Raw genomic sequence first — 57,671 nt, forward strand, 5'->3', positions numbered from 1 at the left:
CTTTTTAAAGTACGCCCCTCTTCCAGATGGAGACGAACTATTTTCTTTTTAAACTCTTCTTCATAATATTTTTGCATAGGTATCCCTCTTTTCTTATAGATTTATTATATCTATTAGATTGAGGTGTTACAACTTTAGTATACCATTACAATAATTTTTCGGAGGCCTTTCACCCAAGTGACAAGTGACAAACTCATGCTGCAAAAGAGAATACACCTAAAGCAGAGTTATATTTTAAAAAAGTATTGATTTAAATTTAAGAAAAGCAAAAGATAAAAACCTCTTAGAGTATAAATAAATATTACATTATATGTTAAAAATTACAAAAAACCTATTGACAGCCAAATAAAATTAATTATATAATTTAAGTAAGCTTTTTAGCGTACAAGCAAATAAGACATATATTTTAATTAGTTTTATTTGAGACAGAAGATTAAAATTAAAGTTAAAAAGGTTTGTTTAATTTTTAAATGTATATTAAAAATATAAATAGAATAGGTGAATGTAAAAATGAATAGTAATGTGAATAGTTTTGGAGAGTTTATAGCAAAAAAGAGGGAAGAAAAAGAAATAACACTTAGAGAAATGGCTAAAAAGCTTGATATTACGCCGCCCTATCTTAGCGATATTGAAAAGGATAGACGTAATCCCCCTGAAAAATCTAAGCTTGATTTAATAGCCCAAATATTAAATTTATCTGAGGATGAAAAAAGGTATATGTACGATCTTGCAGGTAAAAAGAGGAATGAAGTATCCCCAGACCTTCCTGATTATATTATGGAGAGGGATTATGTAAGAATGGCTCTGAGAAAGGCAATGGATGTTAATGCTGGAGAGAAGGAGTGGCTGAAGTTTGTAGAAGAACTTGAAAAAAGAGGGGAGTAGTTGCTGCAAAATGTATAATCCAGCTTTAAGAAAAAAGAAAAACGGTGTGCCCGTTTTGAGAAAAGAACAGATTGATGATATTGCTGAGTGTTTTGTTTCAGATTTTTGCCCTAATGCACTTAAGGTTCCTCAGGCTATAGATATTGATTCCTTTATAATGAATTATTTAAAGCTCAAACAGGATTTTCAATATTTATCCCACTGCGGCATTTATTTAGGAATGATAGTTTTTAATAATACGAGAAAGGTTATTGTGTACGATCCATATAAAGATAGAGCAGAATATATATCAGCAAAGGAAGGTACCGTAATAATTGACAATACACTTCTTGAGGCTAATCAGGAAGGAAGATACCGTTTTACGATGGCTCATGAGGGAGCACACTGGATTTTACACAGACATATGTTTCAAAGGGATTCAAACCAAATATCATTTTTCGAAAATATAAATGAGCCTATGATAAAGTGCAGGTCAACTTCAATAGAAGGTAAAACAAAGCCTGTTGAATTCTGGGATGATAATGACAGCATGGAATGGCAGGCAAATTATATGAGTTCTGCTATTTTAATGCCAAAATCTATGATATTTTCTTTATATCATGATAGCTATTTAGAAAAAACAACCGGTGAAAAAACAGGCATTGATGAGTTTTTCTTAAGTGAGGTATTTGCAGAGAATATAGCAACAATATTTAATGTATCATATCAAGCAGCAAAGGTTCGCTTAAAAAATTTAGGAATTATAAAAACAGAAGATTATAATCAAAATTCATTTTTAAAAGGCAGAAACTTTAAAAATTACTACAACAATAAAATTGTAAATAATTTTTAGCCCCATTAAGTTGGGGCAATTATAAGCAGCACATGTTAACAAAAATGCTAACGTGCTAATATAGAGGTATATTAATTTTTTTAAAATTAATGAAGAGTAAGAAGTAAATCTAAAAAGCTGCATTATAAATTACGGGAAAGGGTCGCTTTGTAAAATTTTCAAAGGACATTTCTTATAAGGCTGTCTTTAAAAGGATATTAATGAAAAACTCAAGAATTTTGGGGGGGATGTAAATGAGAGAAAAGGTTGCTGCTGCAAGGGAAGATGAAAAAATAAGGCTTGAAATTATTAAAAGTTTTGAGCCTCTTATTAAAAAGTGTTTTAAATATTATGTAAAAGATTTAAACTATTTTAATGATGCTATGCAGGAAGGATATTTAATCGTTTTAATGTGCATTTATAATTATGATTTTAATAAGGAATATCCCTTTGAAGGTTATGTTAAATCTTCAGTTATATACGGAATAAAAAATTTCGCAAGGAAGATAAAGTATAATGTAAGCCTTGACGAGCCTATAAATGAAGATGAGGGATGCCTTTATGATGTTATTGAATCTGATTTAGATGTTGAAGGTGAATTTGAGCACAGGGATAATATAAAAAATCTAAAAGCTGCTCTAAATAAGCTGTCAGAAAAGCAGAGAGGTGTTATAGATGAAATATATTTTAAAAATAAGAATATGAGAGAGATTTGCAAAAACAGAAGGTGCCACTATATGACTGTAGAAAAGCTAAAGGAAAGAGCAATTAAGGTATTGAGGGAGCAGCTTGGTTAGTGCCTTTTAATTTGTATAGAAGTTAAATTTGAAATATTTTTGATTTTATTTTAAAATTAATTATAAGCTAAATAAGTATAATTTAGATTTAGTAAGACTTCTTTATATTTTTGGAGGAAATATTATGTACAACTATGTTATTGTAGGAGCAGGCTTTGCAGGATGTACAGCGGCAGAAAGAATAGCAAATGTTTTAAATAAGAAAGTTTTAATAATAGAAAAGAGAAATCATATAGGCGGAAATGCTTATGATTATTTTAATGAGGATGGTATTTTAGTTCATAAATATGGTCCTCACATTTTTCATACAAACAATAAAGAAGTATGGGATTATATTTCAAATTTTACACAGTGGTATCATTATCAACATAGAGTTTTAGCATATGTAGATGGACAAACTGTTCCTATGCCAATAAACTTAGATACGATAAATAATCTTTATAACTTTGATTATACATCGGATGAGTTAAATAGCTATTTTGAAAGTATCAGATGCAATAAGGAAGAAATTTTAAATTCTGAGGATATGGTTATAACTAAGATAGGCATGGAACTGTATGAAAAATTCTTTAAAAATTATACAAAAAAACAGTGGGATTTATATCCGTTTGAACTTGAGCCGGAGGTTATAGCAAGAATACCTATAAGAAATAATAGAGATGACAGATATTTCACAGATAAATATCAAGGTATGCCAAAACATGGTTATACAAAGATTTTTGAAAATATGCTTAATAATAAAAATATAAATATATTACTAAATACCGATTTTAAAGATGTAATAGACGACATTGAATATGAAAATTTAATTTACACAGGACCAATCGATTATTATTTCGATTATAAATATGGTAAATTACCATATAGGTCATTAAAATTTGAATTTGATACATTAGATTGTGAAAAACATCAAGAGGCAGGAACAGTAAATTATCCAAATGATTATGACTTTACAAGAATAACTGAGTTTAAACATTTAACAGGGCAAAGACATTATAAAACTACAATTGTAAGAGAATACCCATCTTCACAGGGGGAGCCATATTATCCAATCCCGCAAAAGAAAAATACTGAACAGTATAAGCTCTATGAAGAAGAAGCACAAAAATTAAAAAATGTATTTTTCATTGGAAGATTGGCGAATTATAAATATTATAATATGGATAAGGTAGTTGAAGAAACTTTAAAGCTGTTTTATCAAACTATAAAATAAATTTATTTTTGGTGAACCTGATTTCACCAATTTTTTATTTTAATGGAAAGAAAATTAAAATTATATTAAATCTTCTATAGTTATATTGACTATATGGTGTATAAAATATTATACTTAAAAAAATTGTAAAATATATAGCTTTTATAGCAAAATAACTCATAAAGGAACACAGGTAAAGAAGATGAAGGTGATTAGAAAAATTTATGACTTTATACCAAAATATGCAATAAAACCCTTGATTTTATGTGTACTAATTAATTTTTCAGTGTATTCAGGAGCCCGTTTGTTTTATAAAAACAGAGTATTTCATGATTTAACAACGAATTTAGATAATAGTATTCCTGTAGTACCAATATTTATAGTATTTTATTTAGGAAGCTATCTGTTTTGGATTTTTAATTATATATTAATAAGCCGGATTAGTGAAGATAACTGCTATAGGCTTGCTATTTCGGATATATTGGGGAAATTAACTTGTTTTATTATTTATATAACTTTCCCTACAACTAATGTAAGACCTGAATTAACTTCAACTAACGTTTTTGTGGACATGCTTAAATTTTTATATAGTGTGGATGCTGCTAATAATCTCTTTCCATCTATTCATGTTTTAGTAAGCTGGTATTGTTTTGCAGGCATTAGATGTAATAAAACTATACCTTTGTGGTACAGATATTTCTCATTGTTTATGGCGGTTATGATAAGCATTTCAACCTTAACTACAAAACAGCATGTTATAGCTGACGTTATTGCAGGAGTAGTGTTAGCTGAATTAACATGGCAGTTTTCATTGCAGCTGCAGCTTTATAAACTAAAAAAATTAATAAAACAGGAGGCATAAATGAAAGTTCTAACTATAGCAATTCCTTGCTACAATTCAGCATCTTATATGCATAGGGCAATAGAGTCGCTTCTAATAGGCAGTGATGATATTGAAATTTTAATTATAAATGATGGTTCTAAAGATAATACTTCACAAATAGCTGATGAGTATGAAAAAAAATATCCTAATATAATTCGTGCAATTCACAAAGAGAATGGCGGTCACGGTGATGCTGTGAATACAGGACTAAAACATGCAACTGGTATATATTATAAGGTTTTAGACAGTGATGATTGGTTTGATAAAAACAGCTTTATAAAAGTTCTTGATGTACTTAGAGGCATGATTAATAATTCTCAATTAGTGGATATGGTAATTGCAAATTATGTATATGAAAAATTAAGCATAGGGAAATCAACAAGCATTAACTATAAAGGTGCAATGCCTGAAGAGAAGATATTTACCTGGGATGATATAGGATTTCTGAAAATCAGCCAGAATATATTAATGCATTCTGTAATTTATCGGACAGAAGTCCTTAGAAGTTGTAATTTAGAGCTTCCTAAGCATACATTTTATGTAGACAATATTTTTGTGTTTAAACCGCTGCCCTATGTAAAAACTATGTTTTATCTAAATGTGGATCTTTATAGATATTTTATTGGAAGAGAAGATCAGTCTGTTAATGAAAAAATAATGATAGGACGTATAGATCAGCAGATTAGGGTTACAAAAGTAATGATTGATAGTTATAATCCAATGCTTATAGAGAGTAAAAAGCTCCGTAAATACATGACTCAATATTTAACCATGATGATGACTATAAGTACGGTGCTGTTATTAAAATCAAATACAGAAGAAAATCTCAATAAAAAAGAAGAACTTTGGGATTATTTACGTACTACAAATGAGAACCTATATGAAGAAGTAAATAAAACAATCTTAGGGAAATTAATGCAAATCGACACTTCAATAGGAAGAAAGATAATATTATCTGGATATTCATTATCAAGGCAAATATTTGGATTTAATTAACTTCTATGAATGAGTGCTTTTAAAAACAATAAGGGATGGGAAGCTTAAGCTGACTATCCTTAATTTTTTACCTAATGGTTAATCATTAGGGTAAGCAATAATTCAGGTGATGATATGTGGAGGATATAAGGCTGGTTAAAAGTTTGTCATATTTGTGATATAATATAGCTAACTATAAACTATGTCGGCATTAATTTTAAATTTTATTTTCCTTTACATAGCACTATTTTTAGTTTTTTAAAAAGTATTGATGAAAGAAATGGAAGGGGATACCATGAGATATGAAAATATAGGGGATATAAATTTTTTCTCAGAAATGGCGGAGCATCAAATATCAGCACGTGAGTTCTTTAGCTGCGTTTTACTTGATTCTCTGGACAGAAATTTTGGCTTAAAAAATGTACTTATTTGCTACTTTGATAAGTACGGAAAATTTCTTTCATGGACGAGCCAGAAAGGCGTTATGAAAGACTGCGAAGAACACCCATACAGGAATTTTTTTGCAAATGACGTAATCAGATATAAAGTTTATCAGGATGCGGTTAGAGATCGTTTGACATATTTTAATGTTATACCAAGGCTATATAAATCAACAGATATTATCAGTTCTGTTGACTATAATCATTCTGCATATGTTCGTTTTATTGAGGAAAACTTTAATGCACATTACAGTGTGACAATGGCTTTCGGTATAAATGCCTACATTCAGGTTGTCTTTTTTAAGCCAATAGAGAACGGAGATTTTACAGATGAAGAAATAGAAGTACTAAACAAAATCTATGTTTATGTGGCCAACTCCTATAAAAATTTTAAAAAGTATGAACAGGCAAAAATAGTCTCAAACATACAAAGCGAAATTATTGCCTCAGGTGAAAAGGCATATCTTGTGACTGATGACTTCATGCATATTATGAGTTATAATGAGACGGCATCTAATTATTTGAAAGATATTTTAGGTCCTACTATAACCGAAGAGATTAGCAGTACAAAGCCTTGTACATGGCTGCCTTTCCTTCTTGGAAGTGAGGAAGATAATGTTGGTGAAAATCGTGTTCAAATACGCGTTATTAAAGATTATATTTTTAAAATTTATACCTATGATCAGAGCTATTCCAACGGAATTATTGACAGGTATCACTGGATTACTATTTCCATGAAGGAGGAAGGAAAGGGTTCGGATAATTTAGGGACAAGGTTGCCTTTAACCCAGGCCGAACAGAGAGTCGCAGAGCTAATGTATAAAGGCCTTACCTACAAAGCCATTGCTGATGAACTTGTGATTAGCTACCATACCGTAAAAAAACATGTACAAAATATATATACTAAGTGTGGAGTAAAAAGCCGCTTTCAATTATATAAATGGCTGGAGAATAAAGAACAATAATTACCCACTGAAGATATTATTAATACTTTCATAGATATTGTAGTAAAAGGGCTGTAGCACTAGCATTTTCTACTTGTTAGTGCGACAGCCCTTTTTTACCTTAATAATTTTTGTAATCAAAATATTGATACCTTGAAAGGATAAGTAAAAATTAAAATTTAACGCTTACTTTGAAAGAACTACTTAGGAATGACATATAAAATAAGGAACATTCCCTATATAAAATAATACGGAATTCTAATTTTGTTAAAATATTAACCATGATACACTTAATTATGTAAGAATTGCAGAAAGGTTTTGAATAATTCATTCCTGTCTGTCTGCTTTATATAAAAATAAGGTTGGGAAGTGAGAAACAATTGTCAATGAATGGGATTATATTTAATATTCAGAGATTTACAATACATGACGGACCAGGTATGCGTACAGAGCTTTTTTTAAAAGGGTGTCCATTAAGATGTGAATGGTGCAGCAACCCAGAGAGTTGGTTACCTTACATACAGATAGGTGTATATAAGACAAAATGTATTTCACTTAAGAAATGTGGTTTATGTGAGGAGGCTTGCCCAAAGGAGAATGTACTGAATTTTACGAGGGGTAAACTTACTTCTATAGATCGCAGTAAATGTACGAATTGCCTCGCCTGTTATGATGCCTGTCCATCGGACGCAATCAAGCAATGGGGTAAGGTTATGTCTATAGAAGAGTGTATGAAGGAGATACGCAAAGATATTGGATACTATGAACGTTCTGGTGGTGGAGTTACGGTTTCTGGAGGAGAGCCTCTGCTTCAAAGTGACTTTGTTGCAGAACTTTTTAAGATTTGCAAAGAGGAAGGTATTCACACTTGCTGCGAATCTACCTTACATGCCGATTGGAGAGAAATAGAAAAAATATTACCTTATACGGATCTTATAATTTCAGACATAAAACATATGGATACAACTATTCATAAAAAATATACTGGCGTTGACAATAATAAGATTTTAGAAAATTTAAAGAAATTAGCAGATAAAAATTATGAAATGATTTTGAGAATACCAATTATTCCCGATGTAAACGATGATATGAAGAATATAGAAGCTACAGCTGATTTTATTTTAAATGAGCTAAGAAATCGTGTCAGAACTTTACAGCTTTTGAGTTTTATGCGCCTTGGGGAAGAGAAGTATTCTTCATTAGGCATACCTTATAAAATGGAGAATGTAAAACTTAATAGAAAATCCTTTCAAAAGCATATAAATGAAATTTCAAATTATTTTAATAGTAGAGGTATACATTGCCTTGTGGGTACAAAAGAAAAACAGTAAAAAATTAAATATATATTATATAAATACATTAAATAAAACCTATGATTACAGAAGGAGGTATTTTAATGAGTATTAATAGGACAAATGCCTGTGGCACACAACCTTATGATCAGACTTATAGTCTTGGTTATCAGGTTCATCATGAAGACTGGTCTCCATTCCCACGCGTAAATTATCTTAGACAGAAATTTTTAGACAGACAATATTATATTGATGTAGAAAGATTAAGATTGGTTACTGAGGCGTATAAAAAGCATGAAGCAGCACCATCTAAGTTAAAATGTGCTTATGCCTTTGAGAATATACTACTCAATGTAACACTTCACATTTATGAACAGGATCTTATTTTAGGTGAGATTGCTGCACCTGCAAAGGCAGCACCAATCTATCCAGAGTTTTCAGTAAACTGGATTATAGATGAAATTTTAAATTCTCCATTTGAGGAGCGTGCTCATGATCAGTTCTATATAAGAAATGATGAAGAAAGAAAGGAAATCGTAGAACTGTGCAGATATTGGCAAGGTAAAACAGTCGAAGATCTTATAAATTCAAGACTTGAAGAAGATCAAATTAAGGGTTCACAATTAGGAAAGAGAATATTCCAGACAAACCTTTACCATTATGCAGGAGTAGGCCATTTAGTTATAGATTATGCTAAGCTGATGGAAGTCGGCTACGATGGCATGATTGAGGATGCTAAAAAACGCTATGAAAAGTTAGATAAGAAGGATCCCGAATATGGTGATAAGAGGGACTTCTACTTATCTATGATTATTATGCATGAAGCTGCTAAAAAATATATTGAGCGTTATGCAAAGCTTGCTGAAGAGTATGCTGAAAAAGAAGAGGATGCTAAGAGAAAAGAAGAACTTAAAACAATGGCAATTAACTGTCATCAAATAGCAGGAGGAGCACCAAAGACTTTTTGGCAGGCACTACAGTTATTCAATTTTGCAACAACACTAATTCAAATTGAAAGCAATGGACATTCCATTTCCTACGGCCGTATGGATCAATGGCTGTACCCATTCTATGAAAAAGATATTAAAAATGGCACTATTACTAAAGAATTTGCTCTTGAGCTTCTTGAAGTTTTATATGTTAAGATGAATAATCCAACAAAGCTTAAGGATAAAGGTACTGTATTAGTAAGAAACGGCCGAGGCTTTGGGGGTGAGAGCCTTACTATTGGTGGTGTAGACCGCAATGGCAATGATGCAACTAATGATTTAACTATGCTTATGTTAGAAGCTTCTGCACATACTCGTATGATGAATCCATGGGTTTGTGTGCGTATGCATGAAAATACACCTTATGAATTAAAGGTTAAAACAGTTGAGTGTATACGTGCAGGTTATGGACATCCAAAGATTTTCAATGATGCTCCAGCTATTAAAGCTATGATGAGAAAGGGAATGACTCTTGAAGAGGCAAGAGATTATGCAGTTGTAGGCTGTGTGGAGATTGACCTTCCTGGAAAAGAATTTGGTTGGCATGATGCGGCTTATGTGAATACACCAAAAATGATGGAGATGGTAGTCAATGGCGGAAGATGCCTTGATTGTGGACCTCATTGCGGAAGATGGGAAAGATGTGGAGCTATAGGCAGCCAGCTTGGACCTAATACTGGAAGTCTTGAAACTTATAAGAGCTTTGATGAGGTTCTTGAGAGTGTTGATAAGCAGTTTGACTACTGGTGTGATCAGATGTGCAGCAGTTTAAATATTATTGATAATGCCCATAGAACACTTAAACCCACTCCATATGTTTCCGCATTTTATGAAGATTGTCTTGAGTCTGGTAAGGATCTTACAGAAGGTGGAGCAAAGTATAACGGCATTGGACCCCAGGCAAGTGGATTGGGTACTTGTGCAGATTCTTTAGCAACTATAAAGCAGCTTATGTTTGATGAAAAACGTTATACAGGTTTACAGCTTCTTCAGGCGGTAAAGGACAACTGGGAAGGTCATGAAAAAATATATGCCCTTGTAAACAGTTCAAAGGTTCATCACTATGGTAACGATGATGATTATGCTGATGAATTATTCAAGTATATGTTTGAGTGCTACTGCAGACATATTAATGGAAGAAAAACTCCGAGAGGAGGAGAATACAGTCCTGGTGTATATTCTGTAAATGCAAATGTAGCTATGGGATTGAATACTAACGCTTCCCTTGATGGACGTAAGGCTTATGAAGCTATTTCTGATAATATGGGACCAGTTCATACTGATGCAGGTTCCCACGATATTAGTGGACCAACTGCAATCGTAAATTCCCTGACGAAAGTTGATCATAGTCTTGCAACTAATGGTACTCTAATGAACCTCAGATTCCCAGAGGATGCGGTTTCAGGTATAGAAGGAAGAGACAATCTTATAAGCCTTATTGATGAAATTATTGCGAAGAATGCAATGCATGTTCAGTTTAATATTATGAGTGCTAAAACCATGAGAGCTGCACAGAAAAAACCAGAAGATTACAAAGATATGCTTGTTCGTGTTGCTGGATATAGTGCTTATTTTGTAGAGCTTGGAAAGCCACTACAAAAAGATTTGATTCAGCGTACAGAGCTTCATTTTTAAGAGTATTATTAGAAATTAAAGTATTAAATTTTATAATTTTAAATTGTAAGCTAAGTGGACATACTTTTCTGTTCACTTAGTTTACAATAAAAGTTTTTAATATATTTGAAAATAGCAATTATAAACAAATTATCATGAAAATAAAATTAGAATTGTGTTACGTTATATTTGTTCTTTCTAAAAAATAGTTAAATACGATATTATTTATAAAATAGGAGGATTAATTATGATTTGGGAATTTTCTTTTTTACTTGTTGCTTTGATGCAGATTGTTGGATTTTTCGTTCAGGGATGTACAGGATTTGGTTGTACTGTTATAGCAGCTCCGGTTACAAACGGTTTACTTGGAACAAAAACAGGTGTACCCTATGGTACTCTTATAACTCTCCCATTTCTTTATTATTTGGGATTCAAAACGTACCGAGAGGTTTCTTGGAAAGACTTATTAAAGATTGTACTTTTATGTGCACCGGGAATTGTTATTGGAAATGTTTTGTTTTATAGAATTAGTGATGTTACTGCTAAAATATGTATTGGAGCTATGGTTACTTTTATTGCATTAATAAATATTTATAAACATATTATAAAACCTTTGGTTCTTAAAAAAGTAGAAACTGAAGAAGCAATAGATACTCCGGTTAAAAAGTTTTTACGCTATGGATGCCTTGCTTTAGGCGGTGTTGTTCATGGGGCATTTAACATAGGAGGTCCCCTAATAACTGTATATACGATTTCATCAGTAAAGGAAAAAGAAAAGTTCCGTAATACTATGAATATGGTATGGATTGTTCTTAATACATATAATGCATTTAACCAATACCGTAATGGTGCATGGACTCCTCGTTTGTTTAGTGCGCTTAGCATTGGTGTTCCGATGGCAGCTATAGGATTTTTCCTTGGTATGTCATTCTTAAAAAGAATTAATCGTGAACAGTTCTTACGTATGGTATATTGTGTATTATTGTTTATAGGCAGCGATATGTTTATTCGAAATCTTTTGAAAGTTTTATAAAATAAATTTGACAAAAGAAAGGTGAAGAAAAATGAAGGATTTTAACTTTAAAATTCCGCAGGATATTGAATTTGGAGTGGGAAGCTTAAAAAAACTTCCTGATATACTTAAGGAGAATAATGCAGGTCATGTATTTTTAATTTCTGATCATGGTTTGGAAAGTATAGGAGTAGTAAAGAAAATTCAGGATATTATAGAAGCTAAAGAAATTAAATGCACAACATATCTTGAAGTAAAACCTAATCCAACAGTAGATATTGTAAATGAAGCTACTAAAATATATAAAGAATCAGGTGCAACAAGTATTGTGGCTCTTGGTGGAGGAAGCCCAATGGATGTTGCGAAAGCAGTAGGGGTACTTGCAAGCTATGGAGGTAAAATTACAGATTATGAGGGAAATCATAAGGTTCCGGGAGCGATTGTACCGATAATTGCTATTCCTACAACTGCAGGAACAGGAAGTGAGGTAACAGCCTCTGCTGTAATTACAGATGAATCGAGAAATTATAAAATGACAGTATTTAGTTATGAAATTCTTCCTAAATATGCGATTTTGGATCCAGAACTCATTATGACAGCACCAGCATCAATTGCTGCTTCCTGTGGTATAGATGCTCTTATTCATGCATTAGAAGCATATCTGTCAAGAAATGCTTCTCCATTTTCAGATGCAATGGCTGAAAAAGCAATGGAATTAATTGGCAGAAATATACGCCGTTTTGTAGCAAACAGAGAAGATGAGGAAGCTGCATGTGCAATGATGGCAGGGAGCAATTTTGCTGGAATTGCCTTTGCAAGGGCAAGACTTGGTAATATACATGCAATGAGCCATCCTGTAAGTGCATATTTCAATGTCCCCCACGGAGTTGCAAATGCTGTACTTCTTCCCACAGTCATTGAGTATAATGCCCTATCTGACAATGGACGTTATGAAGTAATTTATAATTATATACGTGAAGGCAATGAAGCATATAATGGTTTTAAACCTGATATGTTAGTTAAGGAAATAAAAAAATTAAATGCAGATTTAGGAATTCCAAAATCACTATCAGAGGTAGGAGTTAAAGAAGAGACTATTCCTGATATGGCAAAAGATGCCTTAAAGAGTGCAAATATTTTAGCTAATCCAAGAAAATCCAATTTGAATGATATTATTGAACTTTATAGGAAAGCATTATAAAATAGGCTTATTATTAAGAACATCCCAGATGCTTAGAAAATTTATCAGACATTTGGGATGTATTTTAAAATCAGCTCGATAAAAAAATCACAAACTGGACAAGTAAGATTCGGAGGAGGAGATATGTCAATGAATATTGAGGCAAATAAGAAAAAACTTATCGGGTGGATTATCAGCATATTAGTGCCAGCAATAATTGCTTTTGTTCCGGTTTCGCCAAATTTTACACAAAATTTGAAGCTGTTTTTTATAATTACTTTGTTTGTTATTCTAATAATTGCTTTTGAACTTCTTCCACAGCTGATTTCAGCTTTTCTCCTTCCTACATTATATTTGGTTAGTGGACTTGTGCCAATTGAAATTGCTTTTAAGTCATGGACGAGCACTACTGTTTGGATGGTTTTAGGTGGACTTATTTTCAGCAATGTGCTTGATGATTGCGGCCTTTTAAAACGTATTGCTTACTATGTTATAAGTAAATGTGGGGGTACATATGCCGGCACTGTATTTGGATGCTTTTTTATTGGCATTGCTCTTAATATAGTTACATTTTGTTATGGCTGGCTTGTTTCCAGTGCATTGGTATTTGGTATTTGTAAAGCGATGGACCTGAAACCTTCAAGGGAATCGTCTTTGGTGTGCTTTGCTGGAACGATAGGAGCCACAGGAGCTACAATATTTATGTATTATCCAGGTTACTTTGCTCTTATGGAGACAGCAATAAGAAAATTTATTCCAAATTATAGAATGAATATGTTTTCATCATTTATGTATAATGGATTTGCGGTTATCTTCTATATCTTAACACTTATTATACTGATGAAAATTTATAAAACAAAGGATATGGACGTAAAGTTTGGTAAAGAGCTTTTTGAAGAAAAATATAAAGAGCTCGGGAAAATGAGTGTTAAAGAGAAAAAATCAGTTGTAATGATTGTACTTCTGCTTGTGTATCTTTTTACAACAGGATTTACTAAACTCCCAGCAGCATATGGATTTATGCTGATTCCATTTTTGATGTATCTTCCAGGTATTGATATAGGAGACAGCAAAACATTATCAAAGCTTAATTTTTCAATGGTTTTCTTTGTGGCAACCTGCCTTGGAATTGGAATTGTTGGGGCTGAGGTTGGATTTGGAGATTTCCTATCAAATATTGCGGTGCCTATGCTATCTGGGAAGAGCCCTTTAATAGCATGCATTGCATTTATGTTCATTGGAACGGTTGCTAATTTCTTTATGACACCCTTTGCGATGCTTGGTAGTCTTTCTATTCCTTTTGCACAAATAGCAGTGTCATTGGGAATGAGTCCTATAGCTGCAGTTATGATTCTATTACTTTCATGTGAAATATTGTTATTGCCTTATCAATCAGCAGGGAATCTGATTATGTATTCATATGGTCTGATGCCTATGAAAGATTTTATTAAGCAGGAAGGCTTGAAAGCTTTGATTATGATTGTTGGATTTATTCTTGTGATGTATCCTTTATGGAATCTGTTTGGACTTATGTAACAAAGAATAATAAGAAGTTGCCACACTAACTTAATTTTTAGTTGGGTGGCAGCTTCTTTTTTGTAAAAATATATACTATTTTATGTTCTAATAATTCAAACGTTGAAAAACAGAAAATAGATTGGTATAATTTACATAAACAAATGCAACTCTAACAATTATTCCATGAAAATAATCTAATAAAAGAGAATCAAAATCTGCATAATGAAATTAACTTACTTAAAAATGAAGTGGATAATTTAAAATTAAGAAATACTAACGATAAAACTGAATAATAATATAAATGATTTTTAATAAATTAGAGCATCCATAGTTTTGAGAAAATAAAGCTATTGATGCCTTTTTAATTATAGAAATAAAAGAACATAAAATTATTTTAGAACTATAAATAGTGATTTGCATATTTATACTATTTAAAGCATGTATAAATTAATTAATAAAAAGGAGAAAAAAATGATACCTTTAAGAGATATAAATCCAAGCAGAAAAAAACCTTATGTGACAGTACTTATAATAATTATTAATATTTTTGTATTTGCTTTTGAATCTGTTTTACCCTCGAATTTAACAGTATCTTTTATTCAATTTTTTGGTTTTATACCCCATGAATTTACAAAGTCTATATCACGTATGTCAATAGATTATATTGGAGCTAATATTATTACAATATTTACAAGTATGTTTATACATGGAAGTTTTATGCATCTAATTAGTAACATGTGGGCTCTTTGGCTATTCGGAGATAATGTAGAGGATAGGGTGGGGCATTTTAAATTTTTGATAATATATCTATTTAGCGGATTTATTGCAGCAATTTCTCATTATTTATTTAATATTAATACTCAAGTAGTAACGATAGGAGCTTCAGGGGCAATTGCAGGGGTAATGGGAATTTATTTTGTTTTATATCCTTTTGCAAAAATAAGGACTCTTTTTTTACTTTTGTGGCTGCCAGTTTTTATTAATATTCCAGCATTTATATATATTGGATTTTGGTTCATATCCCAAATATCAAATGGCATATTAACTTTATTTGGACCAGTTTATGGATTTGGAATTGCATGGTGGGCACATATTGGAGGATTTTTATATGGAATTTATATTGGTAGGAGGTTAAGAAGAAGCTATTTATAAACGCTTTGAAAAAATTATAAAAGATAAAACATCGGTAATAATTACCCATCGTTTAGGAGCAGTACGTTTTGCAGATAAGGTTTTGGTAATGAATAAAGGAAAAGTTGCAGGCTTTGGAACACATGATTATCTTCTTGAAAATAATGACGAGTATAAAAATATGTGGACTGCACAATCAAAATATTATACGAATTGAAAATAAGAGTCTGTAAATAAATTTATGTAAAATTAAAAGCCTCTTTCTTGGAAAAAATTAAAATTAACCAAGCATGGGGCTTTTTAAATATTTATACATATTTTTATAATCTTGTTTTTTGAATTATTGCCTCAGTGAATTCTTTAAAATCCACCAAATGATTTTCTATAATTTTTTTAATAACTGATAAATTAACAGCTTGATAATCATGTACAACTATGTTTCGAAAGCCTACCATACGCTTCATTTTTATTGCTAAAGTATCATTTATAATTCCATTTTGATATAAAAGCTCAAAAGCATCTCTGCTATTTTGAGGAATACCAAGCTTTTCATCTGCAGCAATATGCATAGCCAAATCTATACATGCTTCACATGCTCTTTGAATATTTAGTATTATGGAATCCTGCTTAGTATAATTTCTAAGATTTTCAGGATTATTATCATATTCTTCGTGAATTCTTTTAATACATCTTTCTATTATTTGTATTTTATTATAAACAATATCAGTTATCATATACTTTTCCCCTTTTTTGTATACTTTCCAGTATAACTGCTCTTTCTTCATTTAAAATTGCATAATCTTTAAATGCAATCATTTCAAAATATTTACGCCTTGTATTATCAGAGCAGTATATAACCTCTCCTGTTCCAACAACCTGTGCTTTAAAAACTGAAGAGGAATTTTTCAAATCTATTAAATCTACTTCTTTTTTTAACATATCAGCTAAATCCTGAGCTTTTATAAACAAATCATAACCAGATATATTATTATCACTTAAAAATGCTATATCTATATCGCTGTCTTTTCTAAAATTTCCTTTTACAGCCGAACCAAATAAATATATAACATATGGATCAAAGTGTACTATAAGAAATTCAACAATTTTGCTAACAGTTTTTTCATCTAAATACATAGCATCACCACCAGAATAAAAGATAATATAATTATAGCATATTTGTTAGTTATGCCCAAGCGTCAAGTATCTAATTCATGTTGAATGTTTCAAACTGCTAAAGCTGATAAATAAATGATTTATTTACGAATGCATTAGAGGAAATAATATTTTTTGTAGACAATTTGAATAAAGAAATATAAAAGTTGGAGTCAATTCGCTAATTATGATATACTCTTAAATATAAAGAGTCTTATATTTACTAATCGCTACACTTATAAATATTGTACTAATAGATTTATTCAGGAGGATACATTATGAAGATTTCGAAGAAAGATGCACTAATGTGGTTTCAATTTTTTTCTATGCTGCCTGAGGATGAGGAAATTATGACAAAACAGCAGGAAATAATCTATGCAACCTTTGCACAAATCGAAGCAGCAGTAGAACATAGAAATGATATATTAAAGTCAGAAATTAAGGGCTTAAAAACTTTAAAAAATAGAACTTTTTTTGTAGGAGATGAAAACAAATTTCCAAAAGGATGCAAATCCTGTCTTTTAGGGACTGGTTTGAGCGCAGTTAGGAAAACAAACAAATGTAATATAGAGTGTAAGTTCTGTTATAATTATGGACAGCTCAATGATATTCCCCCAGTTGGTGAAGGTTTGTGGGAAATTGGAGGAACAAAATTCTATGAGAAGGATATCGATTTGCTTCTTTCAATACATGAGAAACCAACAGGTATTGCCTATGTTTATTTAGAGCCCTTTATGGAAATTGAAAAATATTATTCAGTAATAAAAAAATTCAGCGATGCAGGGATTCATCAGCATCTATATACAAATGGAATTTTAGCAACTGAAGAGTCCTTGAAAGCATTAGGTGAAGCTGGTCTTGACGAGATACGCTTTAATCTTGGAGCAACTAACTGTTCAGACAAGGTTATTGAAAATATTAAAATAGCAAAAAAATATATTAAAAACGTAGGTATTGAAACTCCAATGACTTTAGAGTTTTTTAACACTTTCTTTAAGAAAAAGGAATCTATATTAAATACAAAACTTGATTTTATAAATTGTGCGGAATTGCATTTAAATGAGAATAACATTGGAAATTATCTTGGAGATAACATATATATTTCAAGATTAGGATATATATCTCCAATTTGGAGCAGAGAGCTGACTTTAAAATTTATGAAAATAGCTGATGAAGAGAAGTGGGATTTAGTTGTTCATGACTGCTCAAACTATACAAAATTTGCAAGAAGCCTAAATTTAAGCAGCAAGGAAGGCAAGTGGTTTGGACATAGCAATTATGGCTGTGAGTTTCAAAGAATACCTTTCGAAGCATTTTTACCAATACTGCGAGATGAAAACTTTAAATTTTTAAGTGAAGAAGAAATGATAGAGGGCTATAGAATAGGGGAGATTATTTTTTAAAGAGCTTTGTTAATAAGAAACAAACTTTATGCTGCAATAAAAAGCCTTAATTGACTATTATTTTGATGTGTTATATGTTGTAAGCTTTATAATCATTTCAGCCATAAATCGAGTAGATTTATCCATGCCATCTTCAAGCCATTTTTGAATGATGCCTACACAGCCGGTTATGGTATAGGAGTAGATATATTCGGCATATTCTTTTGAAAAGATTCCTTCATTTGTTAAATTTATAAGATTTTTATCATAAACAAGCATCATCACTCGCTTTTGAAAATCGAGGTCGCCTTTTTTGCTCAGCAGCAATTTGCACAGCTGAGCATTTTCTTTTATGTACTCAAAAATCTTTTCAATCAATTCAACATCGTTAAAATGGTTATCTTTTCTAGCATATTCAGAAATATATGCGCTAATATTTTCAAGTAGTTCATTTTCGATTTTTCTCATAAGATCATACTGATCGTTATAATGAGCATAAAATGTTGCTCGATTTATGTCTGCATCTTCGCAGATTTCTTTTATTGTTATTTGAGTTATGTCTTTTTTGCTAAGAAGTTTTATGAAACTTTCTTTCAATACCATTTTTGTGTATTTTACCCTTCTATCATCTTTAGAACTTCTCACTTTTTTCCCCTCCATTTTTAAAAAAATGTAAATTGTTAAACATTAATTACTATTTTGTTTGACAACAGACATATTAAAAATATCTGTCTGTTGACTATTAAACACAGTGTTTATTATATTGTAAGTATAATAAATAGTCAATATAGTGAAAATAAAAGTCAAGGAGGATATTTAATGAATAAGCTCTGTGAATTTGTTATTAGATACAAAAAGGGCGTTATTATTACATTTTTAATATTTGCAGTTTTTGGGGCATTTTTTGCATCAATTGTTTCAATTAACTATAATATGACAGATTATCTTCCTGAAAAAACAAATTCAACAACAGCGATTAAGATAATGGAGAATGAATTTAAAGATGAAATACCTAATGCTAAAGTTATGATTACAAATGTAACAATTATTGAAGCACTAAAGTATAAAGAAAAGATTGCCTCAATAGATGGAGTAAAATCAGTAAACTGGATAGATGATGTTATTGGAATAGATACACTTACTACTACTCCGGTTGAATTTTTAGATGAATCTATTCTTAAAAACTATTATAGAGACAATAATGCTTTGTTTACAATTACAATTGAAAGAGGTAAGGAAAAAAGTACAGTTAACTCAATTTATGAATTAATTGGTAAAGATAATGCTGCTGCGGGTAATGCAGTTAATACAGCATTATCACAGAAAATGTCCTATTCTGAAGTTATTAAAGCATTTGAAATACTGCTTCCTATTATTTTAATTATATTGATTCTGTATACTACATCCTATATTGAACCATTATTATTTTTGATTTCTATCGGTATCGCTATTATTATCAATATGGGTACAAATGTATTTTTAGGAGAAATATCATTTCTAACGCAATCAATAAGTCCTATATTACAGCTTGCGGTATCCCTCGATTATTCAATTTTTCTGCTGCACAGCTTTAACGAATACAAAGAAGAGTTTGATGCAGAGGAGGCAATGAAGCTTGCGATGAAAAAATCTATTACATCAATTGCCGCAAGCGCCGCTACAACTATTATAGGCTTTTTTGCATTAATGTTTATGCGTTTTGGAATAGGTAAAGACTTAGGACTAAATTTAATAAAAGGTATATTGCTTAGCTTTATCTCGAGCGTGATTTTTTTGCCTTCTATTACACTGACTTGTTATAAGTTAATCAATAGAACAAGGCATCGAGAGATGATTCATAAATTTAAAGGTATAGGAAAGAACCTTTTAAAGATAAATACAGCGGTATTAATAATTGCTGTAATTGTTTCTGTTCCCAGCTATTTAGCTAAATCAAATGTTGAGTTTGTATATGGGAATGGAAGTGCAGCTAAGGCATCCCGAACTATGAAGGATGCTGTACACATTGAAAAAATCTTTGGAAAGGAAAATATACTCGTCTTGCTTGTACCAAGAGGACATACAGATAGAGAGTTAAAGCTTTGTTATAAGTTATCAGATATTCCTCACATTGACAGTGTTATCTCCTATGTTACTGCAGTAGGCGCACAAATTCCTGCTGAATATTTACCTAAAGAATTAGTAGAGAATTTTTACTCAAATAATTATGCCCGTATTTTTCTTTATACTGATTTGCCTGAGGAAGGAATTGAAACTTTTAAAACAGTTCAAACTGTTTTAAATACAGCTGCTGAATATTATAATACATATTATTTAGCAGGGGAGTCAGCTTCTCTTTATGATATAAAAAACGTGGTTTCAAAAGATACGAAACTTGTAAATTTAATAGCAGTTATCGGAATATTAATTGTTCTATTATTAACTTTTAAGTCTATTGTTAGTCCTTTATTACTGCTGTTTACTATTGAATCAGCAATATGGATTAATCTTTCCTTTGCATATTTTTATGGGAAGACCTTTAACTTTATAGGATATCTGGTTATAAGTACGGTACAGCTTGGGGCAACAGTTGATTATGCAATACTCATGACAGAACGATATTTAACATGCAGAAAAGAATTAGAGAGTAAATATGCTATGGAAAAAACTATTGATGATAATTTAATTGCCATTTTAGTATCTGGAGCAATACTTTCAACGGCAGGTTTTATTTTAGCATTAACGTCCTCTAATCCAATTGTTTCTGAACTTGGCAATCTGCTTGGAAGGGGTACTTTGCTTTCCTTTATAATGGTTGCTTGTGTACTTCCTGCTCTGCTAATACATTTTGACACAGCTATTCAAAGAACAACTTTATACAGAATATTTAATGTCTATTATAGAAAAAAATAGCCTATTGAAAATATTGTAAAGGAGAGAAGATTGCATGAAAAAAGTTTTAGTTGCTGTTTTATCAATTATATTGGCATTAGAACTTTCAGTACCATCTTATGCATTAGATATTATGCCTAAAAAAGAGGAGGTAGTTTATGGCCTTCTAAGTACAAATGGAAGCGTTAAGAATATTTATGTAGTCAGTATTTTTGATAAAGGAGAGATTATTGATTATGGTAATTACTCAAAAATAATAAATATGACTACGTCTGATAAGTTAAATATAAATGGTGATAAGATAACCGTAAACACCGCAGCTAAAAAACTGTACTATCAGGGTAATCTCGTATCGAAAGAACTTCCGTGGAACATTTCACTTAAATATATGATAGATGGGAAAGAAATTTCAGGTACAGAGCTTGCTGGGAAAAGCGGTTTTCTTAAAATTATGATGTCTATAAAGCAAAACCCTGAAGTAAACAGTACTTTTTTTAACAACTATGCATTACAAATAGCTATTTTACTTGATACAAAGCTGTGCGATAACATAAAAGCTGATAATGCCACTATATTAGATGCAGGAGGGAAAAAACAAATAACATATATAGTATTGCCAGGTAAAGGCGCAGATATTTCTGTTACAGCAGATGTACATGATTTTGAGATGGATTCTGTTACAATTAACGGCATAAAGCTATACCTTGACATGAGTATTGACACTGATAAGTTTACACAAGAAATATCTAAGCTCTCTGATGCAATAAAAAAGCTTGATGATGGGTCAGGAAGTCTTTTATATGGGGTAAATCAGCTTTCAAACGGAATTAAAAAGTATACGGAAGGTCTTAAAGCATTTAATGAAGGTCTATCTGAATTTAATGATGGAACAAATAAACTCAGCGCAGGGGCAGATAATCTTGAAAAGGGTTTATCAGAATTGTCAAAGCAGAATGATGCTTTAGAAAAAGGTGCTTTATCAATGCAGCAATATGTATTTGATACAATAAACTTAAAGCTCTCTGAAAAGGGTTTAAAGATTCCTGCTTTAACACCAGATAATTATAGCATGATTTTGTCTGACATTCCTGAGCTTGTATCAGTAAAAAAGCAGCTTGACAGTATTGTAGAATATACAAGAGGACTTAAAGGCTACATGAATGGTGTTACAAAGCTTAATGCAGGAGCAGTAGATTTAGCAAAGGGCTTATCACAATTAAATGCTTCTTCATCAAAGATTTCTTATGCTTCTGAGGAGTTATATAATTCTATGTCTGAAATAAACTTGGCAGCAAAAAAGCTTCAAAAGGGCATAGCTTCTTATAAAGAAGGGACAGCTGATTTAAGAAGGAGAACTTTTAATATTGATAATGAAATAAATAAAATAATAGATGAAACCATTGATGATATTTTAGGAAGCGATAGTAAAGCAGTATCCTTTGTGTCAGAAAAAAACACAAATGTATCCTCAGTACAATTTGTTTTAAAGACTGATGGGATAAAATTATCAAAGACAAAAAAGACATTTAAAAAATCTAAAACATTAAGCTTTTATCAGAGACTTTTGAAGCTGTTTGGATTATATAAAACCGAATATTAATAAACCGTCTTGATAATTTTTAAATATATCAGGAGAATCTCCTGATATATTAATTTTTTGTTTTAAAAAACAATTTTCATGTATTTCCATAAATCCTTTTTTATTATATCATTTAGAGTGGGGCTGTAGAAATTTTTCACTTGTAAGGCTAAAATATACAGAAAAGAGGAAAATAGAAATGAGTGATAAGAAATTAAAATTATTATTGCTTTTAATTATTTATATTTCTTTTATTAGTTTGGGGCTTCCTGATTCCATGTTAGGTGCTGCATGGCCGACTATTCGCGCTGAGATGTTGCTGCCTGTTGCAGGTGCTGGTTTGATTTCTATGATAATTTCAAGCGGAACAATTTTTTCAAGTATTATGAGCGGAAAATTTATAAATAAACTTGGAACTGGAAAATTAACATTGATAAGCGTTTTTATGACTGCAGCTGCTTTGCTTGGATTTTCACTTAGCAAAAACTATTTATGGCTATGCATTATGGCAGTTCCTTTAGGATTGGGAGCAGGTGCAGTTGACGCAGGTCTGAATAATTTTGTGGCTTTGCACTTTTCAGCAAGGCATATGAATTGGCTGCATTGCTTTTGGGGTATTGGTGCAACGCTTGGGCCTATTATTATGTCTAATGCCATTGCAAATGGGGGATTGTGGAGGAGAGGATACTTAACTGTTGCAATCATACAAATATGTCTTGTAACTATTTTATTTATTTCCCAGCCTATTTGGAATTCTTTTAAGGTTAATATAAAAGATGAAATAAGCATCAGTGATAATAGTGATGAAGTATTTAAATTAAAGGGGATATATATTGCGTTTATTGGATTTTTCTGCTATTGTGCATTAGAGTCCACCTGCGGACTTTGGGGTGCAAGTTATCTCGTACAGATAAAAGGTATCGCTCCTGACATTGCGGCAAGGTGGATATCTATGTATTATTTTGGCATTACAATTGGCAGGTTTATAAGTGGTATTATTACAGTAAAATTCAGCAATACTTCTTTGATACGTATAGGTCAAACAATAATTGGAATAGGAGTTATTTTACTTTTAATAAATAATGTATATTTCAATTTTTCAGGATTGATTTTTATTGGTATAGGATGCGCTCCAATCTATCCTTCTATGCTGCATGAAACTCCAGTTCGATTTGGCAAAAACAATTCAAGCAAATTGATGGGACTACAGATGGCCTTTGCTTATATAGGAACAACTCTTGTTCCACCTTTATCTGGGTTGATTATGGGAAAGGCGGGAATGCATTTGTATCCAATATTTATTTTAGTGCTGCTTATTATAATGACTATAAGCAGTGAAAGAATAAACGTGATAGTATCAAGAAGAGGAATAAGCGTGGGGGATAATTAAAATTAGTATATTCTTTAAAAAGAATTAAAGGGATTTTAAAACTAATCTTTTATATATTTGTTTAATTGACATGCTAAATTACCTACTATAAAATAGAAGTAATATTTGAAATTACATGTGAGAGGTGATGAGTTGGTATGTCGATTTTAGAGCCAGCTTTAGCACAAAAATTCATTGATAAAACAGCCAAACATCTTGAATATAATATTAACATCATGAATGATAAAGGTACTATAATTGCAAGCAAGGATTCTACGAGAATTGGAACTTTTCATGAAGTTGCCTACCGCATGCTTAATGGGACAATTGAAACTGGTGTTGTTAATGAAAGTCAAAAATATATTGGTACAAAACCAGGAGTTAATCTTTTTATTGATTATAAAAATAACCATGTAGGTGTTATTTGTGTAACGGGAAATCCAGAAAATGTACATGCTTTTGCACAATTGGTTAAAATATCAATGGAAGCAATGCTTGAGTATGAACTTCAGATGGAGGGTGACAGGCGTAGAGAAAATAAAGCTGAGCGTTTTTTGCATTATTTACTTTATGAGGATAAGATTGATTTATCAATTGGAAATAAAATGGCTGAGGAGCTTAATTTTAATAGGGATTTAATTAGAGTTTGTATAATAATAAAATATAATAAAGATTATAGTTCAAAAAAAATAATAAATGCTTTAAATAGTGTTGAGAGCTGGTCATATCAGGATTTGGTCACAGTTGCAAGAAATGATGATATCATTTTATTTAAGGTAATTGGTGACAAAATGTCTAATGGAATTAGAGATTATAAAAATATAATTACAGAATTTATTAATCATTTCTATGAAAAATTGCCAAAAGAATACGAGATAAATAAAATTGGCTTTTTTGTAGGATCAATACAAAAAAATATTGATAAATATAGATGTTCTTATATACATGCACAGGAGTTAATAATTAGAACAAAAGAAATTAGCGGTATACATTTCTTCAATAATAACATATTAAATTATTATAGAAGCCTTGCAACAATTAAAGCATATGATGAGGTTTTTAACGTATATGATGAACTATTTAGCGATGAAGAAAAAAAGATGCTTGTTGAACTTGTAAAAACTCTTTACAAAAATAATTACAATATTGTTTACAGCGCTAAAGAACTTTATATACACAGGAATACGCTTCTTTTTAGATTGAATAAATTTAAAGAAATGTTGAATATCGATCCTGTATCAAATGCAGATGACAGAGAATTTTTAAACGAACTTGCTTATTATTTTAGTAAGAAGTAGAATTTATTATTAATGATAAAATGTAATAAACTTAAAATAATAAGTAAAACACAAATTGTTGTATGCTATGTACATGCTATACAACAATTCGTGTTTTTTTTATACTCTAATAACATGTTAAAAAGTTAGCGAATACTTCATAATTAAATTAAAAGAGACAATTTTCTGACATATAAAATATTAATTCTTGGAGGAGATGTGAAACCATGACACCAAAGATTGTAAAAATGGAAGTCTACCCAGTCGCGGGCAAAGATTCAATGCTATTGAATTTAAGTGGTGCCCATTCTCCCTATTTTACAAGAAACATTGTTATATTAACAGATAGCAATGGGGAAATGGGAGTTGGAGAAGTCCCAGGAGGAGAGAAGATTACAGTAGCACTTGAAAAAGCAAAGCCTTTAGTAGAAGGTACAAGTATTGGTGACTATAAAAATACACTGTTAAAGGTTAAAAAGTCGTTACAAGGTTATGAAGAAGATGTTCGAGGACAGCAAACCTTTGATTTAAGGACCGGTGTACATGTCCTTACTGCAATAGAAGCACCTTTACTTGATTTATTGGGAAAACATTTGGGTGTACCTGTAGCATCACTTCTTGGTGATGGTATGCAGCGAAATAAAGTCAGGATGTTAGGATACTTATTTTATATAGCTGATAGAAAGAAAACAGATTTAAATTACTACAGTAATCCTGATGCAGAATGTGAATGGTATCGCCTTCGTCACGAAGAAGCAATGACTCCAGAGGCTATTGTTGCTTTAGCAAAGGCTGCAAAGGAGAAATATGGATTTTCTGATTTTAAATTAAAGGGAGGAGTTTTGGAAGGTAAGGAAGAGATAAAGGCAGTAAAAGCCTTAAAAGAAGCCTTCCCAGATTCAAGAATTACTCTTGATCCTAATGGTTGCTGGCTGCTGAAGTATGCAATAGAGTTATGTAAGAACATGCACGGTATTTTAACCTACTGTGAAGATCCATGTGGGGCTGAAGGTACATTTTCAGGCCGTGAAATTTTAGCAGAGTTTAGACGTGCAACAGGACTTCCAACTGCAACTAATATGATAGCAACTGACTGGAGGGAAATGGCGCATTCAATTGCATTGCAATCAGTAGATATTCCTCTTGCTGATCCACATTTTTGGACTATGTCAGGATCAGTTCGCGTTGGGCAATTGTGCAACGATTTTGGACTAACCTGGGGATGTCATTCAAATAATCATTTTGATATATCCCTTGCTATGGTTGTTCATACTGCTGCAGCAGTTCCAGGGGAGCTAAATGCAATTGATACCCATTGGATTTGGCAGGAAGGAATTGAAAGATTAACTAAGGAACCAATGCAAATAGTAGATGGATGTATAGAGGTTCTGGACAAGCCGGGGCTTGGAATAGAAGTTGATATGGAGCAAGTTTTAAAAGCACATAAGCTATATGTTGATAATTGCCTTGGTGCAAGGAACGATGCTATTGGAATGCAGTATTTGATTGAAGGTTGGAAATTTGATCCCAAAAAGCCATGTATGGTAAGATAAATTGTTAAAATTAAAATATTAAAGGATTAAATTATTAAAATTTATATAAATTAAAGGGGGATATTTATGAAAAAAACATTAGCTGTTTTATTAATTGCAATTATGTGTACATTCACATTTGCAAGCTGTAAAAAACAAACTAAAAATTCTTTTGAAGGTCAAAATATAAGGGCTGTTATAGGTTCTACATCAACAAGTGGCGACTCCTATATGATAGCAGATATAACATCTCGTTATCTTTCAAAGCAGTTAAAAGCCAATATAAAGGTTGATGCTGTTGGTGCAGGTCCTGCTCTTCAAACAATTTCAACAGCAAAGCCAGATGGTAAGACAATTATGATTTTCCATGATATGACTTATTTAGGAGTTTTATTTGGTGCCTTTGATAAAAAGTATGCTCTTGAAAATATGGTTATAGGGCCACGTGTTGGTATCAATCCAGGTGCAATATTTGCAGCAAAAGCATCAGCACCATATAATAATATGAAAGAAATGGCAGAATATTTAAAGGCAAATCCAGATAAGCATGCTCGTGTTGCTGTAGAAGCAGGAGGAGTATCACATATTGGTTTTATATCATATTATGAATGGGTTGCTAAGCAATATGGACAAGATGTTGCAGACAGGGTTGACGTTGTTATAGGAGGGTCAACTGCTGATAAATGCCAAATGCTATGGGATGGAAATGCTGATGTAATCTTTGCAGATTATTCTTCACTATTACAATATACCGATCCCAAGGTTGAAGATAAGCTTAGAATGAAGTTTGTAGGCTTGTTAGATAAAATTGACGGTGAAAGCTGTCCAACATTTGCAGAGATGGGCATAACTTTAAATGGGGAGCCATTTGTATTCTCAAAGGAGTTTATAATATATCTTCCAAAGGATACACCTGCAGAATTAGTTAAGGAGCTTGATGCAGCTGTAAGTGAAATTTCAAAGGATGAAACATTTAAGGCTGAAATGGCAAAATTAAAATATAAGGTTGATTATCTCTCAGCTGAAGAAACTAAAAAGCACATAATTGAAAAAAGAGATTCACTTGAAGCTTTAATCAAAGCAGCGCCATCATTAGATAAATTAACAGAAAAATAATATTGACAGTTAGGGTAAGGGTAGGGTTAAAAGCCTCTGCCCTTATTCTTAGTAAACAGGATAGTTAGGAGGATAAGGATGTTTGACTTATTTAAAATTAAAATAGTCTATTCAAAGTCCCATTGGGTTATGCCTAAGATTATTATCGGAGTGCTTATAATATTAGGTATTATAATATTAATTCAAGAGTCAATGAAAGCAAAAAGAGAGAACAGGCCACTTTTTAATTTTAAAGGCAAAAGATTTTTTGTAGAAAACTATGATAAGCTTAAGCTGTTCGGTTCAATAGCTCTTTTAATTATATATATATATGCTATGAAATTTTTAGGCTTTATATTTGGAAGCATTATCGTAATATCATTATTTAATATATTATATTCTCCTAAAAAGGATAAAAAATCTATTTTAATCTGTATAGCAATATCAGTTATAGAAACTCTTATCTTATGGTTTGTATTTGGATACTTATTTGAAATAACTCTACCATAAAGAAAGGATTGGTGAATTTTGTGATTACGTTTGGTATTGTTCAATTTTTTGCTGCGCTTATAGGTGTTATAATTGGCATAATATTTGGAGCCTTGCCAGGAATGACAGCAACTATGGCGGTAGTTGTATTTCTTCCTTTAACCTATGCTTATGACTTAAGTACTTCCTTATATCTTCTTCTTGGCTTATATGTAGGAGGTATAAGTGGAGGGTTGATACCTGCAATACTTATTAACATACCTGGAACACCATCATCAATAACTACAGGCTTTGATGGGTATCCTATGGCAAAGCGCGGTGAAGGTGTTCGCGCATTAAGAATTGGAATTACAGCTTCATTAGTTGGAGGCATTATAAGTTTAATTGTATTGGCATTTTTTACACCGGTACTTGCCCGTTTTGCAATAAAATTTTCAGCAGTTGAAAAGTTTTTAGTAATACTTTTTGCTATGACAGTTATTGCAGCTTTATCAAGGGGAAATATGACAAAAGGTATTTTTTCTGGTTTTTTGGGCGTTCTAATTTCTCTTATTGGTATTTTCCCAGACAATCAGATGATGAGGATGGTACCAAAGATTTTTGCTGATCAGCTAAGAGATGGTTTTCAACTTCTGCCGGTACTAATAGGGTTATTTGCGTTTTCACAGATGTTTGAACAAGCAGAAAATGGCATGAAAGATACCTTTGTAGAGGAAGATGTTTTAAAAGGTAAGCAGACAAGGAAATTTTCTTTTAAAGACCTTAAAGGGCAGAGTATAAATTTGATTAGGTCAAGCTTAATTGGAACATTTATAGGCGTTTTACCTGGAGTTGGAGGCAGTGCAGCTTCACTTATGTCCTATTCACAATGCAAAGCCTGGTCTAAGCATCCTGAAAAATTAGGAACTGGACAAGTTGAAGGACTGGTTGCAAGTGAAGCAGCAAACAACGGATTAACAGGAGGGGCATTAGTTCCACTTTTATCTCTTGGAATTCCAGGTGACTCAACAACTGCTGCCTTAGTTGGTGCTTTCATGCTTCAAGGTGTACAAGTTGGACCTTTGTTTATATCTCAAAATCCTAAACTTTGGTATACAATTTTATTTGCATTATTATTATGCAATATACTTATGTTTATTGTAATGTTTTATCCTATAAAATATCTTGCAAATATTATTAAAGTACCTATGAGTAAGCTATATCCTGCAGTTGTTTTGATGAGTGTTGTAGGAGCATTTTCTGCAAGAAATGGTAATATGTTTGATGTAGTTACATTGATTGTTTTTGGCGTTATTGGCTATTTATTTGGCAAAATAGGTTTGCCAAGCACCACTTTTTTAATAGGATTCATTTTAGGAAGGGATTTGGAGAAATATTTTGTTGATTCTCTAAAGGGTTCTGGAGGAAGCTTATTAGTATTCTTCCAAAGGCCAATGGGATTAGTAATATGGGGCTTAATAATTATATTCTTAATTTATGCTTTCTTTGATAATAGGAGGGCACGTAAGCAAAATTCAGCAGCAGCATAAATTTTATTGACAATAAAAAGGAGGGAAAAAATTGAGTGCTCCGTTATATATTAAGATTAACGATAAGGATAATGTAGCAATTGCAGTAAAAGACATTAAAGCTGGAACTGAAATAATGGATGGGATAATAACATCTCAGGACATACCCCAGGCTCATAAAATTGCCTTAACTAATATTCCTAAAGATGGTGAGATTATTCGCTATGGTGTGGTAATAGGATATGCTATAAATCCTATTAAAAAAGGTGACTGGATTAATGAAAAGATGCTTAAATTACCAACCCCACCATCATTAGATGATATGAAGTTTGCAAAAAATATAGTAACTGATTTGCCTGAGCATCCAGTTAAAACATGGCAAGGATACGTTAATCCAAATGGGGGATATGCAGGTACAAGAAATATATTAGGTATTATTACAACTGTCCAATGTGTAACTGGTGTGTTAAATGTAGCGATAGATAGAATGAAAAAAGAGCTTTTACCAAAATATCCTAATGTTGATGATATAGTGGCAATTAATCATGCCTATGGTTGTGGAGTTGCAATTAATGCTCCTGAGGCAAAGATACCAATTCGAACTATTAAAAATATAGCCAAGCATCCTAACTTTGGAGGAGAATTGATGGTTGTGGGGTTAGGGTGTGAAAAATTGACTGTAGATATGATTTTAGATAAAGCTGATATTTCTCCGGATAACGTTATTATTCTTCAGGATATAAAAGGGTTTGAAGCAATGATAGAAGCCCTTATGGAAATGGCAGATAAAAAACTTTCAAAGTTAAATGAAAGAAGGCGTGTAGAATTACCACTATCTGACTTAATAATTGGTATGCAGTGTGGAGGAAGTGATGCATTTTCAGGTATTACTGCAAATCCAGCAGCAGGCTATGCAGCAGATTTGCTTGTAAAGGGAGGAGCTACAGTCCTTTTTTCTGAAGTAACAGAGGTTAGAGATGGAGTTCATATTATTGCTGAGCGCTGTATTGATGAGGAAGTTGGTAAAAAGCTGGCAGATGAGATGAGGTGGTATGATAACTATCTTGAAAAAGGTGAAGTAGATAGAAGTGCTAACCCAACACCTGGGAATAAAAAAGGAGGATTATCTAATATCGTAGAAAAAGCTATGGGCTCTATTGCAAAATCTGGAACTTCACCAATAGTTGAAGTACTATCTCCTGCAGAGCGCCCTACAAAAAAAGGGCTGATTTTTGCTGCAACCCCTGCAAGCGATATAGTCTGTGGACCATGTCAGCTTGCTTCAGGTATAGGCCTTCAAGTGTTTATGACTGGGCGAGGCACTCCATATAGTTTAGCAGTAGCTCCAGTTGTAAAAGTGTGCTCAAGGAATGATATGAAAGATTTGTGGTATGACCTTATAGATGTTAATGCTGGTCCAATTGCATCAGGAGATGCTACAATACCAGAGATTGGAACTTTATTGTTTAATTTAATAATAGATGTGGCAAGTGGAAGGAAGAAAAGCTTAGCTGAAAAATATAAACTTTATAATGATTTTTGCATTTTTAATCCTGCGCCTATTACCTGATAAAAAATTGTATATATCGTACAATAATATTCAATAATTTAATACATGATTAACATGTTAAAAAGTTTGAAAATATTTTAAATTATATTTAAACAGAAGAGCAAATAATGTAAAAGCCATAAAGGAGGTTCACATGTTAAAAGTAGAAGATTTAAAAGGAGTAATCCCCCCAATTGTAACTCCTGTGGATGATGAAGAAAATGTAGACGAACAAGGCCTCAAAAAAGTAATTGATTATGTTATTAGTGGAGGAGTTCATGGTGTTTTTGTACTTGGGAGCAATGGGGAATTCTATGCATTCGACTATGAAAATAAAAAAAGAGCTGTTGAGATAACAGTAAGACATGTAAATAAAAGAGTCCCTGTGTATGTAGGTGCCAGTGCTATTACAACAAAGGAATGTATTAAATTAGCTAAGATGGCTGAAGAGGCAGGGGCAGACGCAGTAACTGTACTTACACCTATGTTTATAAAACCTAATGAAAAAGAAATGTACAACCATTTTGAAGCTATTGCTAAATCAACGAGCCTTCCTGTGATTTTGTATAATAACCCGGATAAAACTACAAATAATATTTCTGTTTCACTGCTTGAAAAATTATCAAAGATTGAGAATATTATAGGAATTAAAAATACATCCTTTGATTTTGCTCAAACAGTAGAATATATAAGAGTTACAAGGGATAATAAAAATTTTAAAGTACTTAGTGGGTCAGATTATTTGATTTATGCAACTTTAGCTTACGGTGGAGCAGGTTGTGTTGCTGGTACAGCAAATGTAGCTCCAAGATTAGTAGTTGATATTTATGAAAAATATATGGCTGGGGACTATAAAGGAGCGATAGATGCTCAATACAAGCTTATTCCTCTAAGAAATGCATATAATTATGGGAGTTTTCCAGTACCTATGAAGGATTGCCTGAATATATTAGGGTTAGAAATAGGGCATCCGGTAAAACCAATTGACCACTGCAGTGAAGAAAAGCTTCAGGCAATTAAAAAAGTTTTAGATGATTTAGGTTTAACCAATATGTAGTATGAAAGAGCGGTGTATCTGAATGAGTACAATCAGGGAAGATGCCTTAAAAATTATAGATGAGTCTATTAAAGCTGTAATGCCAGAAGCAGCTGTTATAAAAGCCCTTGAAAATAAAGTATTTGAAGGCAATGTAATTGTAATTGCTATTGGAAAGGCTGCTTGGAATATGGCAAAAGCTACTAAGGATACATTAAAAGATAAAGTTACAAAGGGCATTGTTATTACAAAATATAATCATTCTAAAGGTCCTATTGAAGGCTTTGAAATAATTGAAGCAGGCCATCCAATCCCGGATAAAAATTCAGTGTTAGGGGCTTCAAGGGCTATAGAGATAGTTTCAAATTTAACTGAAAAAGATAATGTAATATTTTTAATTTCCGGTGGAGGATCAGCGCTATTTGAAAAGCCAGCAGATGGAGTGGAGCTTGAGGATATAATTGATATTACAGATCAGCTTTTATCCTGCGGGGCTGATATTGTTGAAATAAATACTATAAGAAAGCATCTTTCGGCAGTTAAAGGTGGAAGGTTTGCTCTTCTGTGTAATAAAGCAAAAATTTATGCAATAGTGTTATCTGATGTAATTGGTAACAGATTGGATTCAATTGCTTCAGGTCCTGCTTATCCTGATAGTTCAACATCACAAGAAGCTATAAGCATTATAGAAAAATATGGTTTGAAAGTTAGTGAGCGTTTAATAGATGTTTTAAAGTTAGAAACCCCAAAGAAAATAGATAACTGCGAAACGGTTATTACTGGGAGCGTTGATGCTCTATGTGAGGCAGCTTCAAAAGCAGCAGAAAAATTAGGATATAATGTTGTGTTTTTAACATCAACGTTAGAATGTGAAGCAAAAGAGGCAGGCAGGTTCATTTCAGCAATTGCAAGGGAAATTAAAAAAGGCTCTTCAAGTATAAAACCTCCTTGTGCAATAATCGCTGGTGGTGAAACGGTTGTGCGTATCACAGGAAGTGGAAAAGGCGGAAGAAATCAGGAATTAGCATTATCAGCAGCTTTAGGTATTGAAGGCCTTGAAAATGTTGTTATATTTTCAGTAGGTTCTGATGGAACTGATGGACCAACTGATGCAGCAGGTGGTATTGTTGATGGACAGACAGCAAATAGAATAAGGAAAACAAAAATAGAACCTGTTGTTTATCTTGATAATAATGATTCTTATAATGCACTAAAATCAAGTGGGGATTTAATTATTACAGGTTCAACAGGTACAAATGTAAATGACTTAATAGTTTTATTAATAAAATAATTTATCAGTAGAAAGGGGTAATTAAAATGAAAATAGGTTTTATAGGACTTGGAATTATGGGAAAGCCAATGGCAAAAAATTTGATTAAAGCAGGTTATGAATTAGTTGTATTAGATTTAAATAAGGCTGCTGTTGATGAATTAACAGCTCTTGGAGCTCAAGCTGGAAAATCTAATGTAGATATTGCAAATCAATGTGATGTCATCATAACAATGCTTCCAAATTCTCCTCATGTTAAGGCAGTAGTTTTAGGTGAAGGCGGTATAATTGAAGGAGTTAAGCCAGGAACAATTCTTATAGATATGAGTTCAATAGCACCTTTGGCAAGCCGTGAAATATATGAAGCATTAGCACAAAAAGGAGTTGAAATGCTTGATGCACCTGTAAGTGGTGGTGAACCAAAGGCAATAGATGGGACATTGTCAGTTATGGTAGGTGGTAAGAAAGAGATTTTCGATAAGTGTTATGATATAATGAAAGCTATGGCAAGTTCAGTAGTATACATTGGGGAAATTGGAGCAGGGAATATTGCAAAGCTTTGTAACCAGATTGTAGTTGCTATAAATATTGCTGCTGTTTCAGAGGCTCTAATTCTTGCAAAGAAGGCAGGAGTTTCACCTGATTTAGTTTATCAGGCAATAAGAGGTGGCCTTGCAGGAAGTACAGTAATGGATGCAAAGGCTCCAATGATGATGGACAGAAATTTCAAACCTGGATTTAGAATAGATCTTCATATTAAAGATTTGAATAATGTTCTTGAAACATCTCATAGCGTAGGTGCTCCTCTTCCATTAACTGCCCAGCTAATGGAGATTATGCAGGCAATAAAATTAGATGGCTGTGGAGTTGAGGATCATGCAAGTATTGTAAAATTCTATGAAAAATTAGCAGAGGTTGAAGTTACAAGATAATTGAATAAATAAGAATAATTAACACAAGATACGGAATTTTATATATGTATCTTGTGTTAATTATTCTTAAATGGGTATCTTAAAGGCAATAGAGATTGAGAGAATGAGGGTTCGAGAAAAAAGTAAATTTAAATATTTAATAGGATTTTACTTAATTATAAGACAAAATAATACGTAAGGGGTTTTATGATGAATTTATTTTTGCAGATGTTAAACCTTCAGATTGCAATGTTTCTTCTGGTGCTTGTTGGCGTTATTGCAAAAAAAAGAAAAATTATCAGCAGTCAAGTACAAAAGAGCTTATCTGATTTATTAATTTATTTTATTTTACCATCTAATATCATTGAATCATTTCATGGCAATTTAACACCTGATTTAATTAAAAACTCAGTTGCAGCTTTTATTATATCATTTACTATACAGATACTTTCTATTTTTTTAGGTAAACTTTTATTTTCACATTTTTCAGATGATATGAAACCTGTTATGAAATATGGACTTATTTGTTCAAATTCTAGTTTTATTGGATTGCCGGTTATTAACAATATTTATAATTCAATTGGTGTATTATATGCATCTATTTTTCAAATACCTATTCGTATTATGATTTGGACTTCAGGATTAGCTCTGTTTACAAATAAAAGTGAAGATAAAAATGTTAGAAAAAAGAATTTTTTTACAAAAGAAACAGTTAAAAGTTTAATTTTTCATCCTTGTATAATTGCTGTTTTTTTTGGTATTTTTATAATGGCTTTTCATATACCAATACCCATCAGTATAAATCGAAGTATTATTTTTTTAAGTCAGTGTACGATTCCAATATCAATGATAGTTATAGGATGCATATTGTCAGAATGCAAAATAACACAGATTTTTGATAAAGCAACTTTCTACTTTACTTTTATTCGTTTGATAGTTTTTCCTTTGCTTATTTTTTCTTTTTTAAAATTAATGAAAGTAAATTCTCTCATCACAGGAGTATCTGTATTGTTAACCGGAATGCCCGCAGGCGCAACAACAGCAATACTTGCTGACAAATATGGTTGCAACGCTTCATTTGCATCTGGAATTATATTTATTTCAACAGTTTGTTCAATAATTACTATACCAATCTTATGTTTACTTTTTTAATCCTGTTATGAAATATGATTATATAAAGAAGGCATATGATATACTTAATAATAAACCTAATGCTAAAATATAGAAAGAAGCTATTGCTATTTTTGAAATATAGCATAATGAAATAGAATAAACACACAATAAATTAGGAACACTTAATTGCTTTTAAAACTATGCAAAGGCGGCATGAAAACTTATATTTCTTGCCGCCTTTGAAAATTATTTTTGCTGATTTAATTAAATAGTTTAACTGATTCCTCATATTTTTTGATATAGTTATTAACTTTTTCTTTAATATTCTCACATCCTTCAGGAACATCTGATTCAATGTTTAATACTAATAATGGTTCATGAAGTGACATTCTTAAAAGAAACCAGCCTTTTTCATTTTCACAATTTACTCGAATTCCTTCATAATTTTTGGGTACAATATTCCAGCCTTCAATCGTACTGCAATAATTGCTGAAATTACTTATTATTTCATTTCCAATAGTTTTAAAATCTTCTTTTAGTATCTTTGTTCTAAACTCCTTTGATTCTAAAGGCTTTTTAAGATTTTTAATCAGATCATAAATAAGTTTATTTTCTTTTTTTAGTTTTATGTATTTTGATAGTATTTTGCAAATAAGATATGCTCCATCGTCAAGAAAATAGTTTTCCTTAAGTGCAGCATGGCCTGATGTTTCTATAGCTAAATGACATTCTTCTCCAATACTATTTAACCTGATGGCTTCGTTTATAACGTTTTTATATCCTCTTTTAAACCTGTGATGCTTGCCTTTTAAATCCTTCTCAATAAACTCTGTAAGTCCGTTAGATGTTACTGAATCAGTTACAATTGTTGAATTAGGGTGCTGCTCAAGTACAATGGCTGATAGTAAAGCGATAAGGCTGTTTCTGTTTATTTCATTCCCATTTTCATCAATTATTGCTGCTCTATCAACATCTGTATCGAATATAATCCCTAAATGAGCTCTATTTTTAAGAACTGCTTCTTTAATCGATTCAATAGCTTCTTTAGCTTCAGGGTTTGGTATGTGGCCTGGAAAATTTCCGTCAGGGTTTAAATATTGACTGCCTTCAATATCTGCTCCCAGTTTTTTTAATATTTTATGAGCAAAAAATCCTCCAACTCCGTTACCAGCATCAACTATAATTTTTGAACCTTTAAGCAGTTCACCATCTTTTAAATCACCTTTAAAATCTTTAATAATTATATTATATAAATAATCGCTGTATATGCTCAATAAATCTTTTAAAATAACATTTCTTGCATATGTTTCATTATTAAATTTTTCGGAATTTCTACCTTCAACTGCTATATCAACGATTTTTTCTAAATCTTCTTTATTGATACCGCCATTTATTGTAAAGAATTTCATTCCATTATACATATATGGTAAATGGCTTGCAGTAAGCATTATAGCACCATCACATCTGAATTCATCGAATATTGTAGTCATAAACATTGATGGAGTAGAGCTCAAGCCGCAGTCATAAACTTTAGCGCCAGTTTTACAAAGACCACTTACAACAGCGTTTTTTAAATCATGGCCTGATAACCTTGAATCCATTCCAACAGAAATTTTCAGTTCATTTGTTTTTTTACATGTTTTCTGTGAAAGCCAAACAGCAAAACTAAAGGATAGAAGTTCAATAGAATTTTTGTCTAATGTTACGTTTAATCCTTCTTCATTTGAAATTGCAACACCTCTAATATCTGTACCATTTATTAATTTCTTTAAATCATAATTCATAAACATATCCCCCTAAAATCAATTGGTTTAGAAATATTATAAAACAAAATTTTATTTATAAAAATATTATTTCAAAAATTTTTAATAAAGAAGATTTCATAGTTTAAAGATTATGTTTAATAATGAGGCATTAGTTGCTTTTATAAATAAATTATATATTAGAATTGCGTATATTTACTATAAATATCTCATATTACTAAATTAAATATTATTAAAAATGCAGAATTGAATTTATCTCTTTCATTATTATATAATTAAAGAATCAGAGTAGTAGAAGAATAATGAGAAATTATTAATTTGACAGCATTATTGAAGGGGATGGTAGTTTGAGGCATTTATTCATACTATTAAGGATGATAATAACAGGTTTTTTTACTGGAATAGTTTTTGCAATTCCCCTTGGACCTGCAGGAATGGAATCTATTAAGAAAACATTAAATTATGGATTAAAAGAAGGTTTGTTAGTTGCCCTTGGGGCTGTTCTTTCAGATGCAGTAGATATAATTTTGATTAATATAGGACTATTTAATTTGCTAAATGAGAATAAAAGAACAGAAGGTATATTTTTTATTATATGCGGAGTTTTAATTATTTTTTTCGCATATGATGATTTTAAAAAATCAAAAGATAAAAAAGATGTTAATGTTAACAAATTCGAATCATTACCTGTTTTGAAGGGATTTATAATAGCTTTTACCAATCCTATGACTCATTCCTTTTGGCTAACTATTAGTGGTACATTGATTCACAAGTTTAGAAATAGTGGTTCCTTTAATTACTACTTGTTTTTGCTTTTTATTATTATCGGTATGTTTGGTTGGTTTGTAATATTAAATATAGCAGCATTAAAGGGAGTAAAAAGGTTTACAACAGATAAGAATAATAAATCCTTTGATAAGATTGTAATATTGATTTTGCTATTGCTTGGAATAGGATTTATTTTCTTTGGTTTTTGTAAATTTTTCAGATAAATTTATTTTACATTTTGAGAATAAGCAGACAAAAAATAACAGAGTCATCCTTATAATTAAAACAAAATTCTGATATTATATAAGTAAGCAATGAGAAAATGTAAACATTCAGAAAGCTGTTTTTAGGGGGATGATATTTTGAAAAGGAATTTACGTTTGTGCAGTATATTTTTTGTCATAGTTTTACTTTTTTCTTTTATAAGTTTTAATGTAAAGTCAGCTCCAAATGAAAAAGATATTACAATTCTTTTTACACATGATATGCACGATCACTTGATGCCATTCAATATTGTACAAAATGGTAATATTAAGAGTGTTGGAGGATATGCTCGACTTCAAAGTGCAATAAATGAGGAAAGAAAAAATGATAGTGACTCGCTTTTAGTTGATGCAGGGGATTTTTCTATGGGCACTTTATTTCAAACCATATTTGGAAGTGATGCACCTCAGTTAAAAATATTAGGAGAGATGGGATACGATGTTGCAACATTTGGTAATCATGAGTTTGATTTTAGAGCTGAAGGATTAGCAGACAGTTTAAATGCTGCTAAAGAAAGTGGAAATAGACTGCCTCAGATTGTATCATCAAATATAGTTTTCCCAAAAGATAAAAATGGCAATATGAGTGAGTCATTAACTGCATTAAAGAAAGCTATGGAAGAATATGGCGTAAAGGAGTATACCATATTAGAGAAAAAAGGAGTTAAAATAGGTATTTTCGGATTGATAGGGAAAGATTCAGCTTCCTGTGCACCTATGGCAGGAGTTGAATTTGATGATACTGTAGAGAGAGCTAAAAATGTTGTTAAAATTTTAAAGGAAAAAGAAAAGGCAGATATTATATTATGTTTATCCCATTCAGGTTTATCAGATAAAAAGTCAGAATCAGAGGATGAAATACTTGCAAAAAAAGTACCTGATATAGATTTAATAATAAGTGGTCATTCCCATACAAAACTTGAAAAACCTATTATTGTTGGAAAAACTATAATAGCATCCTGTGGAGAATACTGTGAAAATCTTGGCGTAATTCGAATCTCAAAGGAAGGTAATAAATGGATATTGAGAGACTATAAATTAAGGCAGATAGATGAAACTTTATCAGAAGATAAACACATATCTAAAGTAATAAATGAGTATAAGGATATAGTGCAGAAGAAGTATCTTGATAATTTTAATATGAAGTTTGACGAAGTTCTTGCAAGCTCATCCTTTGATTTTATTCCTACATCTGATATAGGCAAAAAACACTCAGAGGAACCCCTCGGAAATCTTATAAGCGATGCATATATATATGCTGTAAAAAAGGCAGAAGGGTCAGATTATGAGCCTGTAACGGCGGCACTAGTTCCAAGTGGAACAATTAGAAATTCCTTTGTAAAAGGAGATATTACAGTTTCAGATGCTTTTAATACCTGCTCCCTTGGTATTGGTCCAGATAAGATTTCGGGTTATCCATTAATTTCAGTATATCTTACAGGCAAAGAATTAAAAACAGCCTGTGAGGTTGATGCATCGATTACACCTCTAATGCCTTCTGCACAGCTTTATATGTCAGGTATAAGCTATACTTTTAATCCTAAAAGGTTTATTTTTAATAAAGTTACTGACGCAGTTATTATAAAACCTGATGGAACGTTAGATAAGATTGATGATAATAAGCTTTACAGAGTCGTGGCGAATTTGTACTCAGGACAGATGCTTTCTGTTGTTGGCGAAAAGTCAAAAGGTATATTATCTATTATTCCAAAAACAAAGAAAGGAAATGCTGTCACTGACTTTGAAGCACAAATAATTTATGATAAGAGCAATGGAAAAGCTAATGAGTTAAAGGAATGGTTAGCTGTTGCAGAGTATCTTAAATCCTTTGATAAAATAAATGGAATCTCTCAAATTCCGCAATATTACAGCAAACCACAGGGAAGAAAAATAATTGATAATAACAGCAGTATTATGGCTCTTATTAGTAAACCAAATAATATAACATTAACCGTATTTGGATTATTATTGATTATTTTAGTTTTAATAATATTCTCAGCTACATTTATAATAAAACGGAAAAAGAAAAATAAACATAAAGTAATGTTAAATTAATAGGATTAAAGTGCTGCCAGTTGGCGGCACTTTTTTATCTTTAATTTAGATAAAGGGCTAAAAAGCCCTTTATCTAATAAACTGTTTGTCTAATATGTTTTTGATGCCTACTTTACTCTATTTGATTCTCTACGTCTAAATAAAGAACCAATATATATTGTAAGTGGAATTGTAATTAGATGGAGTATAATCCAATAAGTCCAACCTAATCTTGGAGTATACATAATCTTACCTCCTAATCAACTTCTTTTTTCATCATACCTTTTCCTAAGTAAAACAACAGAGGAATTGTGATTATATGAAGCAAAAGCCACCAGCCCCATCCAATTGATGGTGTTAGATTAGTCATAAAATCGCCTCCTTTAACATTCTATGTCTATTATTTCCTTAAAGATAAAAAGTATACATTTTTTTAGAATTATATACATTAACAATGATTATTTTATAAATAAATTTAACGTTTTATAAAAATATAAATTATCAATATTTGAAATAAATAATAAAGAATATTTTGGAAATACTTATAGAGTGAAGGGTTTTATAAAGCAATTTAGAAAGGATGGTGAAGAACCTGCGTAATCAGCAGGAAAAGTTATGGCTGAATATAACCTGAATAGTGAAAAGTTAAAAAAGCTCGAAGAATATATCGATGGCATAGAAGAAAAAGAAGGTGCCCTTATTAACATCCTTCATGAAGCACAAGATATGTTTGGCTATCTTCCAAAAGATTTACAGCTTTACATTGCACGAAAATGCAACATACCAGCTTCAAAGGTTTTTGGAGTAGTTACTTTTTATTCATATTTTACTATGGAACCAAGGGGACAGCATGTTATCAATATATGCATGGGAACAGCATGCTTTGTAAAAGGAGCAGAAAAAATACTTACAGAATTTAAAAGAATACTTAACATTAAAGAAGGAAACATGAGTGAAGATGGAATGTTTACAATTAACACTTTAAGATGTGTAGGGGCCTGTGGGCTTGCACCGGTTGTTATGGTTGATGGTAAGGTTTATGGAAGAGTTAAGGTGGAAGATGTTGAAGAAATTATAAAGGAATATAAAAAATAGGAGGTTTTATTATGGCAGGGATTAAATCTCTTGAGGAACTTAAAGCTTTAAGGGATAAGTATAAGGAAAACATAATAGGTAGAGATACTTCAGATTCAGAAAATAAAATCCGTATTTCAGTAGGTATGGCTACCTGTGGGATTGCCTCAGGTGCAAGGGATACGATAAATGCGATAATAGATGAAGTTTCAAAGGAAAAACTGACTAATGTAGTTGTAGTTCAATCAGGATGTTTAGGATACTGCTATGCTGAACCTACAGTTGAGGTTAGAGTTCCAGGTAAAGAACCAGTTTTATATGGCAATATAAATGCAGAAAGAGGGCGGGAAATAATTAAAAAACATATAAAGAACGGAGAAATTCAAAAAGACTGGATTATTGAGAGAACATTTAAAAATATTTGATTTGCTGGAGGGGTAAAAATGCCTAATTATAGAATGAATTTACTTGTTTGCGGTGGAACAGGATGTAAAGCCTCAGGTTCTTCAGAAGTAGTTGAGGTTTTTGAGAAGGAAATAGAAAAAGCAGGGCTTAAAAATGAAATTCAGGTAATTGTAACAGGCTGTTTTGGCTTTTGTGAAAAAGGACCTATTGTAAAAGTAACTCCAGATAACGTTTTTTATGTTGAAGTTAATCCTGAAAAGGCTGTGAGAATAATAAATGAGCATATTATAAAAGGAAGGATTGTTGAGGAGTATTTATATAAAGAACCTGTAACAAAGGAAGCTCTTCCTGAACAAAGCGATATGCCCTTTTATAAAAAGCAGATAAGAATAGCACTTAGAAACTGCGGTTTTATAGACCCTGAAAATATCTATGAATATATAGCTGTTGATGGCTATCAGGCACTTGGCAAGGTACTTTCAGAAATGACTCCTGAAGAGGTTATTGAAGAAGTTAAAAAAAGCGGCCTTAGAGGAAGGGGCGGAGGTGGATTTTCTACTGGCCTAAAATGGGAAATGACAAAAAAATCGAAATCTAATCAGAAGTATGTAATCTGCAATGCGGATGAAGGCGATCCAGGTGCTTTTATGGACAGAAGTATTCTCGAGGGTGATCCCCATACTGTGCTTGAAGCTATGGCAATTTGCGGATACTGCATAGGTGCCAACAAAGGATATATATACATAAGAGCGGAATATCCTCTTGCTATACAAAGGCTTAGAATAGCAATAAAACAGGCCTATGAACTCGGACTTTTGGGATCCAACATTCTTGGTTCTAATTTTTCCTTTGATATAGATCTTAAATATGGGGCTGGAGCTTTTATATGCGGAGAGGAAACTGCACTTATAAATTCTATTGAAGGCGGGCGCGGCGAGCCAACGGTAAAGCCTCCATTTCCTGCACAAAAGGGTCTTTGGAAAAAGCCAACTAATATTAACAACGTTGAAACCTTTGCCAATATATGTCCTATTATTTTAAAAGGTGCAGATTGGTTTAATTCAATAGGAACGGAGAAAAGCAAAGGCACAAAGGTATTTGCTCTTGCAGGCAAGATTAATAACGTTGGACTTGTTGAAGTACCAATGGGATTAACATTAAGGGAGATTATATATGATCTTGGGGGAGGCATTAAAGGAGGAAAAAAGTTTAAAGCTGTTCAGACAGGAGGGCCATCGGGAGGATGTATACCAAAAGAGCATCTTGACACTCCTATTGATTATGATAACTTAACAAAGATAGGTTCAATGATGGGCTCTGGGGGAATGATAGTTATGGATGAAGATGACTGCATGGTAAATATTGCAAAATTCTATCTCGAGTTTACCTGTGATGAGTCCTGCGGCAGATGTACTCCCTGCAGAGTCGGCAATATGAGGATGCTTGAAATTCTAAAGGAAATTACTGAAGGAAGAGGTACAATGGAGCACCTTGAGGAGTTAAAGGAGTTAGGGCAGATTATAAAGGATACAGCCCTATGCGGTCTCGGTCAGACGTCTCCTAATCCTGTTCTAAGCACTATGAATTTCTTCTGGGATGAATACGTTGCCCATGTAAAGGATAAGACTTGTCCTGCAGGGGTTTGTACAGCTCTTTTAAAGTATTATATATTGCCTGAAAAGTGTGTTGGCTGTACAGCCTGTGCAAAGGTATGTCCTACTAATGCCATCTCTGGTGAAGTTAGAAAAACTCATGTTATAGATAGAGAAAAATGTATAAAGTGCGGAGCTTGCATGGCTACATGCAGGTTCAATGCTATAACCAGAAGATGAAAATTAGAAAGGAGAATAAATATGATTAATTTAACTATAAATGGCATAAAGGTTAGCGTACCTGAAGGAACTACTATTCTTGAGGCTGCAAAAAAAGCAAATATACATATTCCAACGCTTTGTTATCTTGATTTACACGATATTAAAATGGTAAATAGAACAGCATCCTGCAGGGTGTGCGTTGTTGAAGTAGAGGGGAGAAGAAACCTTGCTCCTGCCTGTGCTACTGAAGCTTCTGAGGGCATGGTTGTAAAAACAGACAGTATAAGAGCTATAAAAGCAAGAAGGACAGTAGTTGAACTTTTATTATCAGACCATCCTACAGATTGTCTGGTATGTGAAAAAAATACACAGTGCCAGCTTCAGCAGCTTGCTGCAGATTTAGGTATCAGGAATATAAGATATAAGGGGAAAATGTCTACATATCCTAAGGATTTATCAAGCGAGTCAATATATAGAAATCTCGATAAATGTATAATGTGCAGAAGATGTGAAACTATGTGCAACGAAGTTCAAACGTGTAATGTATATTCTGCAGTTGACAGGGGGTTTGAAACTGTTGTATCACCTGCCTTTGGACTTCCGATGATAGATACTCAGTGTACATTTTGCGGGCAATGCGTTGCAGTATGCCCTACAGCAGCCTTAACTCAGATAAGCCATGTTTCAAAGGTGTGGGAAGCTCTTTCTGACCCTGATAAATATGTAATCGTTCAAACAGCACCTGCAATAAGAGTTGCCCTCGGAGAAAAGTTTGGAATGGAAGCAGGTAGTATTGTAACTGGGAAAATGGTAGCTGCATTGAAAAGGTTAGGTTTTAAAAAGGTTTTTGATACTGATTTTGCTGCAGATGTTACTATTTTAGAAGAAGCCCATGAATTCATAGACAGACTCCAGAATGGAGGAAGGCTGCCTATTCTTACAAGCTGTTGCCCAAGCTGGGTTAAGTTCATTGAGCATCAATTTCCTGATTTGCTTGATATACCTTCAACCTGTAAATCACCCCATATAATGTTTGGAACTATAGCAAAAACTTATCTTGCTGATAAAATGGGAATTAATCCTGAAAAAATAGTTGTAGTATCTATAATGCCCTGCCTTGCTAAAAAATATGAAGTAATAAGGCCAGAGCTTAAACATGAGGGACTTAAAAATGTTGATTTAGTTATAACAACAAGAGAACTTGCAGATATGATTAAAGAGGCAGGAATTGATTTTAAAAGTCTTTGCGATGAAGATTTTGATGACCCTCTTGGGGAATCGACGGGTGCATCGGTTATATTTGGAACAACCGGAGGAGTTATTGAGGCAGCTCTTAGAACTGCCTACGAGTGGCTTACAAATAAAACTCTTGAGGATGTTGAGTTTCAGAGCGTTAGGGGATTAGATGGGCTTAAGGAAGCAACTATCAACATAAATGGACAGGATATAAGAATAGGGGTAGCCCATGGCTTGGGAAATGCACGAAAACTTCTTGAAGCGATACAAAGAGGAGAATCACAATATCATGCAATAGAGATAATGGCTTGCCCTGGAGGATGTATCGATGGAGGAGGGCAGCCCTATCATTTTGGAAATTTAGATATTGTAAAAAAGAGAATGGAGGCGCTATACACTGAGGATAGAAATAAAAAAATAAGAAAATCCCATGAGAATCCTGCTGTGAAAAAGCTTTATGAAGAATACATAGGTGAGGTCGGAGGGGAAAAGGCTCATGAGCTTTTGCATACCCATTATACAAAAAGAGAAAAGATATGATGCTTAATATAAAATGAAGATAATAAAAAATGAGTAGAATTACAAGAATAGGATATAAATAAGTTAATAGTGCTGCTAAAATAGCAGCACTTAATTTTTGTAATAAAATAATAAAAAAATGTAAAAATTAAGTATTTCATATATTTATATGCTAAAATTAGATATATAATGTATAAATTTTAACAGAAAAATAGGGGGCATGGCTTGTGAACCAACATGTTAGCATATACTTTACGTTTATAATTGCTATGTTAGATGCAATGTTCATGAACTTTTTTATAATCGTTTTTAATGATTTGAAAATGAAATTATCAAAAATAATGTTAAACGGATTATTTATTGGAATGATAACTTTTCTACTTTACGCTATGCAGCGTGAATTTACAGAAATTTTTTATATTTTATATATCGCTATTTTTTATCCTGTGATTTTTGCTGTTATTGTAAAATATGTTTATAAGATTCCAATATCAAAGAGTTTATTATCGGTATATATTATAACAACAATAGAAATTATTCTTACATGCTTTATATTTTTTGCATTCTCATCTTTTAATATTGATATTACTAAAGTCATAAATAACGAAACTTATTTAATTATAATAAATATAATGCTTTATATTATTAAAACTATTTTGATTTTGGTTATAATAATTTATAAAAGCAGAGTCAATTTGTCTTTAAGCATACGCTCAAAAAATATAACTTTTATGTTTACATTTATACTTTTAACTGCATTAGTTCTTATGGCAAATGCTTCATTATTTTGTTTTTATTATAAAGATGGGTTAAATACAAAAATGATGCTGTTTCTTTTGATTATTTACATGCTATATTTTGGATTTAATATAATATTAGCAATAAGTATGACAAAATATGACAAAAGAAGTTTAGAAATAGAACAGCAAAATTTTTATGACAGCACAATGAGTGATATGGTTAGAGACTTAAAAGTTATAAAACGGAAATATGATAATACTATGGCAGCATTAAAAGGTTACATACAATTTGAAGATTGGGATGGCTTGGAAGAGTACGTAAATGAAATATTTATGAAAGACAAAAGTGAAAATATAAGAAATAATTTAATGCTTCAGAAAATTAAAAGCGCTGGTTTAGCAGGACTTATAATGACTAAATTTGAAATGATGAATCAGTCAGGTATTAATGCAAATTTGATTGTTGAATATGATATAAATGAAATAAATATGAATATAAGTGACCTATGTCAGTCACTTGGTATACTTTTGGACAACGCTTATGAAGCTGCATTAAATAGCGAAGAAAAATATGTAATGCTTTCAATTTATAATAATGATGGAATAATAAAATTTATAATAGAAAATTCAAGTGATAAAAAGAATGATATTGAAAAAATGTTTCATAAAGTTGGATTAATAAAGGGGCAGGAGCGAGACCTTGGACTTATAATGCTGAAAAATACATTAAAAAAATATAAAAATGTTTTGTTTAATACTATAGAAGGTAATAATAATATAAAGATGGAATTAACAATTTCATAGAATTTATATTCGATTCAATCATTAAGATTGAATCGATTTTTTAAAATTAACGAAATTAAATATTTGAATGTGTTGATTTATAATAAAAGAATAATCCTTTACTTTTTTATATAGTGATGTTTTTTAATTTTCATTTTGATAAAATAAAAGAGATTATACTATCATAGGAGGAATTATTGAAATGAAAAAGCATGACTTTATATGGACAGGTATTTTAGCTTTGGTTGTAGCATTCCTTTGTGTCCCAGTAACTCATCGACTGTTTGTAGATTTAAGCAAGCATCATCCGTATCTTATGGGATTTATTAAGTTTTTTATTTTAGCAACTATGGGAGAACTTCTTGCAATAAGAATTTTAAATGGGGAATTTAAAAAACCTGTTGGACTTTTATATAGGGCAATTATATGGGGATTTATTGGCATTTTAATTGTAATTGTATTTGAGATTTATTCATCAGGAGTTTTAAGCGCAATGAAAAAAGGATTGCTTCCCTCAGCTATCAATTCTTATTTTAATACCTTTTTATTTGCATTTTATACAAGTTCACTTATGAACCTCTTATTTGCACCGACATTTATGGCTTTTCATAGAATTACCGATACCTTCATTGACATGGGTAATGGCAAAATAAATCAAATAATTAATATCCCCTTAAAGGATGTAATTAAAAAAATAGATTGGGATGGTTTTATAAGGTTTGTAGTAGGTAAAACTATACCTTTTTTCTGGATTCCTGCACACACTATAACATTTCTTATGCCTTCTGAATACAGGGTTTTAATGGCTGCATTTTTATCTATTGCTCTCGGAGGAATATTATCCTTTGCAAAGAGAAGAAACAGATAATAGCTATTAAAATTTGATTAGATAGTTTTATTTGAAACAATTTACTCATATAAATATTATATATGCTCCTATTTTAGAAAACCTTTAAGGTTAACTAAAACGTATGGGTATAAAAAGTAATTTTTGTGTATTAGCTGAATTAAGTAGTTCATCTATAGGTTTTTATGACTTTATAGATGAACTTTATTAATATAAATAAGGAGGAGGTGAGATTATAAGAATAGTTGTAAAACTTTCAGGAATTATAGCATCAGGGTTAGGTTATAAAGAAAAAGAATTTGAGCTTAAAGAAGGAACAACAATAAAAGAACTTTTGGAAATAATGAAATTCCCTATAAAAACAGAATGGATAGTTGTAAGTGTAAATGGAAGGGTAAAAGATAAATCATCGATTTTAATTGATAATGATGAAGTATTAATATTGCCCGTTGGTGGGGGAGGTTAAGGAGGGAAATAAATGAAAGTTGGAGTTGTAAAAGTAATTACAAATCCAAAATCATGTCAAGGCTGCAGAGCGTGTGAATCAATCTGTTCTTTATATCACTTTAACAAGATAAACCCTAAAAGTACAGGAATAAAAATAAAGGAACTGGATGAATATGGTAAATTCAGCCAAACAGTATGTCAACAGTGTGCTGATATGCCTTGTGCCAAAGCATGTCCCCAAAATGCTATCAGCAGAAATTCATACTCTGGTGCTGTTACTATTGGTGATAACTGTACTGGATGCGGGGAATGTGCTAAAGTGTGTCCAATTAATGCCATAGAAATCATTCAGATAGACGGAAATTACAGAGCTTTTAAATGTGATCTTTGTGGTGGAGTACCTCAATGTGTTTCAATATGCCCAAGACAGGCACTGGGGTGGTAGGAGGTGATAATATGACAGGATATAAGGATTGTGTTCTTAGAATTAATCTAAATAATGGGACAATAAAAAAAGAAAAGATAAATGCAGAATATGTAAAGAAATTTTTAGGGGGAGAAGGTTATGGAATAGGTCTTTTGTGGTATGAAATGCCCCATAATGCAAAAGCATTTAGCCCTGAGAATATATTAAGTTTTAACACAGGACCATTAACTGGAACACCTACACCATCAGCATCAAGAACATCTGTTGTTTTTATATCGCCACTAACAAATACAATTGGTGCTTCGAATATGGGAAGTCATTTTGGTGCAGAATTAAAGTTTGCGGGCTATGATTCAATAGTATTTGAGGGAGCTTCAGAAAATCCTGTTTATCTATATATAAACAACGATACTGTTGAATTAAGAAATGCAGAATATCTATGGGGAAAGGATACAAGGGAAACCACAGAATTATTAAAAAATGAACTTGGAAAGGAATTTAAGATTTGTTGTATTGGACAGGCAGGAGAAAAACTATCAAAATTAGCATGTATTTTTAGTGATGATTGTTTTGCTGGCAGAGGTGGAGCAGGAGCTGTTATGGGGTTTAAAAAGATAAAGGCAATTGCAGTTAAAGGTGAAGGAAGTGTAGAGGTATTTGATAAAGATAGATTTTTATCAGTAAATAAAACAGCGATTAAAGAGCTAAGGGATGAGACATATACCTGGGGCCCAGTTCATGGCTATGGAACATTAGCATGGCTTGATGGCGCTAATGCTTATGGAATACTTCCAACAAGAAATTTTTTAGAAAATTCCTTTGCTGATATTGAAAGTCTTTTACCCTATAATATTTGGAACGACAAAGAAAAATTTAAAGTAAATAGACGAGCATGTTATTCATGTCAGCTTGGATGTCATAAATTTGTTTACATGGGAAAAATGGAAATTGGGGAACTTGAATATGAAACAGTCTCTGCTCTTGGAGCAAGATGCGGAGTTGACAGCTATGAAGATATTGCTTTAGCAGCATATTATACATCAATTTATGGTATAGATACTATTTCAGCTGGTGCAACAGTTTCGACAGCTATGGAATGGTATGAGAAAGGATTAATTGGGAAAGAAGATTTGGATGGTCTTGAACTTAATTTTGGAAATGGGAAATCTATGGCAGAACTAATTAGAAAGATGGGATTGAGAGAAGGAGCAGGTGATTTGTTTGCTGATGGTTCCTTTGCAGCAGCTAAAAGGATTGGAGGTAATGCAGAGGATTTTGTTATGGCGGTTAAGGGAATGGAAATATCAGCAACAGATCCAAGAGGAAGCGCATCAATGGCAATAGCCTTTGGTACTTCAGAAAGAGGAGCATGTCATATGAGACCTTATTCTGCAACTATTGATGCTTTTGGATATCTATTTTCTGCACTTGATATAAATGAACCTAAAAATCCCTTTGATGAGAATGAATCTAAGGAATGGCTAAAGGCAGTTAAGGAATATTTTGTTGTAACAAATCTACTTGGAATATGTGACTTTAATGTTATTAATATGGAAATGAGTCCAATTACACTTGCAGAACTTTATTCAGCAGTTACGGGTATAGATACAGATAAAGTTGAGCTTCTAAAAAAAGCAGAAAGGACTATAGCACTTGAAAGAAGCATAAATTATCTGAGGGGATTTACAAGGAAAGATGATAGATTGCCTCAAAGATTTATAAATGAGCCTGCCCCCTATGGACCACCAAAGGGTAGAGTTGTTGATATGGATACTGCCCTTGACAGATATTATGAAGCATGCGGTTATGATAAGGAAAAAGCTATTCCCAAATATGAAAAATATATAGAACTGGATATGGAAGATATAGCAATAAATGTTTTAAGGTAGTAATAACTTATTATTTAAAATACCTCATAAAGATCATGAGTCTTTATGAGGTATTTTTTAGTAGAATATAAAAATGATTTTTGCAACTTTTGAATATTGTTCTTTCAAATTTGGCAACATATAAATTGTAAATGTGGGTGTGATTTTTGCAATTTTAATATATTTAGATTAATGAATAAAAAAACATAAAAAATAAAAAGTCAAGGTTTTAAAAAAAGCGAAAAACGATGAAATAGTTTAAAAGTTATAGAAATATCTACTAAAATTGCTGAAAATGAGAATTTTTAGAGTTGAAAAGTTTTAAAGAAAAGAATATAAATATTATAAATATTAAAGCGGCTGGAAGTTTTTAAAGACATCAGTTAGGTATATTTATAAGTGGTAATTTATATATGCTGAATAAATGACCTTTATAGTAGCAATAATTGACATCTAAAATGAATTGTGCTAATATTAAAGAATAAATGAAGTCAATATTCAATTATTAAAATTTATTTACTATTTAATATATTTAAAAACATTGCTTATACATATTTGGAAATCAGGAAGGATATGAAAAATTAAACTATTAAGCCTAATTAACTTGTATTTTTAATACAAGTTAAAATATTATATTATGAATAGGGGGAATTTAGCGTGAAAAAAGCAAAACTTTTAGCAGCCGTTCTTTCTGTAATGATGCTATCTACTATAGCATTAACAGGCTGCGGACAAAAAGCTGCGCAAAAAGCAGCACCAACAGAGTTAAATTTGGTTGAGGCATCAGTAAAAACTCTGGATTCAGCAAAGGCAACAGATGTTGCATCCTTTGATATCATTCAAAACACAATGGAAACATTAACTGTGTCCAACAATGACAAGCCTGAAGCAGGCGCAGCAGAAAAGTGGGAAAGCAATGCAGACGGAACTGAATGGACATTCCACTTAAGAAAGCTTAACTGGTCTGATGATAAGCCGGTTACAGCAAAGGATTTCGAGTATGCATGGAAGAGAATACTCAATCCTGACACTAAATCACAGTATGCATTTTTCTTATACTACTTAAAGAATGGTGAAAAGTATAATACAGGAAAATGCTCAGCTGACGAAGTTGGAATTAAGGCTGTAGACGATACAACATTAAAGATTACATTAGAGCAGCCAACTCCATATTTCCTCCAGACTACAAGCTTTGCATTATTAGCTCCACAAAGACAGGACATAGTTGAAGCTCAGGGAGATAAATATGGTGCACTTACTAAGGAATCCATATCAAAGATGGTGTTCTGCGGACCATATACTCTTCAAGACGACAGTATTAACTCAAAATTGACACTTGTAAAAAATCCAAAGTACTACAATGCAGCAAATATAAAGGTTGACAAAGTAGTTCTTCAGGATATAAAAGAATTAAAGACAGTATACCAGATGTTTACAAACAAGCAGCTTGATGCAATGGGTGGAAGAGGAGAATACCTCGATCCATTAAAGCAGGGAGCAAATGAGAAAAAATGGCAGTTTGAACAGGCTCCACAGCCAACAGTATTCTATATACAATTCAACTGCACAGGTAAGTATGCTGAAAACACAAAGATACTTCAAAGCCCAAAGGTTAGACTTGCATTATCACTTTCAATAGACAGAGACAGCTACGTTAACCAGATAATGAAGAGAGGTATTCCAGCATTAGGAATAGTTCCAGGTACAATAATGGTTAACGATAAGGAATATAGATCTAATGTTGAAGAACCTTTAAAAGCTGTTATGAACCAAGATCCAAAACAGTTATTTATTGAAGGTCTTAAGGATTTAGGACTCGATCCAGATCCAGCAAAATATAAATTACATTACTTACCACAGGATGATTCAACTGATTCAAGACAGTGGGCAGAATTCTTTATCAACAACTGGAAGCAAAAGATTGGAATTGGAGATATAGTAATAGATTCAGTTGCAAGCTTTGATGACTACTTAAAGAAAACATCAGAACAAAAATTCGATCTTGCTATGGCAGGATGGGGTGCAGATTATAACGACCCATATACATTCATAGGTTTATTTAAGACCGGTGATGGAAACAACAACGGACAATATTCAAATGCAGAATATGACAATCTTGTTAAGCAGCTTGCAATAGAAGGAGATACTACAAAGAGATTAGACCTCTTCAAGCAGGCTGAAGAAATTCTTATAGCTAAGGACGCTGGTATTGCTCCTGTATTCTACAGAGATAGAAAATCATTTATACACAACTATGTAAAGGGACTTCAATATCCAGCATTCGGAGGAACTTATCAGTTAAGATATGTTTCTGTTGAAGGAAAATAAAAAATAGTGTATAATATAAAATATTACAATTGCTACAGCTATTTAGCTGTAGCAATTGTAATATTTATAAGAAATTTATAATTATAAGTATTATAGAAGACAAAAATATAATTATGTCTGTAATAGACGTAATTATAATTAATATATATACAAAAAGATTAAAATTTATAAGGAGGAAGAAGATGGGCAAGTATATATTAAAAAGAGCATCATACATGATATTCACCCTGTTTATAATAGTTACTGCTACATTTTTTCTAATGAATGCAATGCCTGGAGATCCAATTTCGCAGCAAGCCCGTAAGATGCCACCTGAGATGCAGCAAATGCTAAGGCATAAGTACGGCCTTGATAAACCAATTGCAGAAAGATGGATTATGTATTTAAAGCAGCTTCTTCATGGAAACTTTGGAGATTCTTTTGTAACTCCAGGATTTTCTGTTAATGAAATTATAAAGTATAAAATGCCAGCTTCTGCTTGGATAGGAATACAGGCAGTTATTGTAGGACTCTTGATAGGGGTAATATTAGGTATAATTGCTGCCTTTAGAAGAAATACTACTGCGGATTATATTGTTATGTTTATTGCAATACTGGGCGTATCTGTGCCAGGATTTGTTATTGCATTTTTACTTCAGACTGTGTTAGGTGGAAAGGGGAATATTCCTATTGCAGGATGGAAGAGTGCATCTGAAACTTTTGCACAGGGGTTGAGATTTACAATACTTCCAACAATAGCATTGTGTTTTGGAAGCATTGCAACTTATGCAAGATATATGAGGACTTCAGTTCTTGATGTTATTAATCAGGATTATATACTTACAGCACAGGCTAAAGGTATATCGAGAATAGCCGTTGCTGTAAAACATGTTATTAGAAATGCAATAATACCTATTGTTACAATATTAGGTCCCCAAATTGCTACGATTATTACAGGAACTATAGTAATTGAAAGAATATTTTCAATACCTGGAATGGGTAATTCAATGATTGAGGCAATTAATTCAAATGATTATAATGTTATATTAGGACTTACAATATTCTTTTCATTACTTTATATTGTTTCATTGCTTCTTGTTGATATTACCTATTCATTAGTCGATCCAAGAATAAGCTTAACAAAAAAGAAGAAGTAGGAGGGGACAGGATTGGAATCATTAGACAAAAGCAAATTTAGAATAATAGGGATAGATGAAAGTGAAGCAGAAACAATAGTTAGACCTAATCTTACTTATTGGCAGGATGCATGGAGAAGATTAAAACAAAATAAGGTAGCTATATTTTCACTATTCTTATTAATTTTGTTATTTTTACTATGTATCTTTGGACCATATATTGGACCTGATTATAAATTTCAGGATATGAGCGTAAGAAATCAAGGCCCAAGTGCAGCCCACTGGTTTGGAACTGATACTCTTGGAAGAGATTTATTTTCAAGGCTATGGATTGGAGGAAGAGTATCACTATCCATTGGTTTTGTAGGAACGTTAATTGAAGTTATTATAGGCTGTATATATGGAGGAATAAGCGGATATTTTGGCGGTTCTGTAGATGATGTAATGATGAGAATCGTTGAAATATTAAACAGCATACCATACATGATAGTTGTTATTATTCTTTCTGTTATATTAAAGCCAGGTATCGTTTCACTTTTACTTGCACTTTGTATAACAGGTTGGACTGGTATGGCAAGAATGGTAAGAGGACAAGTTATGCAGCTTAAAGAATCTGAATATATTCTTGCTGCAAAGGCCTTAGGTTCAGATTCAAACAGAATAATATTTAAGCATCTTATACCAAATACTATTGGTATAATAATAGTTTATACGACATTTGATATACCATCATTTATATTTGCCGAGGCTTTTCTAAGCTTTATAGGTCTTGGAATACAACCTCCAAAAACAAGCTGGGGTGCTCTTTGCTCATATGGCCAGCAGACAATGGATTTTTATCCTCATCAGCTGCTTTTCCCAGCCCTTGCAATATGTATAACAATGCTCGCATTCAATTTACTTGGCGATGGACTTAGAGATGCTCTAGATCCTAAGCTCAGACAGTAAGGAGGTTGTAAAATGGGAAAGTTACTTGAAGTTAAAGATTTAAGAGTTTCATTTCATACCTATGCAGGAGAAGTTAAAGCAGTAAGAGGAGTTTCTTTTGAATTAAATGAAGGAGAAACCCTTGCAATAGTTGGCGAATCAGGATGTGGTAAAAGTATAACTTCTAAGTCTATATTAAGACTTATACCATCACCTCCTGGAGATATCAAGAAGGAATCTCAAATACTTTATAAAGACAAAGATATTTTAAAGATGAATGAAAAAGAGTTAAGAATGCTCAGGGGTGGAGAAATCAGCATGATTTTCCAAGATCCTATGACTTCTCTTAACCCAACTATGAAAATAGGAAAACAGATTGCAGAAAATCTTATAGTTCATAGAGGAATGAATAAAAAAGAAGCAATTAAGGAAGCTGTAAAAATGCTTCAGATGGTTGGAATACCAAATGCTCAGGAGAGGGTAAATCAGTATCCTCATCAATTTTCAGGCGGTATGAGACAAAGAGTTATGATTGCTATAGCTCTTGCATGTAATCCAAAGATTTTAATAGCTGATGAGCCTACAACTGCTCTCGACGTTACTATACAGGCGCAGATAATGGATTTAATGAAGGAGCTCCAAAACAATCTTGGAACAGCAATAATACTTATAACTCATGACCTTGGAGTTGTTGCAAGCATTGCTCATAGAATTCAGGTTATGTATGCTGGTATGGTTGTGGAAAGAGGTACTACAGATGAAATATTCTACAATCCAAAGCATCCATATACTTGGGCACTTTTAAAATCGGTGCCAAGGCTTGAAACTAAGCATAAGGATACCCTTTATTCAATTAAGGGAACGCCTCCTGACCTTTTAAAACCTCCAGTTGGATGTCCTTTTGCTTCAAGATGTGAATATTGTATGGAAATTTGTAAAGAGCAGATGCCTAAACCGACAAAAATAAGCGATACACAAGAAGTTTCATGCTTTCTTTTACATCCTAATGCTCCAAAAGTTGAACCGCCACAGGGAATAGGAGGTAAGTTATGATGAATGAAAACCTTATAGAAGTAAAGAATCTGAAGAAATATTTTAAAATAAGTAAACATGATATATTAAAAGCAGTAGACAATGTTTCATTTAATATAAGAAAAGGTGAGACTTTAGGCCTTGTTGGAGAGTCAGGATGCGGTAAAACAACCTGTGGCAGAACAGTATTAGGGCTTTATGAAGCAACTGATGGAGAAATATTATTCAAAGGCAAGGATATAAGCAAACTAAGAGGAAATGAGAAGAAAGAATTTACTAAAAATGCACAGATTATATTCCAAGATCCTTATGCATCATTGGATGCGAGAATGACAGTTGGAGATATTATAGCTGAAGGTATTGATATACACAATCTTCATACTGGAAAAGAAAGAACAGAGAAAATATATGAACTTTTATCCCTTGTTGGATTAAATAAAGAACATGCGTCAAGATTCCCTCATGAATTCTCTGGAGGCCAGAGACAAAGAATAGGTATAGCAAGAGCTCTTGCAGTTGAACCTGAGTTTATAGTTTGTGATGAGCCTATATCAGCTCTCGATGTTTCTATACAGGCACAGGTTGTTAATTTGCTCATTAATCTTCAAAGAAATCTTGGGCTGACATATTTATTTATAGCTCATGACCTTTCTATGGTTAAGCATATATCTGACAGAGTAGGAGTTATGTATCTTGGAAATCTTGTTGAATTGGCAAGCAGCGGAGTATTATACGATAAACCTTTACATCCATATACTCAAGCACTACTTTCTGCTATACCGATTCCAGATCCAGATGTATCAAGAACGAGAAAAAGGATTATGCTTGAAGGGGAAGTGCCAAGTCCAATAAATCCAAAACCAGGATGCAGATTTGCTCCAAGATGTAAATATGCAAAACCTATATGTAAAGAAGTTGATCCAGTATTAAAAGAAGTAGAAAAAGATCATTTTGTTTCGTGCCATCTATATTAGAAAAAACAGCTCTCATAAGTATTAATACTTATGAGAGCTGTAAATATATAAACTAAAGCACTTAAAAAACGTTTTTTAAGTGCTTTAAAATTACTTAGTTTTAAAACATTACGCAGCAATCTTTTTATTATCAACCGCAGCAATGTTCTTTTTGGTATCCTTTGCTGATTTAAACATTGCAATTGAAGTATAAATTAGTACTCCAACTACAACCCACTTTAGAGTGCCAAGGGGGAGGCTTTTCACTATAAAGGCTGCTACTAATACACCTATAGGGCCTAAAAGTCCTATTATAAATGAAGCTTTCGTCGAATGAGCTTCTTCTTTTATAAATTTAAAGGATGCTGCAGGCATTAGTAATGCTGCTGAACCCATCATTATAGGGAAAGCAACTTTAGGATCCATTCCAAGGGCAAATACTAAAGCCATGCATGGGGCATAATTGCCAATTCCAAGAGTGTTTAATGCTCCTATTATAAAATTACCTATAAGCGCTATTATAAGCTTGATG

Annotated in this window: 49 protein-coding genes (1 of these 49 running past the window's edge); 44 read left to right on the top strand and 5 right to left on the bottom strand. The window is 32.1% G+C overall.

Going from position 1 to position 57,671, the window contains the following annotated elements:
* The first annotated feature begins 510 nt into the window (after positions 1-510).
* The 14 genes from B5D15_RS04860 (at position 511) to B5D15_RS15250 (ending at position 15,880) form a co-directional block, all read left to right on the top strand.
* Positions 511-885 (top strand): helix-turn-helix domain-containing protein, encoded by a 375-nt coding sequence (locus B5D15_RS04860; protein WP_078695997.1) that lies wholly within the window; start codon positions 511-513, stop codon positions 883-885.
* 10 nt (positions 886-895) lie between these two features.
* Positions 896-1,717: an ImmA/IrrE family metallo-endopeptidase gene (locus tag B5D15_RS04865; RefSeq protein WP_078695998.1), complete on the top strand. Its 822-nt coding sequence runs from the start codon at positions 896-898 to the stop codon at positions 1,715-1,717.
* A gap of 233 nt (positions 1,718-1,950) precedes the next feature.
* The gene (locus B5D15_RS04870; protein WP_078695999.1) at positions 1,951-2,493 is read left to right on the top strand and encodes a sigma-70 family RNA polymerase sigma factor; all 543 of its coding nucleotides are present in this window, start codon (positions 1,951-1,953) and stop codon (positions 2,491-2,493) included.
* A gap of 124 nt (positions 2,494-2,617) precedes the next feature.
* Positions 2,618-3,706, top strand: a complete 1,089-nt coding sequence (gene glf, locus B5D15_RS04875; RefSeq protein WP_078696000.1) for a UDP-galactopyranose mutase — start codon at positions 2,618-2,620, stop codon at positions 3,704-3,706.
* Positions 3,707-3,887: 181 nt separating this feature from the next.
* Positions 3,888-4,547, top strand: a complete 660-nt coding sequence (locus tag B5D15_RS04880) for a phosphatase PAP2 family protein (protein ID WP_078696001.1) — start codon at positions 3,888-3,890, stop codon at positions 4,545-4,547.
* A complete protein-coding gene (locus B5D15_RS04885; RefSeq protein WP_078696002.1) occupies positions 4,548-5,564 on the top strand; it encodes a glycosyltransferase family 2 protein in 1,017 nt (338 codons plus the stop codon).
* Positions 5,565-5,814: 250 nt separating this feature from the next.
* Positions 5,815-6,948, top strand: a complete 1,134-nt coding sequence (locus B5D15_RS04890; protein WP_242948690.1) for a response regulator transcription factor — start codon at positions 5,815-5,817, stop codon at positions 6,946-6,948.
* 365 nt (positions 6,949-7,313) lie between these two features.
* The gene (gene hpfH / locus B5D15_RS04895) at positions 7,314-8,258 is read left to right on the top strand and encodes a (2S)-3-sulfopropanediol dehydratase activating enzyme (protein WP_078696004.1); all 945 of its coding nucleotides are present in this window, start codon (positions 7,314-7,316) and stop codon (positions 8,256-8,258) included.
* Between the two features lie 65 nt (positions 8,259-8,323).
* Positions 8,324-10,843 carry a (2S)-3-sulfopropanediol dehydratase gene (gene hpfG, locus B5D15_RS04900; protein ID WP_078696005.1) on the top strand — a complete coding sequence of 840 codons (2,520 nt, stop codon included), beginning with the start codon at positions 8,324-8,326 and terminating at the stop codon, positions 10,841-10,843.
* Between the two features lie 226 nt (positions 10,844-11,069).
* Positions 11,070-11,855: a sulfite exporter TauE/SafE family protein gene (locus tag B5D15_RS04905; RefSeq protein WP_078696006.1), complete on the top strand. Its 786-nt coding sequence runs from the start codon at positions 11,070-11,072 to the stop codon at positions 11,853-11,855.
* A gap of 31 nt (positions 11,856-11,886) precedes the next feature.
* Positions 11,887-13,035, top strand: coding sequence for an iron-containing alcohol dehydrogenase (locus B5D15_RS04910; protein WP_078696007.1), 1,149 nt, complete (start codon positions 11,887-11,889; stop codon positions 13,033-13,035).
* A gap of 123 nt (positions 13,036-13,158) precedes the next feature.
* Complete coding sequence (locus B5D15_RS04915; RefSeq protein WP_242948691.1) at positions 13,159-14,550, top strand: SLC13 family permease; 1,392 nt, start codon at positions 13,159-13,161, stop codon at positions 14,548-14,550.
* Between the two features lie 453 nt (positions 14,551-15,003).
* The gene (locus B5D15_RS04920; protein ID WP_078696009.1) at positions 15,004-15,684 is read left to right on the top strand and encodes a rhomboid family intramembrane serine protease; all 681 of its coding nucleotides are present in this window, start codon (positions 15,004-15,006) and stop codon (positions 15,682-15,684) included.
* Between the two features lie 88 nt (positions 15,685-15,772).
* Positions 15,773-15,880: an ABC transporter ATP-binding protein gene (locus B5D15_RS15250; RefSeq protein ID WP_143287206.1), complete on the top strand. Its 108-nt coding sequence runs from the start codon at positions 15,773-15,775 to the stop codon at positions 15,878-15,880.
* Between the two features lie 103 nt (positions 15,881-15,983).
* Here B5D15_RS15250 and hepT read toward each other — a convergent pair whose 3' ends face one another.
* Positions 15,984-16,397: a type VII toxin-antitoxin system HepT family RNase toxin gene (hepT, locus tag B5D15_RS04925; protein WP_078696010.1), complete on the bottom strand. Its 414-nt coding sequence runs from the start codon at positions 16,395-16,397 to the stop codon at positions 15,984-15,986.
* Complete coding sequence (mntA, locus tag B5D15_RS04930; protein ID WP_078696011.1) at positions 16,387-16,797, bottom strand: type VII toxin-antitoxin system MntA family adenylyltransferase antitoxin; 411 nt, start codon at positions 16,795-16,797, stop codon at positions 16,387-16,389. The genes hepT and mntA overlap by 11 nt, the downstream gene beginning before the upstream one ends.
* Before the next feature lie 296 nt (positions 16,798-17,093).
* Here mntA and B5D15_RS04935 point away from each other — a divergent pair, with 296 nt between their 5' ends.
* The gene (locus tag B5D15_RS04935) at positions 17,094-18,218 is read left to right on the top strand and encodes a radical SAM protein (RefSeq protein ID WP_078696012.1); all 1,125 of its coding nucleotides are present in this window, start codon (positions 17,094-17,096) and stop codon (positions 18,216-18,218) included.
* A 57-nt stretch (positions 18,219-18,275) separates the two neighbouring features.
* Here the strand turns inward: B5D15_RS04935 and B5D15_RS04940 are convergent, their stop codons facing one another.
* Positions 18,276-18,842: a TetR/AcrR family transcriptional regulator gene (locus B5D15_RS04940; protein ID WP_078696013.1), complete on the bottom strand. Its 567-nt coding sequence runs from the start codon at positions 18,840-18,842 to the stop codon at positions 18,276-18,278.
* A gap of 174 nt (positions 18,843-19,016) precedes the next feature.
* Between B5D15_RS04940 and B5D15_RS04945 the strand changes: the two genes are divergently transcribed.
* From B5D15_RS04945 to B5D15_RS05005, 13 genes are all read left to right on the top strand, one after another.
* Positions 19,017-21,089, top strand: a complete 2,073-nt coding sequence (locus tag B5D15_RS04945; protein ID WP_078696014.1) for an efflux RND transporter permease subunit — start codon at positions 19,017-19,019, stop codon at positions 21,087-21,089.
* A 34-nt stretch (positions 21,090-21,123) separates the two neighbouring features.
* The gene (locus B5D15_RS04950; RefSeq protein ID WP_078696015.1) at positions 21,124-22,668 is read left to right on the top strand and encodes a YhgE/Pip domain-containing protein; all 1,545 of its coding nucleotides are present in this window, start codon (positions 21,124-21,126) and stop codon (positions 22,666-22,668) included.
* A 178-nt stretch (positions 22,669-22,846) separates the two neighbouring features.
* Positions 22,847-24,037 carry an MFS transporter gene (locus B5D15_RS04955; protein ID WP_078696016.1) on the top strand — a complete coding sequence of 397 codons (1,191 nt, stop codon included), beginning with the start codon at positions 22,847-22,849 and terminating at the stop codon, positions 24,035-24,037.
* A gap of 137 nt (positions 24,038-24,174) precedes the next feature.
* A complete protein-coding gene (locus B5D15_RS04960) occupies positions 24,175-25,314 on the top strand; it encodes a CdaR family transcriptional regulator (protein WP_078696017.1) in 1,140 nt (379 codons plus the stop codon).
* A 206-nt stretch (positions 25,315-25,520) separates the two neighbouring features.
* On the top strand, positions 25,521-26,846 hold the full coding sequence (locus B5D15_RS04965; RefSeq protein ID WP_078696018.1) for an enolase C-terminal domain-like protein: 1,326 nt from the start codon (positions 25,521-25,523) through the stop codon (positions 26,844-26,846).
* A gap of 66 nt (positions 26,847-26,912) precedes the next feature.
* Positions 26,913-27,941, top strand: a complete 1,029-nt coding sequence (locus B5D15_RS04970; protein ID WP_078696019.1) for a tripartite tricarboxylate transporter substrate-binding protein — start codon at positions 26,913-26,915, stop codon at positions 27,939-27,941.
* Positions 27,942-28,019: 78 nt separating this feature from the next.
* The gene (locus B5D15_RS04975) at positions 28,020-28,430 is read left to right on the top strand and encodes a tripartite tricarboxylate transporter TctB family protein (RefSeq protein ID WP_078696020.1); all 411 of its coding nucleotides are present in this window, start codon (positions 28,020-28,022) and stop codon (positions 28,428-28,430) included.
* Between the two features lie 20 nt (positions 28,431-28,450).
* A complete protein-coding gene (locus B5D15_RS04980) occupies positions 28,451-29,938 on the top strand; it encodes a tripartite tricarboxylate transporter permease (RefSeq protein WP_078696021.1) in 1,488 nt (495 codons plus the stop codon).
* Between the two features lie 31 nt (positions 29,939-29,969).
* Complete coding sequence (garD, locus tag B5D15_RS04985; RefSeq protein WP_078696022.1) at positions 29,970-31,487, top strand: galactarate dehydratase; 1,518 nt, start codon at positions 29,970-29,972, stop codon at positions 31,485-31,487.
* A 133-nt stretch (positions 31,488-31,620) separates the two neighbouring features.
* Positions 31,621-32,523 (top strand): 4-hydroxy-tetrahydrodipicolinate synthase, encoded by a 903-nt coding sequence (gene dapA, locus B5D15_RS04990; protein ID WP_078696023.1) that lies wholly within the window; start codon positions 31,621-31,623, stop codon positions 32,521-32,523.
* A gap of 22 nt (positions 32,524-32,545) precedes the next feature.
* On the top strand, positions 32,546-33,793 hold the full coding sequence (locus B5D15_RS04995) for a glycerate kinase type-2 family protein (RefSeq protein WP_078696024.1): 1,248 nt from the start codon (positions 32,546-32,548) through the stop codon (positions 33,791-33,793).
* A 26-nt stretch (positions 33,794-33,819) separates the two neighbouring features.
* Entirely contained in the window at positions 33,820-34,704 is an 885-nt protein-coding gene (gene garR, locus B5D15_RS05000) for a 2-hydroxy-3-oxopropionate reductase (protein ID WP_341428164.1), read from the top strand.
* A gap of 189 nt (positions 34,705-34,893) precedes the next feature.
* Positions 34,894-35,835, top strand: a complete 942-nt coding sequence (locus B5D15_RS05005) for an AEC family transporter (RefSeq protein ID WP_179122200.1) — start codon at positions 34,894-34,896, stop codon at positions 35,833-35,835.
* Between the two features lie 221 nt (positions 35,836-36,056).
* On the opposite strand, the gene B5D15_RS05010 is transcribed toward B5D15_RS05005, so the two are convergent.
* A complete protein-coding gene (locus B5D15_RS05010) occupies positions 36,057-37,580 on the bottom strand; it encodes a phosphohexomutase domain-containing protein (RefSeq protein WP_143287208.1) in 1,524 nt (507 codons plus the stop codon).
* 326 nt (positions 37,581-37,906) lie between these two features.
* Between B5D15_RS05010 and B5D15_RS05015 the strand changes: the two genes are divergently transcribed.
* From B5D15_RS05015 to B5D15_RS05090, 16 genes are all read left to right on the top strand, one after another.
* Entirely contained in the window at positions 37,907-38,551 is a 645-nt protein-coding gene (locus B5D15_RS05015) for a LysE family translocator (RefSeq protein WP_078696028.1), read from the top strand.
* A 138-nt stretch (positions 38,552-38,689) separates the two neighbouring features.
* Positions 38,690-40,645 (top strand): bifunctional metallophosphatase/5'-nucleotidase, encoded by a 1,956-nt coding sequence (locus tag B5D15_RS05020; protein WP_078696029.1) that lies wholly within the window; start codon positions 38,690-38,692, stop codon positions 40,643-40,645.
* Positions 40,646-41,239: 594 nt separating this feature from the next.
* Positions 41,240-41,719: an NADH-quinone oxidoreductase subunit NuoE family protein gene (locus tag B5D15_RS05025; protein WP_078696030.1), complete on the top strand. Its 480-nt coding sequence runs from the start codon at positions 41,240-41,242 to the stop codon at positions 41,717-41,719.
* Positions 41,720-41,730: 11 nt separating this feature from the next.
* Positions 41,731-42,123 (top strand): (2Fe-2S) ferredoxin domain-containing protein, encoded by a 393-nt coding sequence (locus B5D15_RS05030; RefSeq protein ID WP_078696031.1) that lies wholly within the window; start codon positions 41,731-41,733, stop codon positions 42,121-42,123.
* Between the two features lie 18 nt (positions 42,124-42,141).
* Positions 42,142-43,935, top strand: coding sequence for an NADH-quinone oxidoreductase subunit NuoF (nuoF, locus tag B5D15_RS05035; RefSeq protein WP_078696032.1), 1,794 nt, complete (start codon positions 42,142-42,144; stop codon positions 43,933-43,935).
* A 15-nt stretch (positions 43,936-43,950) separates the two neighbouring features.
* Positions 43,951-45,693 carry an NADH-dependent [FeFe] hydrogenase, group A6 gene (locus tag B5D15_RS05040; protein WP_078696033.1) on the top strand — a complete coding sequence of 581 codons (1,743 nt, stop codon included), beginning with the start codon at positions 43,951-43,953 and terminating at the stop codon, positions 45,691-45,693.
* Between the two features lie 206 nt (positions 45,694-45,899).
* Complete coding sequence (locus B5D15_RS05045) at positions 45,900-47,216, top strand: GHKL domain-containing protein (protein ID WP_078696034.1); 1,317 nt, start codon at positions 45,900-45,902, stop codon at positions 47,214-47,216.
* A 181-nt stretch (positions 47,217-47,397) separates the two neighbouring features.
* Positions 47,398-48,063, top strand: a complete 666-nt coding sequence (locus B5D15_RS05050) for a hypothetical protein (RefSeq protein ID WP_078696035.1) — start codon at positions 47,398-47,400, stop codon at positions 48,061-48,063.
* Between the two features lie 241 nt (positions 48,064-48,304).
* Positions 48,305-48,508, top strand: coding sequence for a MoaD/ThiS family protein (locus tag B5D15_RS05055; RefSeq protein ID WP_341428258.1), 204 nt, complete (start codon positions 48,305-48,307; stop codon positions 48,506-48,508).
* Positions 48,509-48,520: 12 nt separating this feature from the next.
* Positions 48,521-48,934 (top strand): 4Fe-4S dicluster domain-containing protein, encoded by a 414-nt coding sequence (locus tag B5D15_RS05060; protein ID WP_078696148.1) that lies wholly within the window; start codon positions 48,521-48,523, stop codon positions 48,932-48,934.
* 11 nt (positions 48,935-48,945) lie between these two features.
* Positions 48,946-50,805, top strand: a complete 1,860-nt coding sequence (locus B5D15_RS05065) for an aldehyde ferredoxin oxidoreductase family protein (RefSeq protein ID WP_179122201.1) — start codon at positions 48,946-48,948, stop codon at positions 50,803-50,805.
* Positions 50,806-51,441: 636 nt separating this feature from the next.
* On the top strand, positions 51,442-53,112 hold the full coding sequence (locus B5D15_RS05070; protein WP_078696038.1) for a peptide ABC transporter substrate-binding protein: 1,671 nt from the start codon (positions 51,442-51,444) through the stop codon (positions 53,110-53,112).
* 182 nt (positions 53,113-53,294) lie between these two features.
* Positions 53,295-54,248 (top strand): ABC transporter permease, encoded by a 954-nt coding sequence (locus B5D15_RS05075; RefSeq protein WP_078696039.1) that lies wholly within the window; start codon positions 53,295-53,297, stop codon positions 54,246-54,248.
* A 12-nt stretch (positions 54,249-54,260) separates the two neighbouring features.
* Positions 54,261-55,175, top strand: coding sequence for an ABC transporter permease (locus tag B5D15_RS05080; protein WP_078696040.1), 915 nt, complete (start codon positions 54,261-54,263; stop codon positions 55,173-55,175).
* A 12-nt stretch (positions 55,176-55,187) separates the two neighbouring features.
* Positions 55,188-56,207, top strand: coding sequence for an ABC transporter ATP-binding protein (locus B5D15_RS05085; protein ID WP_078696041.1), 1,020 nt, complete (start codon positions 55,188-55,190; stop codon positions 56,205-56,207).
* On the top strand, positions 56,204-57,160 hold the full coding sequence (locus tag B5D15_RS05090; protein WP_078696042.1) for an ABC transporter ATP-binding protein: 957 nt from the start codon (positions 56,204-56,206) through the stop codon (positions 57,158-57,160). The genes B5D15_RS05085 and B5D15_RS05090 overlap by 4 nt, the downstream gene beginning before the upstream one ends.
* Before the next feature lie 108 nt (positions 57,161-57,268).
* Here the strand turns inward: B5D15_RS05090 and B5D15_RS05095 are convergent, their stop codons facing one another.
* Positions 57,269-57,671: the final stretch of a sulfite exporter TauE/SafE family protein gene (locus B5D15_RS05095; protein ID WP_078696043.1), read on the bottom strand. It continues 500 nt past the right edge of the window; the window shows 403 of its 903 coding nt (coding positions 501-903); its start codon lies off the right edge, out of view; its stop codon occupies positions 57,269-57,271.

The organism is Caloramator quimbayensis (assembly GCF_900167605.1).
GTDB classification, from domain to species: Bacteria; Bacillota; Clostridia; order Clostridiales; family Caloramatoraceae; genus Caloramator_B; species Caloramator_B quimbayensis.

Bases quoted from the DNA above. Each gene is read 5' to 3' on its own strand.
- B5D15_RS15250 (WP_143287206.1), top strand. From the start codon at position 15,773: ATGAATAAAGGAAAAGTTGCAGGCTTTGGAACACATGATTATCTTCTT.
- B5D15_RS04945 (WP_078696014.1), top strand. From the start codon at position 19,017: ATGAATAAGCTCTGTGAATTTGTTATTAGATACAAAAAGGGCGTTATT.
- B5D15_RS04995 (WP_078696024.1), top strand. From the start codon at position 32,546: ATGAGTACAATCAGGGAAGATGCCTTAAAAATTATAGATGAGTCTATT.
- B5D15_RS04920 (WP_078696009.1), top strand. From the start codon at position 15,004: ATGATACCTTTAAGAGATATAAATCCAAGCAGAAAAAAACCTTATGTG.
- B5D15_RS04860 (WP_078695997.1), top strand. From the start codon at position 511: ATGAATAGTAATGTGAATAGTTTTGGAGAGTTTATAGCAAAAAAGAGG.
- B5D15_RS04880 (WP_078696001.1), top strand. From the start codon at position 3,888: ATGAAGGTGATTAGAAAAATTTATGACTTTATACCAAAATATGCAATA.
- B5D15_RS04905 (WP_078696006.1), top strand. From the start codon at position 11,070: ATGATTTGGGAATTTTCTTTTTTACTTGTTGCTTTGATGCAGATTGTT.
- B5D15_RS04935 (WP_078696012.1), top strand. From the start codon at position 17,094: ATGAAGATTTCGAAGAAAGATGCACTAATGTGGTTTCAATTTTTTTCT.
- mntA (WP_078696011.1), bottom strand. From the start codon at position 16,797: ATGTATTTAGATGAAAAAACTGTTAGCAAAATTGTTGAATTTCTTATA.
- B5D15_RS04865 (WP_078695998.1), top strand. From the start codon at position 896: ATGTATAATCCAGCTTTAAGAAAAAAGAAAAACGGTGTGCCCGTTTTG.
- B5D15_RS05050 (WP_078696035.1), top strand. From the start codon at position 47,398: ATGAAAAAGCATGACTTTATATGGACAGGTATTTTAGCTTTGGTTGTA.
- glf (WP_078696000.1), top strand. From the start codon at position 2,618: ATGTACAACTATGTTATTGTAGGAGCAGGCTTTGCAGGATGTACAGCG.
- B5D15_RS04950 (WP_078696015.1), top strand. From the start codon at position 21,124: ATGAAAAAAGTTTTAGTTGCTGTTTTATCAATTATATTGGCATTAGAA.
- B5D15_RS05060 (WP_078696148.1), top strand. From the start codon at position 48,521: ATGAAAGTTGGAGTTGTAAAAGTAATTACAAATCCAAAATCATGTCAA.
- hpfG (WP_078696005.1), top strand. From the start codon at position 8,324: ATGAGTATTAATAGGACAAATGCCTGTGGCACACAACCTTATGATCAG.
- B5D15_RS04870 (WP_078695999.1), top strand. From the start codon at position 1,951: ATGAGAGAAAAGGTTGCTGCTGCAAGGGAAGATGAAAAAATAAGGCTT.
- B5D15_RS04975 (WP_078696020.1), top strand. From the start codon at position 28,020: ATGTTTGACTTATTTAAAATTAAAATAGTCTATTCAAAGTCCCATTGG.
- B5D15_RS05010 (WP_143287208.1), bottom strand. From the start codon at position 37,580: ATGAATTATGATTTAAAGAAATTAATAAATGGTACAGATATTAGAGGT.
- B5D15_RS04890 (WP_242948690.1), top strand. From the start codon at position 5,815: ATGAAAGAAATGGAAGGGGATACCATGAGATATGAAAATATAGGGGAT.
- hepT (WP_078696010.1), bottom strand. From the start codon at position 16,397: ATGATAACTGATATTGTTTATAATAAAATACAAATAATAGAAAGATGT.
- B5D15_RS04910 (WP_078696007.1), top strand. From the start codon at position 11,887: ATGAAGGATTTTAACTTTAAAATTCCGCAGGATATTGAATTTGGAGTG.
- B5D15_RS05090 (WP_078696042.1), top strand. From the start codon at position 56,204: ATGATGAATGAAAACCTTATAGAAGTAAAGAATCTGAAGAAATATTTT.
- dapA (WP_078696023.1), top strand. From the start codon at position 31,621: ATGTTAAAAGTAGAAGATTTAAAAGGAGTAATCCCCCCAATTGTAACT.
- B5D15_RS04970 (WP_078696019.1), top strand. From the start codon at position 26,913: ATGAAAAAAACATTAGCTGTTTTATTAATTGCAATTATGTGTACATTC.
- B5D15_RS04965 (WP_078696018.1), top strand. From the start codon at position 25,521: ATGACACCAAAGATTGTAAAAATGGAAGTCTACCCAGTCGCGGGCAAA.
- B5D15_RS05085 (WP_078696041.1), top strand. From the start codon at position 55,188: ATGGGAAAGTTACTTGAAGTTAAAGATTTAAGAGTTTCATTTCATACC.
- nuoF (WP_078696032.1), top strand. From the start codon at position 42,142: ATGCCTAATTATAGAATGAATTTACTTGTTTGCGGTGGAACAGGATGT.
- B5D15_RS05005 (WP_179122200.1), top strand. From the start codon at position 34,894: ATGAATTTATTTTTGCAGATGTTAAACCTTCAGATTGCAATGTTTCTT.
- B5D15_RS04960 (WP_078696017.1), top strand. From the start codon at position 24,175: ATGTCGATTTTAGAGCCAGCTTTAGCACAAAAATTCATTGATAAAACA.
- hpfH (WP_078696004.1), top strand. From the start codon at position 7,314: ATGAATGGGATTATATTTAATATTCAGAGATTTACAATACATGACGGA.
- B5D15_RS04955 (WP_078696016.1), top strand. From the start codon at position 22,847: ATGAGTGATAAGAAATTAAAATTATTATTGCTTTTAATTATTTATATT.
- B5D15_RS04915 (WP_242948691.1), top strand. From the start codon at position 13,159: ATGTCAATGAATATTGAGGCAAATAAGAAAAAACTTATCGGGTGGATT.
- B5D15_RS05025 (WP_078696030.1), top strand. From the start codon at position 41,240: ATGGCTGAATATAACCTGAATAGTGAAAAGTTAAAAAAGCTCGAAGAA.
- B5D15_RS04885 (WP_078696002.1), top strand. From the start codon at position 4,548: ATGAAAGTTCTAACTATAGCAATTCCTTGCTACAATTCAGCATCTTAT.
- B5D15_RS05065 (WP_179122201.1), top strand. From the start codon at position 48,946: ATGACAGGATATAAGGATTGTGTTCTTAGAATTAATCTAAATAATGGG.
- garR (WP_341428164.1), top strand. From the start codon at position 33,820: ATGAAAATAGGTTTTATAGGACTTGGAATTATGGGAAAGCCAATGGCA.
- B5D15_RS05075 (WP_078696039.1), top strand. From the start codon at position 53,295: ATGGGCAAGTATATATTAAAAAGAGCATCATACATGATATTCACCCTG.
- B5D15_RS05030 (WP_078696031.1), top strand. From the start codon at position 41,731: ATGGCAGGGATTAAATCTCTTGAGGAACTTAAAGCTTTAAGGGATAAG.